The 57,671-nt window shown below is 62.2% G+C and carries 40 protein-coding genes and 1 pseudogene (2 of these 41 cut by a window edge); 25 read left to right on the forward strand and 16 right to left on the reverse strand.

Annotation, left to right across the window (positions count from 1 at the left end):
* From bcp to Q5H93_RS13460, 3 genes are all read right to left on the reverse strand, one after another.
* Positions 1–399: the 5' portion of a thioredoxin-dependent thiol peroxidase gene (gene bcp, locus Q5H93_RS13450; RefSeq protein WP_305007064.1), read on the reverse strand. Its footprint begins 48 nt before the window's first position; only the first 399 of its 447 coding nucleotides appear in the window; the start codon lies at positions 397–399; its stop codon lies beyond the left edge, outside the window.
* Between the two features lie 259 nt (positions 400–658).
* A complete protein-coding gene (locus Q5H93_RS13455; protein WP_305007065.1) occupies positions 659–2,677 on the reverse strand; it encodes a M23 family metallopeptidase in 2,019 nt (672 codons plus the stop codon).
* A gap of 157 nt (positions 2,678–2,834) precedes the next feature.
* Entirely contained in the window at positions 2,835–3,449 is a 615-nt protein-coding gene (locus Q5H93_RS13460; protein WP_305007066.1) for a fumarylacetoacetate hydrolase family protein, read from the reverse strand.
* A 242-nt stretch (positions 3,450–3,691) separates the two neighbouring features.
* Between Q5H93_RS13460 and Q5H93_RS13465 the strand changes: the two genes are divergently transcribed.
* Together Q5H93_RS13465 and Q5H93_RS13470 are read left to right on the forward strand one after the other, a co-directional pair.
* Positions 3,692–4,489 carry a M48 family metallopeptidase gene (locus Q5H93_RS13465; RefSeq protein WP_305007067.1) on the forward strand — a complete coding sequence of 266 codons (798 nt, stop codon included), beginning with the start codon at positions 3,692–3,694 and terminating at the stop codon, positions 4,487–4,489.
* Positions 4,490–4,576: 87 nt separating this feature from the next.
* Positions 4,577–5,134, forward strand: coding sequence for a hypothetical protein (locus Q5H93_RS13470; protein ID WP_305007068.1), 558 nt, complete (start codon positions 4,577–4,579; stop codon positions 5,132–5,134).
* 119 nt (positions 5,135–5,253) lie between these two features.
* Here Q5H93_RS13470 and Q5H93_RS13475 read toward each other — a convergent pair whose 3' ends face one another.
* Together Q5H93_RS13475 and Q5H93_RS13480 are read right to left on the reverse strand one after the other, a co-directional pair.
* Positions 5,254–5,940: an alpha/beta fold hydrolase gene (locus tag Q5H93_RS13475; protein WP_305007069.1), complete on the reverse strand. Its 687-nt coding sequence runs from the start codon at positions 5,938–5,940 to the stop codon at positions 5,254–5,256.
* A gap of 10 nt (positions 5,941–5,950) precedes the next feature.
* Positions 5,951–7,342: a UDP-N-acetylmuramate--L-alanine ligase gene (locus Q5H93_RS13480; RefSeq protein ID WP_305007070.1), complete on the reverse strand. Its 1,392-nt coding sequence runs from the start codon at positions 7,340–7,342 to the stop codon at positions 5,951–5,953.
* A gap of 345 nt (positions 7,343–7,687) precedes the next feature.
* Between Q5H93_RS13480 and dnaB the strand changes: the two genes are divergently transcribed.
* Both dnaB and Q5H93_RS13490 read left to right on the forward strand, forming a co-directional pair.
* Positions 7,688–10,348 (forward strand): replicative DNA helicase, encoded by a 2,661-nt coding sequence (dnaB, locus tag Q5H93_RS13485; protein WP_305007071.1) that lies wholly within the window; start codon positions 7,688–7,690, stop codon positions 10,346–10,348.
* A gap of 110 nt (positions 10,349–10,458) precedes the next feature.
* Positions 10,459–11,232, forward strand: a complete 774-nt coding sequence (locus Q5H93_RS13490) for a sulfite exporter TauE/SafE family protein (protein ID WP_305007072.1) — start codon at positions 10,459–10,461, stop codon at positions 11,230–11,232.
* 5 nt (positions 11,233–11,237) lie between these two features.
* On the opposite strand, the gene Q5H93_RS13495 is transcribed toward Q5H93_RS13490, so the two are convergent.
* From Q5H93_RS13495 to Q5H93_RS13510, 4 genes are all read right to left on the reverse strand, one after another.
* Positions 11,238–12,482 carry a PepSY-associated TM helix domain-containing protein gene (locus Q5H93_RS13495; RefSeq protein WP_305007073.1) on the reverse strand — a complete coding sequence of 415 codons (1,245 nt, stop codon included), beginning with the start codon at positions 12,480–12,482 and terminating at the stop codon, positions 11,238–11,240.
* Between the two features lie 107 nt (positions 12,483–12,589).
* A complete protein-coding gene (locus Q5H93_RS13500; protein ID WP_305007074.1) occupies positions 12,590–15,127 on the reverse strand; it encodes a TonB-dependent receptor in 2,538 nt (845 codons plus the stop codon).
* A 228-nt stretch (positions 15,128–15,355) separates the two neighbouring features.
* Positions 15,356–16,402: an LLM class flavin-dependent oxidoreductase gene (locus tag Q5H93_RS13505; protein ID WP_305007075.1), complete on the reverse strand. Its 1,047-nt coding sequence runs from the start codon at positions 16,400–16,402 to the stop codon at positions 15,356–15,358.
* Between the two features lie 149 nt (positions 16,403–16,551).
* Positions 16,552–17,529 carry a helix-turn-helix transcriptional regulator gene (locus Q5H93_RS13510; RefSeq protein ID WP_305007076.1) on the reverse strand — a complete coding sequence of 326 codons (978 nt, stop codon included), beginning with the start codon at positions 17,527–17,529 and terminating at the stop codon, positions 16,552–16,554.
* A 254-nt stretch (positions 17,530–17,783) separates the two neighbouring features.
* Here Q5H93_RS13510 and Q5H93_RS13515 point away from each other — a divergent pair, with 254 nt between their 5' ends.
* On the forward strand, positions 17,784–18,008 hold the full coding sequence (locus Q5H93_RS13515; protein ID WP_305007077.1) for a hypothetical protein: 225 nt from the start codon (positions 17,784–17,786) through the stop codon (positions 18,006–18,008).
* A gap of 47 nt (positions 18,009–18,055) precedes the next feature.
* Positions 18,056–18,715, forward strand: a complete 660-nt coding sequence (locus Q5H93_RS13520; protein ID WP_305007078.1) for a head GIN domain-containing protein — start codon at positions 18,056–18,058, stop codon at positions 18,713–18,715.
* Between the two features lie 10 nt (positions 18,716–18,725).
* On the opposite strand, the gene Q5H93_RS13525 is transcribed toward Q5H93_RS13520, so the two are convergent.
* Together Q5H93_RS13525 and Q5H93_RS13530 are read right to left on the reverse strand one after the other, a co-directional pair.
* Positions 18,726–19,730: a bile acid:sodium symporter family protein gene (locus tag Q5H93_RS13525; protein WP_305007079.1), complete on the reverse strand. Its 1,005-nt coding sequence runs from the start codon at positions 19,728–19,730 to the stop codon at positions 18,726–18,728.
* A gap of 147 nt (positions 19,731–19,877) precedes the next feature.
* A complete protein-coding gene (locus Q5H93_RS13530) occupies positions 19,878–20,372 on the reverse strand; it encodes a DUF4890 domain-containing protein (protein WP_305007080.1) in 495 nt (164 codons plus the stop codon).
* A 191-nt stretch (positions 20,373–20,563) separates the two neighbouring features.
* On the opposite strand from Q5H93_RS13530, the gene Q5H93_RS13535 reads away from it, so the two are divergent.
* From Q5H93_RS13535 to Q5H93_RS13560, 6 genes are all read left to right on the forward strand, one after another.
* A complete protein-coding gene (locus Q5H93_RS13535; protein ID WP_305007081.1) occupies positions 20,564–21,601 on the forward strand; it encodes an SDR family NAD(P)-dependent oxidoreductase in 1,038 nt (345 codons plus the stop codon).
* 24 nt (positions 21,602–21,625) lie between these two features.
* Positions 21,626–22,144 (forward strand): hypothetical protein, encoded by a 519-nt coding sequence (locus Q5H93_RS13540; RefSeq protein WP_305007082.1) that lies wholly within the window; start codon positions 21,626–21,628, stop codon positions 22,142–22,144.
* 7 nt (positions 22,145–22,151) lie between these two features.
* Positions 22,152–22,634 (forward strand): DinB family protein, encoded by a 483-nt coding sequence (locus Q5H93_RS13545; RefSeq protein ID WP_305007083.1) that lies wholly within the window; start codon positions 22,152–22,154, stop codon positions 22,632–22,634.
* A gap of 57 nt (positions 22,635–22,691) precedes the next feature.
* Positions 22,692–23,459 carry a prolipoprotein diacylglyceryl transferase gene (locus tag Q5H93_RS13550; protein ID WP_305007084.1) on the forward strand — a complete coding sequence of 256 codons (768 nt, stop codon included), beginning with the start codon at positions 22,692–22,694 and terminating at the stop codon, positions 23,457–23,459.
* Between the two features lie 568 nt (positions 23,460–24,027).
* Positions 24,028–25,434: a radical SAM protein gene (locus tag Q5H93_RS13555; RefSeq protein ID WP_305007085.1), complete on the forward strand. Its 1,407-nt coding sequence runs from the start codon at positions 24,028–24,030 to the stop codon at positions 25,432–25,434.
* Positions 25,435–25,466: 32 nt separating this feature from the next.
* Positions 25,467–25,739: a hypothetical protein gene (locus Q5H93_RS13560; protein ID WP_305007086.1), complete on the forward strand. Its 273-nt coding sequence runs from the start codon at positions 25,467–25,469 to the stop codon at positions 25,737–25,739.
* Positions 25,740–26,005: 266 nt separating this feature from the next.
* Here Q5H93_RS13560 and mutM read toward each other — a convergent pair whose 3' ends face one another.
* Together mutM and Q5H93_RS13570 are read right to left on the reverse strand one after the other, a co-directional pair.
* Positions 26,006–26,896: a DNA-formamidopyrimidine glycosylase gene (gene mutM, locus Q5H93_RS13565; protein WP_305007087.1), complete on the reverse strand. Its 891-nt coding sequence runs from the start codon at positions 26,894–26,896 to the stop codon at positions 26,006–26,008.
* A gap of 84 nt (positions 26,897–26,980) precedes the next feature.
* On the reverse strand, positions 26,981–27,925 hold the full coding sequence (locus tag Q5H93_RS13570; RefSeq protein WP_305007088.1) for a M48 family metalloprotease: 945 nt from the start codon (positions 27,923–27,925) through the stop codon (positions 26,981–26,983).
* A gap of 369 nt (positions 27,926–28,294) precedes the next feature.
* Here Q5H93_RS13570 and Q5H93_RS13575 point away from each other — a divergent pair, with 369 nt between their 5' ends.
* The 6 genes and pseudogenes from Q5H93_RS13575 (at position 28,295) to Q5H93_RS13595 (ending at position 36,449) form a co-directional block, all read left to right on the forward strand.
* On the forward strand, positions 28,295–28,747 hold the full coding sequence (locus Q5H93_RS13575) for a hypothetical protein (RefSeq protein WP_305007089.1): 453 nt from the start codon (positions 28,295–28,297) through the stop codon (positions 28,745–28,747).
* A gap of 39 nt (positions 28,748–28,786) precedes the next feature.
* The gene (locus Q5H93_RS13580; RefSeq protein WP_305007091.1) at positions 28,787–29,305 is read left to right on the forward strand and encodes an MOSC domain-containing protein; all 519 of its coding nucleotides are present in this window, start codon (positions 28,787–28,789) and stop codon (positions 29,303–29,305) included.
* 255 nt (positions 29,306–29,560) lie between these two features.
* Positions 29,561–29,809, forward strand: coding sequence for a hypothetical protein (locus tag Q5H93_RS13585; protein ID WP_305007092.1), 249 nt, complete (start codon positions 29,561–29,563; stop codon positions 29,807–29,809).
* A 234-nt stretch (positions 29,810–30,043) separates the two neighbouring features.
* Positions 30,044–31,276, forward strand: a pseudogene (locus tag Q5H93_RS24295) (DUF8693 domain-containing protein); the annotation flags it as partial.
* A 102-nt stretch (positions 31,277–31,378) separates the two neighbouring features.
* Positions 31,379–31,633 carry a T9SS type A sorting domain-containing protein gene (locus Q5H93_RS24205; protein ID WP_369811021.1) on the forward strand — a complete coding sequence of 85 codons (255 nt, stop codon included), beginning with the start codon at positions 31,379–31,381 and terminating at the stop codon, positions 31,631–31,633.
* 211 nt (positions 31,634–31,844) lie between these two features.
* A complete protein-coding gene (locus Q5H93_RS13595) occupies positions 31,845–36,449 on the forward strand; it encodes a DUF4394 domain-containing protein (protein WP_305007095.1) in 4,605 nt (1,534 codons plus the stop codon).
* 91 nt (positions 36,450–36,540) lie between these two features.
* Here Q5H93_RS13595 and Q5H93_RS13600 read toward each other — a convergent pair whose 3' ends face one another.
* Together Q5H93_RS13600 and Q5H93_RS13605 are read right to left on the reverse strand one after the other, a co-directional pair.
* Positions 36,541–37,977 carry a T9SS type B sorting domain-containing protein gene (locus Q5H93_RS13600; protein ID WP_305007096.1) on the reverse strand — a complete coding sequence of 479 codons (1,437 nt, stop codon included), beginning with the start codon at positions 37,975–37,977 and terminating at the stop codon, positions 36,541–36,543.
* 447 nt (positions 37,978–38,424) lie between these two features.
* Positions 38,425–40,311, reverse strand: coding sequence for a T9SS type A sorting domain-containing protein (locus Q5H93_RS13605; RefSeq protein ID WP_305007098.1), 1,887 nt, complete (start codon positions 40,309–40,311; stop codon positions 38,425–38,427).
* Positions 40,312–40,738: 427 nt separating this feature from the next.
* On the opposite strand from Q5H93_RS13605, the gene Q5H93_RS13610 reads away from it, so the two are divergent.
* A complete protein-coding gene (locus Q5H93_RS13610) occupies positions 40,739–43,669 on the forward strand; it encodes a DUF4394 domain-containing protein (RefSeq protein ID WP_305007099.1) in 2,931 nt (976 codons plus the stop codon).
* Between the two features lie 18 nt (positions 43,670–43,687).
* On the opposite strand, the gene Q5H93_RS13615 is transcribed toward Q5H93_RS13610, so the two are convergent.
* Positions 43,688–43,918 (reverse strand): hypothetical protein, encoded by a 231-nt coding sequence (locus Q5H93_RS13615; RefSeq protein WP_305007101.1) that lies wholly within the window; start codon positions 43,916–43,918, stop codon positions 43,688–43,690.
* A 50-nt stretch (positions 43,919–43,968) separates the two neighbouring features.
* On the opposite strand from Q5H93_RS13615, the gene Q5H93_RS13620 reads away from it, so the two are divergent.
* From Q5H93_RS13620 to Q5H93_RS13645, 6 genes are all read left to right on the forward strand, one after another.
* Positions 43,969–49,728, forward strand: coding sequence for a DUF8693 domain-containing protein (locus tag Q5H93_RS13620; protein ID WP_305007102.1), 5,760 nt, complete (start codon positions 43,969–43,971; stop codon positions 49,726–49,728).
* A gap of 339 nt (positions 49,729–50,067) precedes the next feature.
* Positions 50,068–50,985, forward strand: coding sequence for a hypothetical protein (locus Q5H93_RS13625; RefSeq protein ID WP_305007104.1), 918 nt, complete (start codon positions 50,068–50,070; stop codon positions 50,983–50,985).
* Between the two features lie 48 nt (positions 50,986–51,033).
* Complete coding sequence (locus Q5H93_RS13630) at positions 51,034–54,582, forward strand: hypothetical protein (protein ID WP_305007106.1); 3,549 nt, start codon at positions 51,034–51,036, stop codon at positions 54,580–54,582.
* Positions 54,583–54,833: 251 nt separating this feature from the next.
* On the forward strand, positions 54,834–56,402 hold the full coding sequence (locus Q5H93_RS13635) for a T9SS type A sorting domain-containing protein (RefSeq protein ID WP_305007107.1): 1,569 nt from the start codon (positions 54,834–54,836) through the stop codon (positions 56,400–56,402).
* Positions 56,399–56,599, forward strand: coding sequence for a hypothetical protein (locus Q5H93_RS13640; RefSeq protein WP_305007108.1), 201 nt, complete (start codon positions 56,399–56,401; stop codon positions 56,597–56,599). The genes Q5H93_RS13635 and Q5H93_RS13640 overlap by 4 nt, the downstream gene beginning before the upstream one ends.
* A gap of 491 nt (positions 56,600–57,090) precedes the next feature.
* Positions 57,091–57,671: the 5' portion of a T9SS type A sorting domain-containing protein gene (locus Q5H93_RS13645; protein WP_305007109.1), read on the forward strand. It continues 766 nt past the right edge of the window; 581 of the gene's 1,347 nt are visible here — the first part of the coding sequence; the start codon lies at positions 57,091–57,093; its stop codon lies off the right edge, out of view.

Genomic DNA, 57,671 nt, shown 5'->3' on the forward strand with positions numbered 1-57,671 from the left:
TTTCTCAATCACGCCCTGCTCGTCAATCAGGAAGGTGGTGCGGACGGTGCCCATGTAAGTTTTGCCGTAGTTCTTTTTTTCCTGCCACACGCCGTAGGCCTCGGCAATGGTTTTGTCGGTATCGACGAGCAGCGGGAAGGGCAACTCGTACTTGAGGGCGAATTTCTTGTGCGTCGGCCCGTCGTTGATGCTCACGCCGATGACTTTGATGTTGCGGGCCGTCAGCTCCTCGTGGTGGTCGCGCAGGTTGCAGGCCTGGGCGGTGCAGCCGGGGGTGTCGTCTTTGGGGTAAAAGTAGAGGGCTACCTTGTGACCGCGCAGGGCGTGCAGGCTGATGAGGTTGCCATCCTGGTCGGGGGCGGAGAAGTCGGGGGCGGGCTGGCCGGGGGTGAGGGTCATGGGGGTATAGGGTTTGGAAGAACGACAAACTCCCCTCCTTGGAAAGGAGGGGATGTTTCAGCGCAGCTGAAACGGGGGTGGTTCGCCCGGTCGCGCCGTTAGCGCCGGTTGGGCTTTCGGTTTAAAATTAGGCGCTGGGGAAAAATATTATTACTGCTTTCGTTCAGACGGCGCGGACGGGCGAACCACCCCCGTTCGCGCCTCTTCGGCGCTCACATCCCCTCCTTTCCAAGGAGGGGAGTTTCGTTCTGCCCCTCCCCTACAAGCTCAGCGGAATTACCCGCTCATTCCCGGCCTGGTCCATCAGCCGCAGCTCCGCCGGGCCGCGCAGCTTCGGCCCCAGCGTATCGCCGGCCACGGTGAAGAGAGTAGCTTTCTTGTGCTCGTAGCGCAGCAGCCGGAACTGCCCGCCGATGAGCAGCCGGTAGCTCGCCAGGCCTGACATATCGTCGCCCACGCTGAACAGCAGCTGCCCGCCCGGCCGCCCGATGAGGCTGCCCTTGGGCGCCGTGGTATCGGTGAGAATGCGGAACCAGCCAAACTGTTTGAGGGCGGCCGTGATGCTGCCGTCGTCGTTCCACTTGCCGCCCACGTAGGCGCGGCCGCCGTTGGCCGCCACGCTGTAGATGGCCGAGCGGCGCGGGTCGGCCGGCGCGGCGGTGGGCTTCAGGGTCAGCGACATCGTTTTGTAGAGCGGCACCAGGGCCGAGCCCACCGTCCAGAGGCCGCTGCCGCTGGGCTCGGGCTTGTAGCTGGTGCTCAGGTAGAGGTTGTCGAACAGCGTTTCGGGCCCGAAACCCAGGTGCAGGCGGCTGGTGGTGTAGCCGGCCTCCTCCCCCGCCTTAATCATCACCTGCCGGTCGAATTTCTTGGTGATGCTGCCGAAGCGCAGCGAATCGGGCAGGCCGGCGCGCAGGTCGTAGAGGTACACTGACTCGCTACGGCGGGTGTAGCTGGGGCGCAGCTCCAGGCGGCGGTGGTCGCGCAGCAGCGTGAGGTTGGCGACCACGGCGGCCGTGTCGGGGTCGGCCACGGTTACCTTGAGCAGGTTGCGGATGATGTCGTAGCGGATGGCGGTTTTCTTCACCGCCGCCGACGTGGTTTTGAAGTAGCCGGCCTCCTCGCCGCGCAGCACCAGCCGGATGGGCGTTTCGTTCTTATAGGAGTCGGCCAGGGTAATGTCGATGGTGTAAAGCTTGCCGGGCTCCACGTTCAGGCGGCCCTTGGTGGGGGCGGTGTAGATAGGCAGGTCGTTGCCCTCGTCCACCCACAGCTTTTGCAGGGTGCGGCCGTTGGTTTTGAAGTACAGGAAATCAATGTAGTTGCTGATTTGCCGGGTGCCCGTGGGGAAGCCCACCGCATCAATCACGTGCTGGTAGAATGGCCGGCCGTTCACCGTCACCGTCACCCGCTGGATGCCGTTCTTGTTCCAGGCATTGTCGAACCTATCGAAGCCCTGCACCAGCAGCCCCACCGGCCCGAAGCAGCGGATGGTATCGGGCCACACGGTGGCCGCGCCCGGCGCCGGCTGCAGCGGCGGCACCAGCAGCGCCTTCTCAAACACGCCCTGCACCCGCGACTCGATGGCCAGCGGCTCCACCGCCAGCGCCTGCCAGGTGGGCGCCACGTGGTCCTGAATTTCGGGGAAACCGCCCCACTGCAGCGGGTTATACTGCCGGTCCTGCGCATCGCGCACCTCCCAGTGCAAATGCGGCCCGGCCGAGCCGCCGGTGTTGCCGCTCAGGGCCACCAGCTCGCCCCGCTTCACCGGAAACTGATTTTTCTCGAAGAACAGCTCCAGCTCGTAGGTCTGCTTCGCGTACTGCTGCCGGCGCATCTCGACCGCCACCGGGCCTTTAAAGTCGTTGAGGTGCCCGTACACCGTCGTCGTCCCGTTCGGGTGCGTGATGTAGAGCACGTTGCCGTAGCCAAACGACGACTGCTTCATGCGCGAGATGTAGCCGTCGGCCGCCGCGTACACGGGCTGGTTCACCCCGCCGCCAGTCTTGATGTCGAGCCCGCCGTGGAAGTGGTTAGGCCGGATTTCGCCCATGCTGGCGGCCAGAAAGTTCGGTTTGCCCGGCGCGATGGGAAACATATAGTACCCCGGCGCAATGAGGGGCCGCCCGCCGACCCCGGCCACGTCGGCCAGGGTCAGGGCCCGCTTTTCATCGGCGGAGTCGGCCTCCTGGCCTGCTGATTTTAGTGCAAATACCAGCGCCGCCAGGCTGAGTAGAACGGTTAGTTTTTCTTTGAAGAAGCTTATTTTCAATCTCACAAGTAGGTAGCAAAAAAGGAACGTCATCCTGAGCGCAGCGAAAGGACCTCGCCCGCGCCGGTCGCGGCAGTAATTATAAATTCGTTCTGGCACTATCGTTCAACGAAGCGGGCGAGGTCCTTTCGCTGCGCTCAGGATGACGTTCTGATGGTACGTTCTAACGCACCGCCACGTCCAGTATTTTCTCCCCTTCCAGAAAGCCGCTGAGCTGGTCGCCGGCCTTCACCGGCCCCACCCCACTGGGCGTACCGGTGAAAATCAAATCCCCCATCTTGAGCGTGATGTACTGCGACACAAAGCTGATAATCTTCGCAAACGGGTGCAGCATGAGGCTCGAATTGCCACGCTGCCGCACCTCGCCATTCACCTCCAGGTGAAAGTTGATGTTGGCCAAATCAGCGAACTCCCCAACTGGTTTAAAGGAAGTGGAAATAGGCGCCGAGCCATCAAAAGCCTTCGCCAGCTCCCAGGGCAGGCCCTTTTTCTTTAGCTCGCTTTGCAGGTCGCGGGCCGTGAAATCAATGCCCAGGCCGATGGCATCGAAGTAGGTGTGGGCAAATTTCTCCTCGATGTGCTTGCCATTTTTGCTTACGCGCAGCACCAGTTCCAGCTCGTGGTGGATATCCTGCGAAAAATCGGGCACGAAGAAAGGCTGGTTGCGTTGCAGCAGCGCCGTTTCAGGCTTCATAAAAATGACGGGCGCGGTTGGCACCTCGTTGTGCAGCTCGGCAATGTGGTCGGCGTAGTTGCGGCCGATGCAGATGATTTTCATAGAAGAAGCTTGGGGGCTTAGGGGCCTGGCGACTTGGCGCTTGCCGTTTGGAGAGGCAATTCTGTCCTGCAATCCCATACGGGCAATAGAGCGGGGGTGCCGTCGCCCGGCTTACAAAGTAAACATTTACCCGCCCCGCCGCCGTATAGCGGAGCCTGAATCCGTCCCCGGCTTTGGCCTTAAACGTGCTAAAACCGGGCGGATTTAACTCCCTCTCCCCTTTCTAAAATCCTCTTTTTGTCATGTTCCGCAAACTCACCCTCGTGGCTGGTCTGGCTCTGCTGGCGGCCTGCTCCACGGTGCCCATCACCGGCCGCCGCCAGCTCAGTCTCGTCAGCGATGGCGAAATAAACAGCCTGGCCACCACGCAATACCGCGAAATCATTGCCAAAGGCCCGCTCTCGACCGACGCCCAGCAAAACGCCATGGTGAAGCGCGTGGGCCAGCGCATTCAGCAGGCCGTCGAAACGTATTTCCGCCAGCAAAATGCCTCCGACCAGCTCGCCGGCTACCAGTGGGAGTTTAACGTCATTAAGGACGATGCCCAGCAAAATGCTTGGTGCATGCCCGGCGGCAAAGTGGCGGTGTACACCGGCATCCTGCCCATCACGCAGGACGAAACCGGCCTGGCCGTCGTCATGGGGCACGAAATAGCCCACGCCGTGGCCAAGCACGGCTCCGAACGCATGAGCCAGGGCCTCGTGCAGCAATTGGGCGGCGCCGCCCTCTCGGTGGCCCTCACCAACAATGCCCCCGCCACCCAGCAGCTAGCCCTGCAGGCCTTCGGCGTGGGCTCGCAGCTGGGGATGCTGAAATACGGCCGCAACCAGGAATCGGAAGCCGACCATCTGGGCTTGATTTTCATGGCCATGGCCGGTTACAACCCTGACGGCGCCGTGGCCTTCTGGCAGCGCATGGATGCCAAGGAAGGCGCCGCCTCGCCGCCCGAGTTCCTCTCGACTCACCCCTCCAACGGCACGCGCATCGCCGGCATCCAACGCGAGCTGCCCGAAGCGCGTAAGTACTACAAACCGCGCTAGGTTTAATGGTTAGTGGTCAATGTTCGTTTAGCAACGCAATAACCACTTTCATTAACCGTTAACGACTAAGCGTTAACCACCAAAAAAATGAGCTTCCTTCCCCGTCTGCTTGGCATTGGCTTGCTCAGCGTGCTGTTGACGCTGCTGCTGATGAGCTGCGAAACCTCGAAGCCCAACGCGGGTGAGTTTGGCAGCCCCACGAAAATCAAAGGCGACGTGGCTCCGGCCCCCGAAACCCGCGTGGTAGCGCAGGTAACCGACAGCGCCACTGTCTTCAAGATGCCGCAGGCGCAGCTGGCAGCCGCCTTTATTCGTCACTTCAACGATGGCACCGTCATTGACAAAATCCTGGTGCGCAAAGCGCCGGGCGTCGACAAGGAAGCGGGCACCTATTTTCTCGTGGGCATGGGCCTGCGCAACGGCATGTTCCGGGCCATTGCCCTGCCGCTCAATAGCTCCGGCGACAATACTTACTACCTCAGCCCTACCGCCGAAAGCTACGTCATCAGTGGCATAGGCTGCAGCACCTGCTTCTTTAATTTCGAAAACGGGCGCATTGTAGGCACTACCTGCGGTGAGAATACCGGCGGCGGCCACTGCGACCTGAAAGTAACCGACCACACCGATATTTTTGCCTCCCGATGAGCCGCACCAGTAAATGGCTCCTGCGCCTGTCGCTCACCGCCCTGGCCGTGCTGCTGACTACCGACCGCCGCCCGAAACCTACTGTAATAAAAAAGCCCGCCGAGTAGCGGGCTTTTTTATTACAGCACGCGCTGCAAATACTCGCGTAGTTCCCCAGTCCGCACCTGCTCTAAGGCATGTGGCGTAGTTGCCAGCAGCGCAAACGTAGCGTTGGGCAATTGCCGCGCAAATTCCTCCGAAGCTGCTGGCCCCGCCGTCTGGTCGGCATCGCCCACCAATACCTGAATGGGCAGCCTCGTAGCCGCCAGCTGGGTCACCGAAACGGGCGCCGTTTGCCCCAATTGCCGCAACATTACCGCCGTGGCTTCTACCACCTTCGCCCAGGGCGTAGGTGCGTGAAACTGCGCCAACCGCTCCACAAAAGCCGGGATTTTCGCCGCCATTTTTTCCGGCACCAGAAACCGGGTTTCGGCCTCGGCCGAAGCTGGGTTCCAGTCGAATTTTGTGCCTAACGTGGTAATGGAGGCAAACAGCTCGGGCGTTTCCTGCGCCGCCAGCAGAGCCGCGTAGCCGCCCATGCTGTAGCCCAGCACGTGCACCGGGCCCACATTTAGTGCGGCAATAAACTCTTTTACCTGCTTGGCAAAATGCGCCATAGCAAAATCTTCTGCCACCAGCGGCTGCCCGCCGTGCCCGGCAAAATCCATCGTGTGCACAGTGGCCAGGTCGGCCAGGTTTTCGGCCAGCGGCTGGAGTTGCCGGGCGGTGCCCAGCGCCCCGTGAAGGAGCAGGAGGTGCGGTTTCATCGGGTGTGGCTTAAGCGGTGATTTCGGCAGCCAGACCAGTCAAATCCAGCCCGTCAAAGGTGCCGGACGACATCAGCAGCAGGTTGGCGTTATCCCATTGCTGGCCGCGCAGGAAGGCGGCCAACTCGGCGCTGTCGGTGATGACTTTCAGGTCGGGGCGCTGGAAGGCTTCGGCCACGGTGGCGGCGGCCAGCGGCGGCAGGCGCTTGTGTTCCAGCACGTGGGGGTTGAAATACACCACCGCCACATCGGGCGCATCAAAGCAGTGCGCGTACTGCGGCAGAAACGCGGGGTTGAGCGAGCTGAAGGTGTGCAGCTCCAGGCAGGCCACCAGCCGGCGTTGCGGAAACTGCTGTTTCAGGGCGTTGGTCGTGGCTTTGAGCTTGGAGGGCGCGTGGGCAAAATCCTTGTACACTACCGAAGTGGCGCCCTCCTGCACCAGCTCCAGCCGCCGGGCGGCGCCGGGGAAAGAGGCCACGGCGCGGAAGAAATCCTTGCCTTTGATGCCCAACTGCTTGCAGACTTCTTTGGCGGCCGAGATGTTGCGCAGGTTGTGCGCGCCAAACACCTGGATGGCCACTTCCTCGTCCTTCTTGTTCAGCAGAAAGGTTTTACCGTTGCGAATGACGTGCTCGTGTGGCCCGTAACCGATGTAGGTCACGTCGGGGTTGGTGGGCACGGCAATGAGTTGGGTTTGCTCGTCGTCGCGGTCGTAGATGAGCACGCCGGCCTTGGGCGTCATGTCGGCGAAAATGCGGAATTGCTCGCGGTAGATTTCCTCGGTCGGGAAGACGTTGATGTGGTCCCAGCTGATGCCGGAAATAACGCCGATGTGGTGCTGGTAGAGGTGGAATTTGGGCCGCCTATCGACCGGCGACGACAGGTATTCGTCGCCCTCAATGATGATGATGGGCGCGTCGTCGGTCAGCTGCACCATCAAATCAAAGCCCGCCAGCTGTGCTCCCACGGCGTAGTCAAACTTGCGCCCGTGGAAGCGCAAAACGTGCAATATCAACGCTGTAATGCTGGTTTTACCGTGCGAGCCGCCGATGACGATGCGCTGCTTGTCGCGGCTAGCCTCGTAGATGTATTCGGGGAAGGAATACACTTTCAGCCCCAGCTCCTGAGCGCGGAGCAGTTCGGGGTTATCGGGGCGGGCGTGCATGCCCACAATCACGGCCGCGAGGCCAGCGTGAATGTTTTCCGGAAACCAGCCTTCCTGCGCAGGCAGCAGCCCGGCAGCAGCCAGCCGCGAGCGGGCGGGCTCAAAAATCTCGTCGTCGGAGCCCGTGACGCGGGTGCCGCGCTGGTGCAGCGCCAGCGCCAGGTTGTGCATGATGCTGCCTCCCACGGCAATAAGGTGAATGGCTTCGGGAACGGCGGGCTGAGAAACGGATGACACGGAGCGAATGACGAAAGAAAAGCGGTTTTTTCAGAAGAGCAACCGCAGAATTTTAAGACGGTTTTTCCAGGTAAATGACGCAGAAAATTTCTCTTCAATGCCAAAAAACAAGAAACCAGACCCGAAGGAAGGCGCAAGCCAAACCAGCGACCGGAAATTGAAAATACCGGGCTGCGAAAGTACAAAACCCCGGCCGCCGCCGGGCCCGACGCGGCCCAAGAAAGCCGCCCGGGCCGCATTTTTTTCCATCCTTTCGGGGTTAGCTTTGTTATTCGGTTTGTCGCCTCCATTTGGAACGGCAGCCCATCGCCCTCCTGCTTTCTACTATAATTATTTCACTATCAGATGCTAGACAAAATGGACGACCGGGTAAAACAAGCGGGGGCCCGCGCCAAAGCTGCCTGGGGCTCCCGGGGGGCCAATGGCCTGGTGCTATCCAACGCCAGCGCCACTGGCAAGCTGCCGCCGCAGGCGCCCGAGCTGGAAATGGCCGTGCTCGGCGCGCTCATGCTGGAGAAAGACGCCCTGACTTCGGTCATCGACCTGCTCAAGCCCGATTCGTTCTACAAAGCCTCGCATAAGCTTATCTACGAGGCCATTATTCACCTCTTCGATAAGTCGGAGCCCATCGACCAGCTCACCGTGGTGCAGGAGCTGCGCGAGATGGGCGCGCTGGAGGCGGCGGGCGGCCCCTTCTACGTGGCCAACCTGACGCTGAAGGTGAACTCGGCCGCCAACGTGGAATACCACGCCCGCATCGTGACCGAGTCGGCCATCAAGCGCGCCATGATTACGGTGGCCAACGATGTACTGCGCGACGCCTACGAAGACACCACCGACGTATTTAACCTTCTTGATACCACCGAGGCAGCGCTGTTTGAAGTTTCAGAATCGAACATCCGCAAGAACTTCGACGACATGCGCTCCTTGATGGGCAAGGCCATCAAGGAGCTGGAAGAAAAGAAAAACCAGAAGGATGGCTTGACGGGCGTGCCGTCCGGCTTCACCGCTCTGGACCGCGTTACCAGCGGCTGGCAACCTTCTGACCTTGTGATTATTGCTGCCCGGCCCGGCATGGGAAAATGCCTAGGCAAAGGCACGCTGGTACTGATGTACAACGGCGACCTGCGCAAGGTAGAGGACGTGTTGCCCGGCGACCTGCTGATGGGCGACGACTCGACCCCGCGCCGGGTGAAAAGTATTGCCCGCGGCCGCGAAAACATGTATTGGGTGCGGCAGAACAAGGGCGACGATTACCGCGTGAATGAGAGCCACATCCTGTCGCTGAAACGCTCGCGCAATGAAGGTCCGCACCACCATGGCGATGTGCTGAACATCACCGTGAAGGACTGGCTAGCAAAAGGGCCGAAATTCCGCTCCAATTACAAGGGCTATAAAGTACCCGTGGAATTTGCGGTTGAGGAGCTTCCTATCGACCCGTATTTTCTGGGCGTATGGCTGGGCGATGGCGCCAGCAGCAACTGCCGCATCACGGGCCAGGACCAGGAAATCATTGACTATCTGCATGAATATGCCGCTGAGCTGGGTATGCAGGTGACTGTGGGCGTGGTGGAAAACCGTTGCAATAGCTATGGCATCACGCGCGGGCGGCAGGGCGGCAACATTGCCGAATACTCGTTGCAGGACGAATTGCGGCAGCTGGGTGTGCTCGATAACAAGCACATTCCCCGCGCCTACGCCATCAACTCGACCGAGAACCGCCTGCGCCTGCTGGCAGGCCTGATTGACAGCGACGGCCACCTCAACGTGGTGAGCAACGGCTACGAAATCACGCAGAAGAACGAGAAGCTGGCCCGCCAGATTAAGTTTATCTGCGACTCGCTGGGCTTCCGCACGTCGCTGACTAAAAAGCGGGCGGTGATTTCCAAAATTGGCTACGAAAGCGAGGTATGGCGCGTGCGCTTCTATGGTGATATTGACCGCATTCCGGTGCGCGTGGCCCGCAAAAAGGCGAATACCTGGGCTAGCAAAGTGAACTGGCGCCAAACCGGCATTTCGGTCGAATTTGATAAAGAAGACGATTATTACGGCTTCGAGATTGACGGTAACCGCCTGTTTCTGCTGCAGGATATGACGGTGACGCACAACACGGCGTTCGTAGTATCGGCTATGCGCAACGCGGCCGTCGAGCACAAGCGGGCCGTGGCCATCTTCTCGCTCGAGATGTCGTCGCTGCAGCTCGTGAATCGTCTGATTTCGGCCGAGGCGGAACTGGATTCGGAGAAAATCAAAAAGGGCAGCCTAGCGGATTACGAGTGGCAGCAGCTCAACCACAAGATTACCGACCTTTCGGCCGCGCCCATCTACATTGATGACACGCCGGGCCTGAGTATCCGAGAGTTGCGCACCAAGTGCCGCCGCCTGCGCTCGCAGAAGGACGTGCAGATGATTATCATTGACTACTTGCAGCTAATGAGCGGCAACACCGACGGCCGGGGCGGCAACCGCGAACAGGAAATTGCCAGTATCTCGCGGGCCCTCAAGGGTATTGCCAAGGAGCTGAATGTGCCCGTGCTGGCCCTGTCGCAGCTCTCGCGCTCGGTAGAGACGCGCGGCGGCGAGAAACGCCCGCAGCTGAGTGACCTTCGCGAATCGGGCTCCATCGAGCAGGATGCCGACATGGTAATCTTCCTCTATCGGCCGGAGTACTACGGCCTCGACCAGGACGCCGAAGGCAACTCGACGCAGGGCGTGGGCGAAGTCATCATCGCCAAGCACCGGAACGGCTCGCTGGAAACAGTGCAGCTCAAGTTTATCGGCAAGTACACCAAGTTTGGCGACCTAGAAGGCAGCGGAGGCTTTGACGGCGGCTTTGGAGGCGGCAGCTACACGCCGGGCGCCCTGCCCAGCAGCAGTTTCGACGACGAGCCGGGCGCGGGCGGCGGCTTTGCACCGAACACGATACGCCTGGGTTCCAAGATTAACGAGTCGCCGGTGCCGTTCCCGAAGGGCAACATCAGCAAATTCGAGGAGCCGCCATTTTAAGTAAAAAACCGCCTGTCATGCTGAACGCAGTGAAGCATCTTTTCACGTCAGAACGACCCGTTAGACGTGAGAAGATGCTTCACTGTGTTCAGCATGACAGTTCTTTTTGGATGACAGCCTCCCTTCTACTACTTGCCCTGTTCGCCTTCCTGGCCGGCTTTATCGATGCCATGGTGGGCGGGGGCGGCTTAATTCAGCTGCCGGCGATGCTGGTGCTGCTGCCGGGCGTACCCGTGGCCACGGTACTGGGCACCGGCAAGTTATCAAGCATTGCGGGTACCGCCGCGGCACTGCGCCGCTACCTGAGCGGGCCTACGGCCGTGCCCCTGCGCTGGCGCAGCGTCGGGCTGATGGCCGTGGCAGCGGGGGCTTTTGCCCTGCTGGGCGCCCGTGCCGTGAGCGGGCTGAACAAGGAGCTAGTGAAGCCGCTGGTGCTGGCGTTGCTGGTGCTGATGGCCATTTATACCCTCTGGCGCAAGGATTTCGGCAGCCTGCACGCCCCGCGGCTGCACGGCCGGCGCGAGCTGCTGGCTGGCTTGCTGCTGGGCGCGGCATTGGGGTTTTACGACGGCTTTTTCGGGCCGGGCATGGGCAGCCTGCTGCTGTTTGCCTTCGTGGGCGTATTTGGCTACGACTTCATTGCCGCCTCGGCTTCGGCCAAGCTGGTGAACGTGGCTACCAACCTGGTGGGCCTGGCCTATTTCGTGGCTACCGACCAGGTGCTCTACCACGTAGCCCTGCCAATGGCGGTATGCAACGTACTGGGCTCTACGCTGGGGGCGCGCATGGCCCTGCGGCGCGGCACCGGCTTCGTGCGGGTGCTGTTTCTGGTGATTGTGGGGGCGTTTATCCTCAAGCTGGGCTGGGAAACGTTTAGCCAGTAAGTGGCTTATGCCGGCTGCAGGGCCGGCTGTTTCTTGCGGCTTTTGCGGGTGCGGTTGAGCCACATGACGGTGCCGGTGATGGGGAACGTGGCCCCCAGCAGGCTCACTACCAACGCCAGCACCTTTGAGGGCAGGCCGAAAATGGCGCCCGTGTGAATAGGTTTGTAGAGGCCGCGCACACGCTGGGCCAGGTTGCGCCCGGTGTAGGGCTGCTGGCTAATAATGCGGCCCGAATACTGGTCGAGGTACACTTCGTCGGTCGCATTGTCGGTGAGGGCACCAGCCGGCAGCATGGCCACCCGGATGCTGCCGGTGGGCTCTTTGGGCAGCTGCAGGCTGTAGTATTGAGCCTGCGGGGCCTGCTGCCGCGCCCAGGCTAGCAGCGCATCGGGGCTGAAGGCCAGAGCAGCACTGCCGATAGGAGTTGAGGTAGGCGGCTCGGGCCGCTTCAGCGGTGTGCCCGTGACGGCACCCAGCACTTTATTGGCCCAATCGAAGGACATGCCTACGCCCGTCAGCGCCATAATCAGCAGAAATACCGCCGTATAGAAACCCAGCACGATGTGAAAATCGTGGTTGAGGCGCTTCCAGCTGCTGCCCCACTTGATGCGCAGGCGCGGCGTGAGGGCCTTGCGCGTGGCCGGCCACCACAGCACCAGCCCGGTCGTCAGAATCACCACGAATATGAGCGAGTTAATGCCCATCACCAGCTTGCCCGTGGGGCCAGCTACCAGGCCGCGGTGCAGCTGCTCCACGGTGTGAAAAAAGTTGTCGCGCGGATTAAGCTCGCCGGTGATAGCGGCCGTGTATGGATTCACAAACAGGCGCGGGCCGGCGTCACCTTTGCCGCCCTTACCCTTGCCTTTGCCGGGGCCTTCGGGGCCAGCGGCCCGCTCAAGCCGCTCGCCGCGGGGGCTTTCGGCAGTTGGGCGGCCCCGGCCCGCGCCGCCCTTACCTCCAAGGCCACCGGCGAGGCTGATTTCCACGGTACGGGTGGGGTCGGCGTACACTTTCAGGCCGCCGATTTTGGCCTTGGGCTTGGCGGCCTGCACAGCGGCGACCAGCTGCGCCAGCGGCAGCGGCGCAGTAGTGGCGGGCGCCACGAAGTAGCGCTCGGCATGCCAGCTTTGCTCGATTTCCTTTTCAAACGCCAGAATACAGCCCGTCAGGCACACAAAAACCAGTACCAAGCCGGTGGCCAGGCCCAGCCAGAGGTGAATAGTGCGAATAGTGGCTTTGAGCGGAGTCATCGGGGTTTATGAATGAAGGTTAGTTGACAGCCCGGTTAAACAACCAATTGCACCGCTCGCCAGCGCTGAAAGGCCGGCAAACGGTGCAATTAATTTACAAGCAAAGATTACAGCTTATAGCTGAGCGTGGCCGAGAAGTTGCGCGGTGCAATGGGGTTCACGCTGTTGTCGTCGTGCAGGTTGTAGCTCAGCTCGTCGAGGATGTTAGCCAGCTTCACGCGGACCGAAAACCGGTTGTAGGCGTAGCCCAGCGAGGCATCGAAGAGGAAATAATCGGGGATGCTGATGAGGCGGAAGGTATCGGTGAAGGGCAGGCCGGTGCTGGCGTCGACCTGGCGGGTGTTGCGGCCGGCCAGCTTGTCGCCCACGTAGTAGCCCGTCACGCCGGCCGAGAGGCCGCGCAGGAAGGTGCTGCTACCGAAGGCCTGCCCGAAGCTGTAGAACGCGCTAAGGTTAGCGGTGTGAGCGGGGTTGTAGCGCAGGCGGCTGCCGGTTTCGTAGAGGTTGCTTTTGGTGTAGGACGTGTGGTTGTAGCTGTAGCCGGCAATCAGCGACCAGCCCTGTAGGGGCTTGCTTTGCACATCCACTTCCACGCCTTTGCTGGTCACCTCGCCGGCCAGCTCCTGGGCGGTGGGGTTGTTTTTATTCCAGGCGGGGTTTTCCACGCCGGCGCCGAGAAACTGCTGGATAGTCTGGGCCTGGTTGCTGTTCACGATGCGGTAGGCCGTCACGTTGGCCGACAGCGCGCCCTTGAACAGGTCGTTTTTGATGCCTACTTCGTACTGGTCGATGAGCGACGGCGCCAGCGGCGCGCCATCCGGGCTGATGCCGGTGTTAGGCGTGAAGGAGTTGGAGTAGGAAGCGAAGACCGAGCTGGTTTTGATGGGCTGGTACACCAGGCCCAGGCGCGGCGAGAAAGCATTGTCGTAGCGGCGGTTTTCCCGCACCGTCACGGCCGACGACGTGGCCGTCAGGCTGGGGTAGGTGTACACGTCGCTGGGGGTTTCCTGGTAGCTCCAGCGCAGGCCGGCCAGCACTTTCACGTGCTCGCCGAGGCTGATGAGGTCCTGCACGTAGAAGCCGGCGCGGCGGGTGTTGCCCTGCGTGCGGGTGTTGTAGCGCAGCTGGTCGAAGCTGGTCACGGGCTTGGCCGGGGCGCCCAGCATCCGGCTACGGTCCAGCACGTTGATGGAATCGTAGGGCTGGGCAATGTAGGTCAGGGCGTTGGTGGCATACTGGTCAGCATCGGCCCCCAGCAGCACCGTGTGGCCCAGGAAGCCCGTGCGGAAGGTGCCCGTCAGGTCGGCCTGGGCGAAGAAGTAGTTTTCGGCCGTTTCCGTGCGGTTGAGGCTGCGGAGCATGTTACCGTAGAGGGCGGCTTTGGGCGTGGGCGCCACGTAGCTAGGCGTGCCCGCAGTGCCGCGCGCCGGACGGAAGCCGTTGTTGATGCCCACGGGGCGCGAGCCGCTGCGCAGCTCATTATCATAGCGCTGGAAGCCGCCCACTGTCCGGATTTGCCAGGCCTCGCTCAGGCGGCTGGTGATAGTGGCGGTGGCGCTGGTTTGCTGGGTGGCATTGGTGGCGCCGGGCACATTCAGGAAGCGGCTGCGCGACTCCAGAATGTTGTAGTCGATGGCGCCGATGCCGAAATCCGGCGTACGGTTGTCGCGCAGGTAGTCGCCCTCCAGCACCAGCTCCGTTTTGGGGGTGAGGCGGAAAAGCAGCGAGGGGTTGACGTACACGCGGTTAGACTTCACTTCGTCGCGGTAGCTGTCGCTGCGCTCGTAGGTGCCGTTCAGGCGGAAGGCCACTTTGCTGCTCTGGCCCACGGCGCCGTACACGTCAAACGTCGGCTTCACGAAGCCGAAGCTGCCTGCGCGCAGCCCCACCGAGCCGCCGCGCTCAAAAAGCGGCTTCTTGGTTACTAGGTTCAGCACGCCGCCGGCGGCTACGTTGCCGTAGAGGATGGCGGCGCTGCCCTTCAGCACTTCCATGCGCTCGAGCGAGCTTACCTCGGGCATTACGCCGTTATTGAAGCGTACGCCGTTTTTGAAGGTGTTGTTGGAGCCGTAGGCGAAGCCGCGGCTGCCCAGCTCTTCCTGGGTGCCGCCGGTGGTGCTGGTCACGTACAGGCCGGCCACGTTGGTCAGCACGTCGCTCAGGCGCAGGGCCTGCTGCTGCTCCAGCACCTCGCGCTCCACCGTCACCACGCTCTGCGGCAGGTCGAGCGGGGCCACGGGCAGCTTGCCGATGGTGGCGGGGCGCTGGTTGAGGCTTTTGTTGCCCATCACAGTCACTTCCGTCAGCTGCTGCTCGCCTTTGGCCAGCGCGATGGGTGGCAGCGTGGCCACGCGGCCGGGCTTCACTTCCACAGTTAACTCCTGGGGCACACAGCCCAGGCAGCTGATGGTGAGCACCTGCCAGCCAGCAGGCGCGCTCAGGCGGAAGCTGCCATCGGCGGCCGGGCTGGTGCCCAGCTGCGTCCCTTTCACCAGAATGGATACGTGGCTGGCATCCTCGCCTCCCGTCAGCTGCACCCGGCCTTCCACGGTGCCCATGGCGGCCGCACCGCGTTGGTGGCCTTCGTGAGCAGCATGGTGCTGCGCCAGGCCTACGGTAGGCAACAGGCTGCTGGAAAGAAGCAAAGAGAGGAAAATTGGGCGCATCGGCTATTTAGAACAATTCAAAACTACCGCAAAGGTCTACCTTATTTAGAAGCTGTACAAACAAATTTTTTGTTTGCTATCAATTTGCTTTAGCCAGCCGGCCGCTTTCCTTCATTAATAAACTGTCTATCACACAAAAAGCCCTCAACACGACGTTAAGGGCTTTTGATTAAGGCCAGATTACTCCAGCTCATAACGGGTAGCAGGTCAGCTTTCGCTAAGTGCCGGCGCGGCCTCTCCTACCGCTTGGGGCAACGCAAAAGCTTCCGCCAATAACTCATACGAGCGCAGCCGGTCCTGAAAATCAGCCGTGATGGTAACCACCACAATCTCATCAACATCATAATCGGCCGCCAGCTTCGTGAGCTGCTTACGCACCTGCTCGGGGGTGCCGCTCACCACGCGGTTGCGGTTGCGGGCCAGGTGAATTTCGTCCTCAGGCGTGAACTGGTAAGCGGCCACTTCTTCGGCGCTGGGATACGTCAGCCGCTCGCCTTTGCCAAAGCGCAGGAGCTGCAAATCGGTAGCGGCGCGCAGCTGGCGGGCTTTTTCCTCGGTGTCGGCACAGAGCACGAAAATGGCCAGATTGGCCTCAGGCTCCGGCAGTTCGGCGGAGGGGCGAAAACGCTGGCGGTACTGCGCCACGGCGGCCGGGCCACCGTTGGGGTTGATGAACTGGGCGAAGGAAAATGCGGCGCCGAGATGGGCGGCAAACAGGCCGCTCTGGCCGCTGGAGCTCAGCAGCCACAGGGCAGGCACGGTGGCAGCCTGCGGAATGGCCATCACCCGCTCATGGATGGTTTCGGGCACCCGGTCGTCGCGCAGATAGGCCTGCAGGTCCATGAGCTGCTCGGCAAACTCTTTGTCTTCGAATTTATTGTGTGGGTTGAGGGCGTAGGCAGTAAGCCGGTCGCCGCCGGGGGCGCGGCCCAAACCCAGGTCGATGCGGCCGGGGAAAAGGGTTTCGAGCAGGCGAAAGTTTTCGGCCACTTTCAGGGCCGAGTAGTGCGGCAGCATCACGCCGCCCGAGCCCAGGCGGATGCGCTGGGTATGGTTGCCGAGGTGAGCAATAAGCACTTCGGGCGCCGAACCGGCCAGGGTATGGGTGTTGTGGTGCTCGCTCACCCAGAAGCGGTGGTAGCCGAGACGGTCGGCCAGCTGGGCCAGGGCGGTGGTTTCGAGCAGGGCCTGGCGGGCGGTGGCGCCGGGGCGGATGGGCGACTGGTCGAGAACGGAAAGGCGGAGAGTGGACATGCTACACGGATGTAAGATGTCTAAAACCTTGATTCCGCTGCTAAGTTTGAACGAGGTAGAGACGCAATAGTTGAAGTCTCGTCGTGCGCGCCGTTAGTTAAATAAGCAAAGGGGTTTCGTTCAACGACGAGACTCCAACTATTGCGTCTCTACCGCAGCTGCGTCGGGCTCACGCCAAACTTTTTCTTAAACGCCGTGCTGAAATGCTGCACCGACGAATACCCTAGCTCAAAAGCCAGCTCGCTGGCCGTTTTCCGGCGTTCCAGCAGCTGGGCTTTGGCATCGGCGAGGCGGTAGTCGCTGAGGTAGCCGAAAACGGTTTGGCCAAATAACTCCTTGAAGCCGGCCTTGAGCTTGAATTCATTGAGCCCCGCCACGCGGGCCAGCTCGGGCAGGCTAGGCGGCAGGGCCAGGTGCTGAATGAGATAGTCGCGGGCAAAGAGCAGCCGCTCGCGGTCGTAGTCGCTGCGAACGTGGCGGCGCGGCCCCTGCGCCTGCTCGAAGGCCTCGGCCTGCAGCACCAGGATTTCGAGGGCTTTGGAGTAGAGAAACAGCTTCTTGAGCGGCCCCACGAAGCGGCAGCCCAGCACCTCGCGGATGGCTGTGTGCAAGGCCAGCCCCAGCGACAGACTTTGCTCGCTCAGCAGCCGCTGCTGGCCCGCCAGCACGGCCTCGCAGAAGCGGCGGAGTGGCTCATTGGCCTGCTGGGCCAGGGCCAGAAAAGCGGGTTTGGTGAATTGCAGGATGAAGGTTTCTTCTTCCAACTCTTCGCTACGAATCAAGCCCTCGAAGCCATTGGCGTACCACAGGTTATGCTGGTAGCTGGCTAGCTGGGCGGTGAAACCGGCGCGGTGGTTTTCGATGGTAGTGCGGCCGCGCAGGTTGAAATGCAGGTGCACTACGTCGAGGTCGGTGTGCCACTCGGCGGCGAAGGGCTGGCGGTAGTGCCAGCGGGCGTAGGCCATGCGGATGCCCTCGAAGTACCAGTGCGCCAGGTGGCCGCGGCCGGTGGGCAGGTCCACGTCGCGGGTCTGCTCCACCAGTTCGGCACTATGGAAGTCGTTGGCAACGTAGCCGTTCTGATGCAGCAGCTGCCGGGTATCGTGGTGGCGGACTTCCAGGGGCATGGCAAGGAAGGGTTGAGGAATGGCCGCCGGTTAGCCAACCGCCGAGGTGAGAAGCAGCACAAAGGTGCGGCCGGCGCCCCGGCCGTTGCTTACGGCAAACGGAGTGGCGTTTACATTAAACGGATTTTCTGCGGCCACCACCCTGCCGGGCGCCAATTCTGTACATCTGACTCCGGTAAATATAACCGGCTGGCCGCCGCTCTACCGGAATTTTGCAGCGTCATTGGCTTTCTCACCAGCCGGGCCCGCTGCTTATGTCCGAAGTCGAAGTTTTCCAGACCAACGTACCTGACCACCGCACCGCCGCCGAGCTGTTGCGCCAGTTGCAGACGCAGTTTCCGGCTTGTCGCATCAATTTTGACCTCGACGACTGCGACCGGATTCTGCGCGTGCAAAGCCCCGCCGGGCCACCCGATGCGCCCGCCGTAGCGGCCGTTCTACAAGCCAATGGTTACGCCTGCACTATCCTTCCCGATTAATTATTTCGCTCTATAAAATGCTTTCTTTCAAACAACTTCGTCAGCTTATGCAAATTCAGGGCAGCGGCATCCTGGCGGTGCGCACGCAGCTCGTTAGCTCGTTTACCCGCCTTCACCTGAGCGTGCACGGCCACGTCGAATTAGTCCAGGGCGATGAGGAGAAGGTCGTTGTCGAAGCCGACGACAACCTGCTCGAGCACGTGGGTGTGACTAACGCCGGCCGCACGCTCTACGTTACCACTGAGGACAAGCTGCGCCGCCCCGCTTACACGCAGCTCCGTATCACAGTGTACCTGCGCCAGATTGACCACCTTGACGTGGCCAGCCAGGGCACCGTGCGTTGCGCCAACGCCCTGCTGGCCGCCGACAGTCTGACGGTAAAAATTGCCGCCCACGGCGACACCGACCTCACCCTGGAAACCCCCAAACTACTCGTCAAAGCCGCCGCCCACGGCAACATTATCCTGCGCGGCCGGGCCACCGAGGCCACGCTCCGTACCGCTTCGCACGGCGACCTTGATGCCAGCGAATTGGTCGCCGGGCACCTTAATATCCGCAACGCGGCGCACGGCAACATTCGGCTTTACGCTACCGATACTATTGCCATTCAGCACGTCGGTCACGGGTACGTGCATTATGCCGGCCCGGCACGCCTGACCGATGTGGGTGCACACGGGCAGGGCGAGGTACGGCACGTTGTTAATTAATAATTATTAATTAATTTTTCCGACCCAGATACTGCGCCATGCTGCTGGCCAGGATGATTTGCAGGGCGTGATACAGCATCAGCGGTAGCAGCAGCACGCCGGTAGCCGCCGTGCTGGGAAAGAGCAGACTGGCCATCACGCTGCCATGCACCAGCGACTTTTTGGAGCCGCAAAACACGGCCACGATATTATCGGGGCGGGAGAAATTCAGCAGCCTTCCAGCACTCCATATCAGCCCGAAAACCAGCAGGTATAGCCCTACCATGCCCGCGCCTAGCTTCACGATGTCGGCCACGGCGTAGCTGCGAAAAATGCCTTCCTCGAACGACTCGCAAAAGGCCGTAAAGACGATGAGCAGAATCGTAAGCTGGTCAAAGATGCGCAGGCCAGCGCGGTGCCGGTCTACCACGGCCCCGAGGCGACTGTTGAGCAGCAGCCCCGCTCCTACCGGCAGCACCACCTGCCACAGCAGCTGCGTAGCCAGGCCCCAGAGTTGGCTGCCGCCGGTGCCGGTATTCAGAAAAATACTGGTGAGCAAGGGCGTGAGGGCAATACCCAACAGACTGGAAATGCTGGCATTGAAAATAGCCGCCGGCAGATTGCCGCCCGCAATGCTCACCATCACTACCGACGTAGAAACCGTGCTGGGCAGCGCGCAAAGGAAGAAAATGCTCTGCCAGAGCAAGGCATCTTCGGGTGAATGAAACAGCGGCCGCACCAGCAATGCCAGCGCCGGAAACAGCGCAAAGGTGCTCAGCTGCACCACCAAATGCAGCTTCCAGTTGCGTAAACCCGCTCGCAGCTCCGCAAATTTTAATTTCAGGCCATAGAAGAAAAACACCAGCGCCACGCCCACTGTGGTGATTATTTTCCAGGAAACGGGGCTGGTTTTGCTGCCCAGGCCGGGCAGGAAATACGCCAGTACCACCACCCCAACGAGGCCCAGCAGGAACCAATCGAGCCCGGCGCGGGCGAGTAGAGCAGCGAGGCGGTTGGGCGGAGCAGGCTGATTCATAGGCTAATTGGGAGAATAACAGAAAATCAACTGGTGGCTAAGTATGCAATAAAAGTCAGTCGCATTGGCAGATGTTCGGCTCAATGGCTAAAAAGAAAACCTCCGCACGGTGGTACGGAGGCTTCTAAAGAATAGATAAAAGCGGGGCTACTGGTCGCCGCCCATACCGGGGGGCGGAGTGCCCTGCGGGGCTGCCGAGCTGGGCACGCCCATTTTCTCTTCGCGCTTGCGCTGGTATTTATCGAACTGGGCGGGCGCCAGCACGTCTTTCAACTGCGAGAGGCGCGAGGCGCTGATGTCGTCGATACGGACCATCATTTTGCGGGGCTCGGCGCGGTACTTGAAGCGGGTGTTTTCGACCAGCTCCACGCTACGGCGGTTGATAACGCGTACTTTCTCGGTTTGCTGCGGCGTGAGGGCCAGGTTTTTCTGCATATTGGCCGTCAGGGCATTGGCGCGGGCGTCAATCTGCTCGTCGGTGGGCGGCGAGGTAGCCGGTGGGGCCGATGTCTTGGTTTTGACGGTAGGCGCATCGGCGGGTTTCACCTTGGTTTTAATGGTGGTTTGCGGCTGGGCGAAGGCGGCCGGCGCGGCCACGGCGGTGGCCAAAGTCAGGAGCGGCAGCAGCAACAGGGTTTTCATGGGGCAACAGTAATAGGAAAAACGGGCAGAATGCACGGGGTAAATATCGGGCCAAAAATCGGCCTTGCCCAACTGAACGCCGCAGATTTACCATTTCGTGCCCGGCCGGGGCAACAAAATCCGGCCATTCCAGGCTGACGCGTAACCTTTAGGCGCGGCTTTCCATACAACTACGCATTATCCGACCCGCTATGAACTCTGCGAAGCGTACTAACTGGCTGATTGCCGCCGGACTGGGGGCCGCCGCCCTCGCCGCCACCCTCTGGACCAACCGCCGCGGCTCTTATAGCCTGGCCGGGCAGGTCGTGCTCATCACCGGCGGCTCGCGCGGCCTGGGCCTAGTACTAGCCCGGCAGGCCGCCGCCGAAGGCGCCCGCGTGGCTCTCTGCGCCCGCGATGCCGACGATTTGGAGCGCGCCCGCCAGGACCTTATAGCTGAGGGCACGCCTGAAAACCACATTTTTACCCTCAGCCACGACATCACCGATGCCGTAGCCGTGCGCCTGATGGTGGCCGAGGTCGAAAACAAGTTTGGCCCCGTGGACGTGCTGGTGAACAATGCCGGCATCATCACCGCCGGACCGCTGGATAACATGGACTTGCGCGACTTCGAAGACTCGATGGCCACGCACTTCTGGGCGCCGCTGCACGCCATGCAGGCCGTGCTGCCGGCCATGCGCCGCCGGGGTTCGGGGCGCATCATCAACATCTCGTCGCTAGGCGGTAAGGTGGCGGTGCCACACATGGCGCCCTACAGTGCCAGCAAGTTCGCCCTCACGGGTTTATCCGAAGGGTTTCGGTCCGAGCTCAAGCAGCATGGCATTTACGTTACCACCGTGTGCCCCGGGCTGATGCGCACCGGCAGCCCCGGCCACGCCCTCGTGAAAGGCCAGCACGAAAAGGAATACGCCTGGTTCATTATCGCCGATTCGCTGCCCGGCCTCACCATCAGCGCTGAGGACGCTGCCCGCCAAATCTGGAACGCCTGCCGCCGCGGCGATGGCGAAATTATTCTTTCGCTGCCGGCAAAGCTGTTGGCTGCTTTGCATGGCATCCTGCCCGGCACCACCACCGACATTCTGGGGTGGGTGAACCGCGCCCTGCCCGCCACCGGCGAAAGCCCCGCCGCCAACACCCGCCGTCTGGGCTCCGAAAGCGAGTCGAAAATCACCCAGTCGCCACTCACCGCCCTCACTCGCAAAGCGGCGCGGGAAAACAACGAGGTCTAACTTCGCCCTTCCGAACTGCTGACTATGAACAAAATCATCCTCCTGCTTGCCCTGCTCCTGGCCGGCGCCCCTGCCTGGGCCTGTAGCTGCATCACCGAAGACATCCCCGAAGCGCACAAAATCACCAAAAGCTTTCAGCGGGCCACACTGGTGTTTGTGGGGCGGGTATTAAAGGCTGAAAACGTGGCAGCCGCCCCGCAGGATGCCGCAGCGATGCCAGTGGCGAAGGTCCGTTACACGTTCGCCATTACGCGGCTTTACAAAGGCGAGAAAGTAGATTCGACCATCGTGCTCGAAACCCCTGCGCAGTCCGCCACTTGCGGCGTGAGCTTCATCGTTGGCTCTGAGCATCTGCTCTATGCCAACACTACCAGCCCGGCGACGGGCGCAGTTGGCAAGAGCCAGCCGCATTACGCCATTAGCCTCTGCGACCGGCATCAGGCCCTGCGCGATGTGAAATCCAGCGAGTTGCGACAATTGAAACAAATGGCCTATAAGGCCTCCGGCGAGCATCGGTTCACGTGGTTTGAGTTGGGTGACTAAGTAGCTTATGCTCGACATTCTCAAAGCCCAATACGCCATGGTTCAAAGCGCCCGCATCGCGCTGCTGAACTACTGCGCTACCGTATCGGAGGCTGATTTTGTGAAGCCGCTCCCGGAATTTGTGGACAAAAGCATGCGTGACCTGCTACTGCATGTCGCCAACACCTACCGCAGCTGGCTGGGCCGCATTGCCCAGGGCCAGCCCTACCCGCTGCACGAGCCCGATGCAGTGCCCGACGTAGCCACGCTACGCGAGCTGTTTCAGGAAATTGATGGGCTGGTAGCTTCTTTCTGCGCCGCCATCGACGAGGACGACTGGCAGCTAGCTGAGGATATAACCGTGGCCAGCCTCGACCGGCCCCTGCGCCTGACGCCGCTGGAGCTGTTCATGCATATCATCACCCACGAGTTTCACCATAAGGGCCAAGTGCTGACCATGAGCCGGCAACTGGGCTATACGCCGGTTGATACCGACGTTATTCGGTTTTGAGTGAAGTTTTTGCGCCGTACAACGGGATAGATTCGCCGCCGCGGCGCATCTTTGTCCATGCACTTCCCCGTTGAGCTGACGCTGGGGCAGGCCCGGCTGCCGATTCATCTGGTATGCGAGGTGCTGGCCTACACGCTCGGTTACCGCCTCTACACCTACCTGCGCGCCCGGCGCCCCGACCGCATCAGCAGCACGCAGCGGCAATGGATTTTTGTGGGCGCCGCCGCCGGAGCGCTGCTCGGTTCGCGCCTGCTGGGCCTGCTCGAACACCCCGCCGAGCTGCTGCACCCGCCCGGCGGCTGGCTCTATTACTTCACCAACAAGACGATAGTGGGCGGCTTCCTGGGCGGCCTAGTGGGCGTGGAGCTCACCAAGAAGCTGTTGGGCGTGACGGCCTCCAGCGGCGACCTGATGGTGTTTCCCATCCTGCTGGGCCTGAGCATCGGCCGGCTCGGCTGCTTCTTCAGCGGCCTCAGCGATGGCACTTTCGGCACGCCCACCTCCCTCCCCTGGGGCATCGATTTTGGCGATGGCATCCCCCGGCATCCCACCAATCTGTACGAAATCCTGTGGCTGGGCGTAATAGCCCTATTGCTCTGGCTGCTGGAACGCCACCGGTCGCTTCCCGACGGGCGGCGCTTCCAGCTGTTTTTGAGCGGCTACCTACTGTTTCGGCTGCTTGTGGAATTTATAAAGCCGGCGCCCGCCGTGGTGCTGGGCCTCACGGCTATTCAGTGGGCTTGCATGGCGGGGCTGGGGTATTATATTTGGCTGTGGAGCCAAAATACCGTAGTGCATCAAGCTAACATAACCTCAAAAGAATAGCAGCAACATTTCTGCAATAATTAGCAAGATGACTTCAACGATAGTTTTCATAGCAGTAGGCCTTCTGCTCTACTTTCTAAATAATGCCAGTAGAGCCCCGGTAGTTGCGCTAGAAGAAGGAAAATACAATCTCCGAATGAGCAAAGCGTACCAATTAGTGGGGCTTCTTGGTATCGCTGTAAGTGTAGCCGTCTTAGCCATGCCAGTTATTGCAAACGAGTACTCACCCGAAATTTTTGTCGTGACTGGCGGTTTATTTATAGCTATTGCAGGTGCCTAAGCAGCCTGTTTTCTTTGGCATAAAAATCACCACTTATACTTTGATGAAACAGTATTATGTTCGACAGACTGGCTTGGCAAAGAACAATTAATCAGTTGGAACAATGTGCGCGATGTACGCTCCAATCAATTTTTGGGGATGGTTGAAATACTCGACAGAAACGACAACATGGTAAAGGCTCATCAACACCTAGTTGGGTTTTTAACTTTGATGAAAGAGCTACAATTACAAAAAAAGAAACATGGTTTTGATATTAAATGAAACTAGCAGAATCTAATAAGTAAACCCATGCCCGAACGCCCTTACACCTATTACGATTTCACCCTCAGCCTCTGCCCGCAGTGCCTGCGCCGCATCGAGGCCAAAATCGTCTTTGAAGACGGGGCGGTGTACATGCTTAAGCGCTGCCCGGAGCACGGGCGGCAGCGGGTGCGTATTGCCACCGACATTGAGTATTACAAGAGCATCCGCAACTACGTGAAACCCAGCGAGACGCCCCGGCGCTTCAACATGGCCACGCACTACGGCTGCCCCTACGACTGCGGCCTCTGCACCGACCACGAGCAGCACTCCTGCCTCACGGTGGTGGAGGTCACGGACCGCTGCAACCTTACCTGCCCCACCTGCTACGCCGAAAGCAGCCCCACCCACGGCCGCCACCGCACGCTGGAAGAAATCGAGGCGATGGTGGATTTGGTAGTGGCCAACGAAGGCGAGCCCGACGTAATACAAATCTCGGGCGGCGAGCCCACGCTGCACCCGCAGTTCTGGGAAATCCTGGACATGTGCAAGCGCAAGCCCATCAAGCATTTGATGGTGAATACCAACGGCGTGCGCTTGGCGAAGGATGAGGCGTTTGTAGCGCGGCTGGCCACGTATGTCGGAGCGTTTGAGGTGTACCTGCAATTCGACTCATTCCGCGAGGAAGTGCTGCTGCAGATGCGCGGGCGCGACCTGCGCGACGTGCGCCTCAAAGCCCTGGAGCACCTCAATAAATACAACCTCAGCACCACGCTGGTAGTGACGCTGCAAAAGGGCCTGAACGATGACGAAATGGGCGACATCATTGACTTCGCCCTCAAGCAGCGCTGCGTGCGTGGCGTCACGTTTCAGCCCACGCAGGCCGCCGGACGGCTCGACAATTTCAACCCCGAAACCGACTCGTTTACGCTCACCGAAGTGCGGCAGGGAATAATTGACCAGAGCCCCGTTTTCACGGCCGAGGATTTATTACCGGTGCCCTGCAACCCCGACGCGCTGGCCATGGCCTACGCCCTGAAACTGGAGGGCGAAGTCTTCCCCCTCACTCGCTACGTGGACCCGGCCGATTTGCTCACCAACGCCGGCAATACCATTGTGTATGAGCGCGACCCGCGCCTGCGCCAGCACATGCTCAAGCTCTTTAGCACCGCCAATACCGTGGATACGGTGGTGCCGGAAATAAATCAGCTGCTGTGCTGCCTGCCCCAGGTTTCGGCGCCCAATCTAAGCTACGAGAATTTATTTCGGATAATTATTCTGCAGTTCATGGACCCGTGGAATTTCGACGTGCGGGCGGTGAAGAAATCCTGCGTGCACATCGTGAGCAAGGATTTGAAAATAATTCCGTTTGAAACGATGAACATCTTTTACCGCGACCCCGAAAAAGTGGCGCGCCTGGAAGAATTACGTGCCGAACGCACGGGAATTATTTAGCGTAGGGTAGAAACCTTGGACTTCAACCAGCTATGATGGAACCGCAGCCTACTCCTCCCGAAAAGAAAAGCCCTACCTGGCCAATTGTCGTCAACCTGGCAATTCTGGTAATGAGCGTTATGGCACTGGGAACGGACGGCATCTTTGGTACCGTTGTCGCCCTAGTGGTCATCAACGTAATAGCTGCCGTTATTCTGGCGCTGTCGAAGGGCAAGATGCACTACGTGCTGGCTTTTATTCTGGCCTGCATGGTTATTCTGTTGATTGGGCTGGGGATGTGCGCCCTGGCAATTATGGGAAATTAGCAGCAGAATACAAAAAGCTGTTGTAGCACATTTTTCATTAAAAATCTATGTCTGAACAACCTGGCTTTGGCAAAATAGTCCGCAACAACCTGCTGTTGGTCGTGGCTGGAGCAGTCGTATTCGGCTTATTGGCCCGGCTGGCGAACCCAGCATTCGCATTTCTGTTTATGCTTGGCTATCTGATTCTGGTACTTATCAATGTAGTGCTAGGCTTCAGCCATATTGGCCGGGGCGCAGCCGCTTATTTCGTGAGTGCGCTGCTGGTACTACTTATCGGCTTTGGCTCCTGCACGGGCATGTTTGCGCTGCTTGGAAGCGGCCCCGGCGTCTAAGGCATCTGGCGCGGGCTGGCACTTGGGGCAGATGTAGGTGGCCCGGCCGCCCACATAATATTTCTCGATTTTTACCTTCGGGTGACGGGGGCAGAACTTGTGCGCCTCGGTGCCGGGCGTGGCCGAAGTGTCCCACTCACGGGCGTGAATGAGAAAGCTGGCCGGGAAGTCGCGGTAATTGGCTTCCTGCTTGATAGCCGTGGCCAGCACCAGCTGAATGGCGCTGTGCAGGGCCTGAAATTCCTTATCGGACAGCGAGACGCCTAGCCGCTCGGGGTGGATTTTGGCTTGGAACAGCACTTCGTCCACAATCCAGTTGCCGAGGCCGGCAGTGATGCTTTGGTCGAGCAGCAGAGGCTTGAGCAGGGTTTTGCGGCGGCCGAGTTTCTGCTGCAGCTCGGCGGCGGTGATGTCGAGAGCATCGGGGCCGAGCTTTTTGGCCTGCTGGTAAGCAGCCACGCTATCGGCCAGGCGGATGCGGCCAAATTTGCGCGGGTCGATGAAGGCCAGGCGTAAGCCGGAATCTTCGAGGTGCAGAGCCACGCGGGTGAAGCGCGGGGCATCGGGGGCGTCGCGGTAGGCGCCCACATCGCCGGTCATGCCGAAGTGCAGCACCAGCACCTGGCCATTATCAAGCTCGAGGAAGCAGTTTTTACCCAGGCGCTTGGTGCCTTTGATGGTGCGACCGGCCAGGGCTGAGCGGAGCTGGTCTGGCGGCGTAGCTAACACGTGCGCGTCGAGCACTTCTAGGGCGGTGATAGTCTGGCCGACGGCCAGCTCGTCGATGAAGCGGCGGTAGGTTTCGACCTCGGGTAATTCGGGCATCGGGGAGGAATTGGGGAAGAAAAAACGTCGGCGCTGGGGCCGACGTTCTTACGGAGTTTGTGGGAGCGCAAGCTAAAGTGGGCGCTACAATTGGTCGTGCAGCCGGGCGACGCGCTTACCAGATTTGTCGTACACGTCGCCGCGCTCGGTGATGAACAGGCGGCGCTGTTGGCTGTCAGTCAGCACAAAGGGAAAGGCTGGACTGCTAGTGCGGCTGAGGCGACCCACCACTTCGGCGCTGTCGGTATCGTCATTCACGCGCAGCACTTTCAGGGCGCTGGTGAGGTAGTAGCGCTGCTCGGGGTTGGCGCTGAAGGTAAGCTGGCCTACCAGCTTCACCGGCTCACCGGCCGAGTTTACGGCTACTACGTCGCCCGCGCTGGCTCCGCGCGTGGAGGCAGTGCGACGGTAAGCGGCGGGCTGGCGCTGGGCGGGCTCGGCGGCTATCACGGCGGGCTCGGCCGAGGGGGCGGCGCTGCGGGTGCTGGCTACAATCTGAGCGTTAGCACGCTGCCAGCCCTGGCCGATGGCCGTCAGGCGCGGGGCGCGGGCGGGGTGGGTGCCGGAGGTGTGGTTGTCGGCCACGCTGGCCATGGCGGCCTGGGCCTGGGCCAGGCTGGCGCCCATCTTGCGCAGCACGAAGCCGGAGAACTCGTCGGCTTCCAGCTCGTCGGCGGGCTGCGAGCCGCCGGCGCGCAGGGTGTGGCCGTTGAGGTGGTGGCCCATCTCGTGGGCCAGGATGCTGATGCCCGCCCAGTCGGTGTGGCCGGCGCGGTTCACGGAGGCCAGAAAATCAGGATTATAGAGCAGGAAGCGTTTGCCATTGTACACCACGGCGGCGGCGTTGTCCACGTCGCGGGTGGCGCGCAGCTCGAAGCGGGCTTTCAGACCTACCACGTCGGTGATTTCGCGAATCACATCGGTGGTGGCCGGGGCGGTTTGGGCGGTGGCCGGCTGGCTCAACAGCAAGGGCATGGCCAGCAGCAGGGGCGCCGTCAGGCGCAGGAAATAGCGGGACAGAAAAACCATGATAGCAAGACGTAAACAAGTGAGGCAACACGCGGCCGGCAGAATGACCGCAGGCAGGCTGGCCAAAGCCGGCCGGAAATAGCACTTAAGTAAGAGTCTTTCTACAATAGGTTTGCTAGTAATTCTGGCCCGTTGATTACTCTGAACGCGGCGGCGACGGTTTCAGTATTCAACTTTGGGGCCAAGGTTATAACGCGCTTCCCATCTTTATCTGCGCTGTAGAAACAACGATTTCCAAGTGCTTACCGTTCCCTGATTCGGCTATCGAAAATCGGCTGTTTGGCTTACTTCTGCCAGGTCAGGCAGCACGCTAATCCGGCGCTGGTGAATAGCTTTACCTTCTAACCTCAAATTTCCTTTTTCTCAGACATGAACCCGGCTCACTTACACCTTATTTTCAATCATGTGCCCATCGTGGGCAGCTTTTTTGCGCTGGTGCTGCTGGGCGTGGGCCTGCTGCGCCGCAACGAAACCCTGACCCGCGCCGGGCTGGTGGCGGTGCTGGCGGCAGCCATTCTGTGCATCCCGGCGCAGCTCACCGGCGAGGGGGCCGAGGAAGTGATTGAAGACCGGCTGAATATCTCGCATCACCTCATCCACGAGCACGAAGAGGCGGCTGAACTAGGCTTCATGGCGCTGGAGCTTACCGGGGCACTGGCGCTGTTTGGGCTGTTGCTGCTGGGCCGCCGCTCGCCCAAAGCCACTCTGGTGGCGGGACTTACGTTGGCGGGCGCGGTAGTGAGCTTCGGGCTATTGGCGCAGGCAGGCAACCTGGGCGGCGAGATTTCGCACCCGGAAGTGCGCACGGTGAAGGCGGAGTAGCACTTGGTTTCGTACTACCCCCCAACCAATCAATATCCCATGCCCTTTCCTTTTTTCGGCGACGACAAATCGACCATCGCCCGCTTGCTCAGCACCTTGCCCCAAACCGGACGGCTGGAATGGATTGGCCTGCGCCCGGCGCGGCGCGAAGCGCTGGTAGCGGTGCCCGAGGCAGAAATCCTGACCGACTCGCACCTGCTCGGCGACCACGCCCGGCCTAAGAAGGGCGGCAAGCGGCAGATTACGCTTATTCAGCAGGAGCACCTGGCGGCGGTGGCCGGCTTCCTGGGGCTGGCTGAGCCGGTGGCACCGGAGCGATTGCGCCGCAACCTGGTTATCAGTGGCCTAAACCTGCTGGCGCTGAAGAACCGGCAGCTACGCATTGGCGACGAGGTGGTGCTGGACATCACCGGCGAGTGCCACCCCTGCTCGCGCATGGAAGAGGAGCTAGGGCCGGGCGGCTACAATGCCATGCGCGGCCACGGCGGCATCACGGCACACATTGCGCAGGGCGGCACCATTCGGGTGGGCGACGTGGTGCGGATGTTGACAAATTAAAGAATAGCAGAGCTAATCAGCAAGCCCCGGTTGCGAGCGCAGCCGGGGCTTCTTCGTGTGGCAGGAGCTGAACTGCTGCCCGAGCAGTCGCGGCTTGTACATTTTACAGTAAATGCGGGGTTCAAACCGTTTGTGATTGGCACTTTACGAAGTTACTGCAACATGTTTTTACTCTAAAGTCGTATGCGGACAGGATGATTAGGCCACAGGCAAGTTAATGCCTGGGGTTGTTAATCTACTCTTTCTTTTCTACTTATGAACAAACTTTTCACGTTGCCGCAACGCTTCCTACTACCGGAAAGCTGGCGGATACTACTGCTGCTGTTGGTGTTGGGCGCCAGCCCGGCCTGGGCCATGACTCCGCTGGCCAATGTGACGGTAGCTCCTAATACTACCCGGACCTTAAGTACTGGTCCGAATGCTTATTACCCCCAAGTAGTCGTTCAGAACCAGGGCCGGGCCATTGTCAACGACGAGGTATTCTTGCAGGACCTGGAAGTGTAGAGCGGCGGTACGCTGCAAGTGAACGTGAATGGCGTTTTGAATGGCTCGGTGTACCGTGACAACGGCACTGGCATTCCGGACGAGTTGCGCACCACTTACCGGCTCCAGGCCGGCGCCATCCTGGAAATAGCGGGTACGCGGGGCGGGCTACCATTTCAGTATTTCACCACCTTCGGCATCGACCAGGGGGTGAGTTACGTCTTCAACGGCACGGCCCCGCAATCGACTAACCCCGTGTTGCCGGGCTCGCCGCTGCAGTCGCTGCCCAGCATCATAACCAATCTCACTATCAACAATCCTACTACCGTTACGCTGGCCGCACCCATCAGCGTAACCGGCGCTTTGCGGCTGCAAAACGGCGTATTCACCCTGGGCGGCCAGCGGCTGACGGTGATTTCGAACGCCCAGCGCACGGGTGCCATTCTGAATACCGGCGGCAGCCTAAGCGGCAATACCGTAACGGTGCAGCGCTACATCAGCCCCAGCCTGAATGCCGGGGTCGGTTACCGGCACTTTAGCTCGCCGGTGCAAAGCGCACCCATCAACGACCTGCGCACCAGCTCATTCACGCCGGTTGAGAACGTGGCCTACAACAGCAACCCCAGCGTCACGCCGTTTCCGAACGTGTTTGCCTACAGCCAAAGCCGGGTGAGCAGCGGCAATACGGTGGCCGACTTCGACCGAGGCTGGCTGTCGCCGGCCTCCACCACCGAGCCCATGCAGCCGGGCCAGGGCTACACCGTGAACATCAGCGGCGGCCAGGTGGTAGACTTCAACGGCGCGCCCAATGCCGGCACCGTGGTGGGCCAGGCCAGCTATGCGCGGGGCACCGGGCCGCAGGCGGGCTGGCATTTGCTGGGCAACCCCTACCCGAGCGCCATCTCGTGGACCGCGCTACCCAAAACCGGCTTTGAGAATGCGGTGTACGTATTTCGCAGCAGCGGGCAATATACCGGGGTATACGCCAGCTACGTGAACGGCGTCAGCAACAACGGGGGCTCGGATACGCTGGCGCTGGGCCAGGGCTTTTTTGCCCGGGTGAGCACGCCCGGCGGCAGCGGCACCCTCAGCTTTGTGGATGCGGCGCGGGTGGTGCCGGCTACGCAGCCGGTGTTTGCCCGGCCCGAGGATGACGAGCGGCCTTTGCTGACGCTGGGTTTGCGCACCGGCAATGCCACCGCTACCAGCCTGCAAACCAGCATTTACTTTGAAAACGGCGCTACCAGTGGCTTTGATGCCGCTTTCGATGCCAGCGCCCTGCCCAGCTCCATCGGCCTGGGACTGGGCACTGAAGTCGGCAATGAGCTGCTGGCCATTAACGGTCAGGCTAACCTGAACGGGAACGATGTGCTGCTGCCGCTGCGCATCACCGCCGCTGCTACCGGTGCCTACTCGCTGACGGTGGATGCTTTGCGCAACCTACCGACCGCCTACCTGCGCGACGCCCAGACCGGTAGCTACACCGAACTGACGGCCACCACCACCGTGCCGGTGCAGGCGGCTGCCGGCCGCTACGCCGTGCTCTTCACCACCCAAAACCGCGTGCTGGCTACGGCCCCGCAGGAGCTGGTGCAGCTTGCGACTCTCTACCCTAACCCGGCTCACGGCACGGCCACGCTGGTGCTGCCCGCTGCTTTGCGCGGCGCCCAGGCTACGCAAGTGCAGGTGCTCGACAACCTCGGACGGCCGGTACTGAGCCGCTCACTGACGGCGGCCGGAGCAGGCACCCTGGAGCTGCCGCTGGGCCAGCTGGTGCCGGGCGTTTACACCGTGCAAGCCAGAACGGCCGTTGGGCTGGTGGCTAAAAAGCTGGTGGTGCAGTAGCCAAATTCCGGTAGATATTATTCTAAAAAGGCCCCGGGCGTGCAGCACGGGGCCTTTTTGTCGTTTTGTGGCATCGTGCGCCAGCGTATAAGTTACACACTATTAATATTAAAAACCGGTTAAAAAACATCCAATCCGACCAGCTAACCCGTAGTTGGCAGCACTGAATTCACACAAGCTTCATCTTTTTCACTAACCCTCCTTTCACCACATGCACACACCCCTACTTCCGCGCCCGACTCTGCGTCGGGGCATTCTTCCGCTCTTGGGTACGGCCGCTGGCCTAGCTATGCTGTTCGGCCCCGTTGGGGCGCAGGCTCAAACGATGTATGGCCTGGGCACGCTCAGCCAAAACGTGACGATGGGTGCCAACCCCTTATTTCCGGCTGGGGCCCCGGCGGGCACGCAGGGCATTTTCACCATCAACCCGGCTAATGGCCAGCCTACTACCCTTACGGCCATTCCGGTAACCGGCGTGGCGGCCGGGCAGCGCCTGGTGGGAATGGACTACCGCCCCAACACCGGCGAGGCCTTCGTGCTGGGCTATGATGCGACAACAGCGGGCACCAACAGTCAGCTGTACACGCTGAACACCAGCACCGGCGCCGTAACGGCTGTGGGCGCGGCCCAGCGCCTGGAGCTGGGCGGCACCAGCGACCGCGTCGGCTTCGACTTCAACCCGACCGTGGACCGCATTCGGGTGGTGAGTACCAGCAATGCCAACTACCGCCTCAACCCCAACAACGGGGCAATTGTGGATTTCGACCCGAATACGGCTGGCACTCAGCCCGACGGCAGCCTAGCCTACGCCGATGGCACGCCTGCCGATGCCAACGTGGGCGCCGTGGCCTACACCAACTCTTACCGCGCCAGCAGCAATACTACGCTGTATGACATTGACGAAGTGGCCGGTATTCTCTCGACCCAAAACCCGCCCAACAACGGCGTGCTGGTGGATGAGAAGACCATAGCCCTGGGCGTCAACCCCTTCGGCAACCCGCTGGCGATGGACATGGACGTATCGTTCTTCACCACGCCGGGCACCAACGAAGCCTTCCTGATGGAAGTGTCGGCGGCCGATATGGACGGCTTGTCTTCTTCGAACCTGTATTCGATAAACCTAGCTACCGGCGCCGCCACGCTACGCGGCAACACGATTCCGGCCTTCGCCGGCACCCCCTTCAACGTGGAGGACATTGCGGTGTCGATTCCGGCGCCGGCGGCCCTCACGGCCGTGACCGGGCAGCTGGTGTACGGCGTCACGGCCTCGAACAACCTGATTACCTTCGATTCCAGCAACCCGAGCATCATTCGCACGGTAGTGGGCATCAGCGGCCTGCCGGCCACGCAGACGCTGGTGGGCACCGACTTCCGCCCCAATACCGGGCAGCTGTTTGGGCTGGGCTATAATGCCGCCGCGGCGGCCGGCGTGGACAACGCCCAACTCTACACCATTAACCTGACAACGGGCGCGGCGACGGCCGTGGGCGCGGCCATTCGCCTGGAGCTGGGCGGCGCGATGGACCACATTGCCTTCGACTTCAACCCGACGGTGGACCGCATCCGGGTGGAGGGCACTTCGGATGCCAACTACCGCCTCAACCCCAACAACGGGGCCATCGTGGATTTTGACCCCAATACGGCCGGCGTGCAGCCCGACGGCAACCTGAACTACGCCGCCGGTGATGCCGGCGCGGGCCAGAACCCCACCGTGGGCACTGGCGCCTACACCAACTCTTTCGTGGGCTCGACGGCCACCGGCCTTTATACCCTCGACCATGCCCTGGGCTACGTGTCGTTCCAGAATCCGCCGAACAACGGCACGCTGACCAACTCGCGCAGCCTCACCGGCGTGAATGGCGCGGGCGTGGGCGGCGCCATCGCTCCCCTTAACGACTTGGATATCTATTACAACGGCACGACTAACACTAACGTACCTTACCTGGTGGCGGCGGCCAGCGCTACACCCAATGCCAGCCGACTGTTCACGCTGAACGCGCTGAGCCCGACCGACAACTCGGCGCAGGTGGCCACCGATGGCGGCGCCATTGGCCTCGGCATCAGCGTGCGCGACATCTCGGTGACGCTAGCGGGCGCATCGGTGCCCAATGCCACAGCAGCCGTGACCGGCCAACTGCTCTATGGCCTGGCCGGCGGCAGCTTGGTTTCGTTTGATTCGGGTGACCCCAGCGTCATTCGCTCGGCGGTGAACTTTGGCGGCGGCATCACCACCGGCCAGACCGTGGTGGGCATCGATTTTCGCCCAGCCAACGGCCAGCTGTACGCCCTGGGCTACAACCCGGCTATTGCCTTCCCGACCAACAACGCGCAACTCTACACCGTGAACCTGACCTCGGGGGCGCTGACGGCCGTCGGCTCGGCCATTTCGCTCAACCTGGGCAGCAGCCTCACGGGCGTGGGCTTCGACTTCAACCCCACCGTGGACCGCATTCGGGTGGTGGCCAGCAACAACGCCAACTACCGTCTCAACCCCAACAACGGCCTCATCGCCTTCACTGACCCCAACCTGAACGGCCAAGCCGGTGCCTACACCGCCACCGCGTACACCAACAGCCAAAGTAATGCGAATACCACGGCCCAGTTTGTGTTTGACTCGACGACCGGAGCTTTCACCCAGGTAACCAACCCTAATGGCGGGGTAGTGAGCGGACCGGTTTACTCGGTAACCGGCACCAGCACCACTACCGGCGGCGACTTCGACATCTACAACACGCCCGGCACCACCACTAACCAGGGCTTCATTGCCACGGCCGCCTCGTCGGCCAGCGCTAATGACAACCTGTACATCGTGGGTGACTTCGGCTCGCCCTTCAACTTCACGGTCAATAACGCCGGCCTCATCGGCCAGGGCACGAACCTGACCGGTCTGGCCGCCTTCCTCAGCGGCGTTACCGGCCTCACCTGGAACGGCAGCGTGAGCACCGACTGGGGCACGGCCGCCAACTGGACGCCCAACATGGTGCCCATGGCCAACAGCGACGTGACCATCCCCAGCGGCACGCCCAACCAGCCCAGCGTGAGCAATGCCCAACAGGCCCGCCTCGTGACCATCAACGCCGGCGCTACGCTGACGCTGGCCAACGGCGGCACCCTGACCACCGGCGGCAACTTCACCAACAACGGCACCGTGACGGGCTCCGGCACCGGCACCCTGGTGCAGAGCGGCACCGGCGTAGTAATCGGCGGCACCGGCCTCTCGACCTTCCCCAACCTGACGACCGGCGCGCTGGCCGCCAGCACCGGCGGCCCGGTGGCCATCCAGCGGGCACTGACTTTGAACGGCAACTTCACCATCGGGGCCGGGCAGCCGTTTACGCTGCTCTCCAGCGCCACGGGCACGGCCTACGTGGTGAATAACGGCAACTCGGCGGTGCTCCTGGGCACGGCCACGGTGCAGCGCTACATCGACCCCAGCCTGAACGCTGGCCTGGGCTACCGCCACTATTCGTCGCCGGTGAGCGGCAACACGGTGGCTGACCTGAGCACCAACGGCTTCGCGCCGGTGGTGAACCCCGCCTACAACAACGCCGCCGAGCCGGGCCTGGTAACGCCCTTCCCGAACGTGTTTGCCTACGACCAGGCCCGCGTGACCACCAACACCGGCACCGGCACCAGCGACTTCGACCGCGGCTACTTCTCGCCCGCCTCGACCGGCGACGCCATGGGCACCGCCCAGGGCTATACCGTGAACATCGGCGCCAGCTCGTTGGTGGACTTCACCGGCACGGCCAACAACGGCCTGAACCCCATCAACGTGACCGGCCTCGGCCGTGGCGCCCTGCCCCAGAGCGGCTGGCACCTGCGCGGCAATCCCTTCCCCTCGCCGCTCAACTGGCAGGCCATGATTGCCAACAACCGCCTCACGGGCATGGAAAGCGCCCTGTACGTGTTTAAATCGAGCGGCCAGTACACGGGCTCCTACGCCAGCTACGTGGCCGGCATCGGCAACAACGGCGGCAGCAGCACGCTGCCGGTAGCCCAGGGCTTCTTCGTTCGCACGGCCGCCGGCCAGACCGGTAGCCTGAGCTTCACCAACTCGGAGCGCCTGACCACCGACCCCGGCACTGCCTTCCAGCGCACCGGCAACGACCCGCGCACCCGCCTGGCCCTCACGCTGGCCAACAACGTGGCCGCCAACCAGACCACGGTGTACTTTGACGCCACCGCCACCAGCGCCTTCGACGCGAACAACGACGCCGCCGCCCTGCCCGCCCCCAACGGCCTGACCCTGGCCACCGAAGCCGGCACCGAGCAAGTAGCCATCAACGGCCTGCCCACGCTGAACGGTTCGGATGTGCTGCTGCCCCTGCACGTGGCCGCCCGCACCGCCGGCACCTACACGCTGAGCGTGAACGAGCTGAACAACCTGCCCAGCAACTACCACGCTTACCTGCGCGATGCCCTCACCGGCACCTTCACCGACCTCTCGGCCACGCCCAGCCTCTCGCTGACGCTGGCCGCTAACGCTCCGGCCGCTGGCCGCTACGCCCTGCTCTTCACCACCCAGGCCCGCGTGCTGGCCACCGCCCCGCAGGAGCTGGCCCAGCTCGTGAGCGTGTACCCCAACCCCGCCCACGGCACCGCCACGCTAGTGCTGCCCGCCGCCCTGCGCGGGGCGCAAGCCACCCAGGTGCAGGTGCTCGATAACACTGGCCGCGTGGTGCTGAGCCGCACCCTGGCCGCCGGTGCCACCGAGGCCCTGCAGCTGCCGCTCGGCGCACTCAACGCCGGTATCTACACGGTGCAAGCTAAAACCGCCGTTGGTCTTGTGGCTAAACGTCTGGTAGTGCAATAAGCTGGCAACTAATTGCGCTTGAATGACAACGGCCCGTTGTCTGGCAGTAGCCAGGCAGCGGGCCGTTTGTTTTAGGCTTGTCGGCCACTCCTCAACGCATGAGGGTGATGGTGCCACGCCGCTGCCGGGGCTGGCCCTGGCAGTCGGTATATTCTAGCAAGTAAAAATACACGCCCCCCGCCGCCCCGGCCCCGTCCCAGCGCGGCAGCGGCCCGGCCGCGTCCGCCACCTGCTGGCCCCAGCGCGCATACACCCGCAGCCGCCCCTGCGCCAGCCCGCTCCCCCGCACGGGCTCAAACCAGTCGTTCAACCCGTCGCCGTTGGGGGTGAAGATGTTCTGCTGCGTGAAGTCCTCCGCCTGTGCGGGCACGTCCACGGTCTGCGTCAGCTGCCGGCCGTCGGCCAGCGTCAGGCGCACGAGGTAGCGGCCGCTGCGGGTGTAGCGGTGGGCCACCCAGCGCCCGGTGGCCGTGTTGGCCGCCCCGCTGCCCGGCTCGCCAAAGTCCCAGCGCAGCCCGGTCCCCAGCCCGGCGCTGCTGGCCCAGAAGCGCACCGAGTCTTCCCCGCAGCCCACTTCGTAGTTCAGCCCCGGTCCGGCGTACAGCATGTTCGTTATCACGTTCGGCAGGTTCCATGATGGAAGGACATCCTGCAAATACGGATAAGCTTCGGGTTCGAGCTGGCAGCCTGGCCCGGCCACGTTGGGATGGCGCACAATGCCCGCCGAATTAAGCGGAATTAAGCCGGTGATGGGGTCCGTGACAGCCCGCAGGTACACGCTTGACAGCCACAGCGTGCTATCAGGAGCCAGTTGCAAGCCTACGCAATTTACGTAATCCGAAATAGGCGAGGTGGCCGCCGGCGTGGGCACCGCTTCCACGCGCGAGACGCGGTAGCGCGTGGCCTCAATGGCCGCCGCCGTGGGCTGGCTCACGTCGTACTGATACAACTCATTCATTCGCAGAGTATTCTGGCTTGGTCCCGCATACTCCGTGGCATACAGCAGCCGCGAGTTGGGCGAAAACGAGAACGAGTATTGCCCCCCCGCCCGCCGGGGCAGCCGCAGTTCGTTGCTGGCCGCGCCCGTGGCCGGGTCGAAGTCGTACAGGCAGATGTTAGGGCTAACGCCGCCCCCGGCCGCTGCCACCCAACCGCCGCTCACCAGTCGCCGCCCATTGGGCGCGGCCTTCAATTCCCCGCCCGCCTCGTCCAGGCCGCTCACGGGCGAGCGCACCGGCTCCGCGCGGAACCCCTGCGGCCCCAGCCGGAAGGCCAGCAGCTCGCGCCCGTCCAGCCCGCGCGTCAGTATCCAGTAGTCGCGCCGGTTGGTGTGGCGCACGGCCGTCAGCTGCGCCCGCCGCACTGAGCGCGTCAGCACCCGGCCTTTCTCCACCACGTCGCCCAGCCCGCCGCGCAGGCGTCCGTCCACCCGCGCCCAGGTCAGGGCCTGCGCCGGTACGCCGTTTTCGGGCGTGCTCTTGGTCCAGTAGAACACATAATACTCCCACTCCTGCGCCGCCGAAGGCACTATACAAGCAGCTTGTTGCTGGGTATTAATTTGCCAGTCGTCATTTCTATCAATATTAACTAACAGACCATTATCCATCATTTCATTATTTCTATCCGAAATACTGACACCACTGGTATAAGCCAGCAATTGCCCCGTAGCTTCGCTCAGGCTAGCAGAGCCATTAACACCTGTGTGAACTCCATTATGACTGTTCCAAAATCTGGCGTTAACTGCTGGTTGAGGTTGGGGATTAAATACTGTTTTTACCTCTGGACCAAAACCATAGCACCACGTCCAGAACTCGCCTTGTGCCCACGCATGAGGCAAGGTTGCAATAAACAAGAGTAGCGTAAGCCATAGCTGGTGTAAGTATCTCATCACAATACGTTGGTAAATAATGAAATAAACGGAACGAATGGGCAAGGCCCATTCGTTCCGAAGCAGGATATACAATGGCGTCGATTCTTATTCTCGCACCAAGCGTTGCGTCACGACGGCCGTGCCATCAAACAGGCGCACCTCGTAGAGCCCTGTCGGCAGGGCCTGCACGTCGAAGTTCGTGATGCCTTCCGCGCTTGACGTCCGGCGCTCGAGCAGCAGCTTGCCTTGCAGGTTGCGCACTTCTATCCCCTGATACCGCTCGGCCCCGCGAGGTTGCACCTGCACTTGCCCGCTCGCCGGATTAGGGTACAACAGCTGGGCCTCGGGCTGCGCGGCCGACAGGCCGGTGGAATTGGCGCCCCGGCAGTTACCGCCGAGGAATTTTTGCACATACACGTGGACGGTACAGGTCGTGTAGCCCGACGAGCCAGGGCCCGTAGCGGGCGGGCAGGGGCTGGTGATGAGCAGGTCCATGTCAAACTCGACCTTGTTGCTGTTACCGACCGTCAGCGGCCGGCCGGTGCTCGTGGGGCTGCTGCCGCTGCCGAGCGTTACGCTGGTGCCGCTCGGCGTAATGTTGTAGGGATTTTGGGTGATATAGTAGCTCTGCCCCGGTACCCCATCGAACAGCAACGTGGCCAGGCTGGCATTGCAGGCCGACGTACGAACTGCCGTTACAGTCGGGCAGGTGGCGGCGATGTTTCCCGTTTGAAAGGTCTTGGATAGTGCAGGTCCCGGCCCTGCGCACTCCGAAAGCCTAGCCTGAACACTCACCGTGAAATCGCCAGCATTGGGGGTGATTATGGCTCGGGAAGTAGCCGCATCCCAATTGCTGACACCGTTATTAGCCCCCGAAAAGAAAGCGCCAGCAGTATTGTTAACATTTGATATGACGAAGCGGTACTCCATTCCCGGAGCTGCACCAGAAAAGTCTACTGTAATAGCCTTAGCAGCAGGCGACGGGCACGACCCCGAAAGCTGCAAGCTCGTCGGTGTTCCCGGTGCCCGCTGCACCGGTTTTGAAATGTTACGCGAGGCGCTGAGCGTGGTGCCGCAGGGGCTGTTGGACGTCACTGGCGTCACAGTCACGTTGACGTTAAAGGTAGTAGTCGGCACATTAGCCAAGCTCAGTGTGGCCGAGGTGCCCGAGATGTTGGAGACGGTGGCCCCGCCGCTGGCCGTCACGTTGTAGCTGGTGGCCCCCGTCACGGCTCCCCAGTTGATGGTATACGTCTGATTTCGGCAGTAATCGGTGGGATTACCGGCAATGGACAGGGTCGGAACGCGGCGGTTGTAATAGACGATTTCAATCTCATCGTCCTCGTCTACTTCCCAGAAGCCGCACGAATACCCCGTGCATTCAATCTCTAGCTTCGTGAACAGTTCCCCTGCCTGCGCATTATTGATGGGTGGATTCAGGCAGCCGGGATTGGGATACGGCACAGGCGAGAAGGTGGTGTTGCCCCCGGCCTGCGTGGCCTGCCAGTTGGTAGGGGTGCCAGTGCCGGGCATACGGTCATAGAGGTAAAACCGAACCTTTGAGTAGGTGCTGTTATTGGTATCCTGCCACTGCTCGGTATACGTATTGCCAGATTCGGTGAAATAACGCACTGTCCAGATGAAGCTAGGGCGGGCACGGCAAGATGAAGTACCCGCGTTGCCCAAGCATTCAGTCGACGTAAACTCAAACTGATAAGGCTGGCTGGCAATGCCGCCCGTAAGTGGGTCTACCACATTGGGGCAAAGCGGAAAAGAATTGAGACGGTAGTTGGTTTGATTGTCGGGCACTTGTCCGCGAAATCGAATTTCGTCGAGGCCGCTGGCTACCCGGCTGGTCCGTACGCTGGCGGGCATTTGACCGGGGGTAGCTGGCCGTAGCTCCTGCCCCAACAGGCGCTGCGAAAACAGGGTTAGTAATAAGCTGAGCACCCAGAGGGAGCGCTGCCTGGTAGGGTAATGACGATGAGTCATAAGAGAAAAGGGTTTGGTGAGTGACAAAAGCAGACCTTCACCCAAGCCGAAAAAAGGAAACTTCGGCTGTTTTTACGACCATACTTTTACTAGCAAAAAATAGAACTTAACCAATCAAGCTTACAAAACAGGCCTGACAACAAGCACAATGCAAAAGATACTCGCTCAACTTTTTTTTGCAAAAAGACACCTGATTTATGACATTAGACAATTTAAATCCAACTAAACAATAACCAAATCAAGCCTCACTACGCTCAATGTCAGTACATTGATTTTTAACGTCATCACAAAATTGCCTGGATTGTCCATCCTTATCGGCCGTATTTTCGTAGGCCAAACTGGCAACGCTCAGAAATCAAGCTGTGTGCGGCGCGGCGTCGCTTCACGGCTGTGGAGCTAAAATTTATCTTCCCCTCTTCCCCATACTATGTACCTATCCTTACTTACCCCGTCGGCAACGTGTCGCCGATGGGCAATAGCCCTGCTGGCCGCGACGCTTCTGCTGGCTACCGCAAGCTCGCAGGCCCAGACCATTTACGGCCTGGGCACCATCACGGGCTCCAACTTTCGCAACGAGCCCGTGGGTAGCCAGGGGCTCATTCTGATTAACCCGACCACCGGCGCCGCCCAAACCCTGGCTCCCGTGCGCCTGACCGGCGTGACGGCCGGCCAGACGCTGGTGGGCATCGACTTCCGGCCCGCCGACAACCTGCTCTACGGCTTGGGCTACGATGCCGCGCTGGCCGGCCCGGCCAACAACGCCCAGGTGTACCTCGTGAACCCCGGCACCAACGTGGCGACGCCCGTCGGCTCGGCCATCCGCCTGGAGCTGGGCACCACCACCGACGGCATCGGCTTCGACTTCAACCCCACCGTGGACCGCATTCGGGTGGTGAGTGCTAACGACGCCAACTACCGCCTCAACCCGGTGACGGGCGGTATCGTGGATGCTGACCCGGTTACCGCCGGTATTCAGGCAGATGGCAACCTGAGCTACAGCGGCGGCAGCCCGGCCAATCCCGGTGTGGGCACGGCGGCGTACACCAACTCGTTTGTGGGCAGCGCCAGCACCACGCTGTATGATATTGATTACATAAACGGCGGCATCCTGTCGATTCAGAATCCGCCTAATCTGGGCACGCTCAACACCCAGAGCACCTTGCAGCTGGTGGTGACGGGCGGCAGCTCGCCGGGCACCTACACGGTGGGAGCGGTGCGGCACCTGGGGCTGGACATCTACTACAACCCCAACGACAACACCAACGTGGGCTACTTCACGCTGGTATCGCCACCGCGTGCGGTGTTTGGCGGCACCTCGCGGGCCAGCGACACCTACCGCCTCGACCTGAGCACCGGCGTGGCAACGCAGCTCGCCAATACCGTACCCGCCAGCTCATTCATCAACCTCGAAATCCGAGACCTGGCCATAGCGCTGGCCCCTATCCCCGACCTGACCTGGAACGGCAGCACCAGCACCGACTGGCGCACGGCTGCCAACTGGACGCCCGCCCTCGTGCCCGGCCCGGCCAACAACGTGACAATTCCCGGCGGCACGCCCTTCCAGCCCACCATCAACCAGGCCCAGCAAACCAACGCTTTTACCCTGAGCAGCGGCGCTACGCTCACCCTGCCCAGCAACGGCTACCTCGTGGTGGGCGGCGACTTCATCAACAACGGCACCTTCAACAGCAGCGGTACCGGCACGGTGGTGATGAACCTGAATGTAAACCAGGTGATTGGCGGCAGCTCGGCCACTCAGTTCGAAAACCTGATTATCGGCACCGGCAACGCCACGCTGGCAACCTCGGCCTCGCTGGCCGGGCCGGCCTCGGTGCACGGCCTGCTCACGCTGGCCGGCGGCAACCTGACGGTGACGGGCCAGACCTTTACGCTGCTCTCCGACGCCGCCGGCACGGCCATGGTGTATAACGCGGGCAGCGGCGTGGTAAACGGCCCCGTGACGGTGCAGCGCTACATCGCGCCCAACCTGAACGGCGGCCCCGGCTACCGCCACTACTCGCCCCCGGTGAGCGGCAGCACGGTGGCCGACCTGAGCACCGCCGGCTTCGTGCCGGTGCTGAATACGGCCTACAACTCGGCCGCCCAGCCGGGGCTGGTGACGCCCTTCCCGAACGTATTCAGCTACGACCAGGGCCGCGTGGGCACGGTCACGAGCGACTACAACTTCTTTGACCAGGGCTGGCAGTCGCCCGGCGGCACCGGCGATGCGCTCAACGTGACGCAGGGCTACACGGTCAACATCAACGCCGCGGCCAAGGTCGATTTTGTAGGCCCGCTCAACAACGGCCCCTACACCGCCAGCGGCCTGGGCCGCGGCAGCAACGGCGCCGCCGGCTGGCACCTGCGCGGCAACCCCTACCCCGCCCCGCTCGACTGGCAGCTCATCATCAACAACGGCGGCCTGAGCAGCATCGACCCGGCCCTGTACGTGTACAAATCGAGCGGCCAGTACACCGGCTCCTTCGCCAGCTACATCAATGGCATGGGCACCAACGGCGGCACCAACCTGCTGCCGTCGGCCCAGGCTTTCTTCGTGCGCACCAGCGCCGTGGGCGCCAGCGGCAGCATCAACTTCACCAATAACGAGCGCCTGACCACCTACGCCAACCCCGCCTTCCAGCGCTCCGCCGCCGACCTGCGCCCGCAACTCACGCTGTCGCTGAACAGCGCCAGCGCCAGCACCCAAACCGTGGCCTACTTCCAGCAAGGCGCCACGGCCGCCTTCGATGCGCAGTTCGATGCCGCCTACCTGCCCAACCTCAACGGCCTGACCCTGGCCACCGAAGCCGGCGCCGAGCCACTAGCCATCAACGGCCTCCCCGCCCTCACCGGCCAGAACGAGCTGCTGCCGCTACGCCTCGCCGCCGCCCCGGGCAGCTACATCCTGCACGTCGATGCCCTGCGCAACCTACCTACGGGCTACCACGCCTACCTGCGCGACGCCCTCACCGGCACCTTCACCGACCTGGCTGCCACGCCCAGCCTCCCGCTGACGCTGGCCGCTAACGCTCCGGCCGCTGGCCGCTACGCCCTGCTCTTCACCACCCAGGCCCGCGTGCTGGCCACCGCCCCGCAGGAGCTGGCCCAGCTCGTGAGCGTGTACCCCAACCCCGCTCACGGCACGGCCACGCTGGTGCTGCCCGCCGCCCTGCGCGGCGCCCAGGCCACCCAGGTGCAGGTGCTCGACAACCTCGGCCGCGTGGTGCTCACCCGCACCCTGGCTGCGGGCGCCACCGAGGCCCTGCAGCTGCCGCTCGGTACGCTCAATGCCGGCATCTACACCGTGCAGGCCCGCACGGCCGTCGGCCTTGTGGCCAAACGTCTAGTGGTGCAGTAGGCAGCCAGCTGTTGCTGCTTAGAAGTAAAAAGCTCCTGCCGTATCGGCAGGAGCTTTTTGTTTGTCCGGAGTCTTTGCTTTACGATTTTGGGCCGCACTAAAATCGTAAAGCAAAACGCGGCGGGATTTTGCTCTCCGTTTTCGAGCATTGCCAAAATCGTAGAGCAAAATTTCCGCCCCTCGCATACCCTCTACGCACTTTTCCGGGCCGCTGCCGACATTACAGGAGGCCAAAATGGTAGCAGCCAAGCAGAAATTACCGACCTTTGCGGTTCGATTTATTTCTAACTTATTCGCAAATGGTGGGTCCTGCTACGGTAAAAGCCAGCAGGCTGCAACGACTGGTTGTAGTCTTATTACTAACTCTATTACATGCCACGGCCAGCCGGGCCCAGCTGCCGGCGGCGCCAGCCAGCGGGCCGGCGCGGCGCGACGCGGGCATCGGCAACGATAAATGGTCGGACCTGTTTGGCCTGCCCGGCCTCAACTACGTGGTGTCGGCGCTGGCCTACCTGCCCTCCGGCGACCTCGTGGTGGCGGGCCCCTTCTACGACGCCGGAGGCAACGCTGAGGCCGATAACGTGGCCCGCTGGGACGGCAGCCGCTGGCAGGCCCTGGGCAAGGGCCTCAGCCGCGCCCCCTCGGTGCTGCTGCTGGCGCCCAACGGCGACCTCTACGCCGGCGGTGACTTTCTCGATGCCGGCGGCGACCCCACCGCCGACTACCTCGCCCGCTGGGATGGCACGCGCTGGCATAAAGTAGCCGCCGGCCTCAACGGCGCGGTGCGCGCCATGGCTTTCGATGCCAGCGGCGACCTGCTGGTGGCCGGCTCCTTCACCGACGCCGGCGGCAACGCCAACGCCGACGGCATTGCCCGCTGGGATGGCAGCGCCTGGCAGGCTTTCGGCCCCGGCATCAACGGGCCGGTGTACGGCCTGGGCGTGGGGGCCAACGGCAACGTGTACATCGCCGGGGCCTTCCTCAACGTGGGCGGCAACACCAGCGTGCAGCGCGTAGCCCGCTGGGATGGCAGCGCCTGGCGCGCCATGGGCGCCCCCATGAACGGCTACACCGACCACCTTGCCATGCTGCCCAACGGCGACGTGGTGGTGGCCGGCAACTTCACCAACCTGGGCGGCAACCCCACCGCCGACTACCTGGCCCGCTGGAACGGCACCAACTGGCAGGGCTTCGGCAATAACTTCACGCTCAGCAGCGCTTTCGAAACCATTAACACGCTGTTTGTGGACCCCAGCGGCAATCTGCTGGTGGGCGGCTCGCTGCTCAACGTGGGCGGCAACGCGGCGGCCGACTACCTGGCCCGCTGGAACGGCACGAGCTGGCAGGCCGTGGGCCCCTCGCTGGGCGACGGCGTCAATGCCATTGTGGTGGCCCCCAACGGCGACTACGTGGTGGGCGGCTACTTTGAAACCGCCGGCAGCAATGCCCACGCCGCCTATCTGGCCCGGCTGGCGGGCGGCGCCTGGGTAGGCTTCGAAGACCCCACGCGCATGGGCCTGCTCGGCGGGGCGGCGGCCGTGGTGGCCGCCCCGGGCGGCGGCTTCTTCGTGAGCGGAGCCTTCATCGACGCCGGCGGCAACCCCAACGCCGACTACGTGGCCCGCTGGGACGGCACCACCTGGCAGCCCCTGGGCCCGGGCCTCAACGGCACGCCGGCGGCCCTGCTCATCCTGCCCAACGGCGACCTGCTGGCCGGCGGCGGCTTCACCAACGCCGGCGGCAACCCCAACGCCGACTACCTGGCCCGCTGGGATGGCACGAGCTGGCACGCCTTCGGCACCATCCTCAACGGCAACGTAACTTCGCTGGCCCTGGCCCCCAACGGCGACGTCATTGCCAGCGGCTTCTTCAGCAACGCGGGCGGCAACCCCCTTGCCCACCGCCTGGCCCGCTGGAACGGCACCGTCTGGCAGCCCCTGGGCCGGGGCGTGTCTAACCCCGCCCTGGCTTTGGCGGTGGCGGCCAATGGCGACGTCATCGTGGGCGGCAACCTGATGTTTGAGGGCAGCCCCACCAGCCAGAGCTACCTGGGCCGCTGGGACGGCACTGCCTGGCAGCGCTACCCCGACCGCATCGGCCCCGTGCAGGCCCTGGCCTTCCTGCCCAACGGCGACCTGCTGGTGGGCTCCGGCATTATGTCGGGCCCGGCCAACCCCACAGGCATGGCCCGCTGGAACGGCACCGCCTGGCAGCCCATGGGCACCGCCCTAACGGGCTCGGTGTACACCATCCGGGTTTTCGGGCAGAACGACATTGCCATCGGCGGCCAGGTAGGCTGGCCCGGCAACCTGAACGTGAGCGGCGGCCTGGTGCACTGGGACGGCGCCGGCACGTTCCGCTCCTACGGCAGCAGCCTGGAAATCGGCGTGTACGGCATCGACCGCTCGGCCGATGGCCTGCTGGCCGCCGCGGGCCGCTTCCGGATGCTCAACGACGGCAGCAAGCCCAGCGTGAGCTTCGGGCTCTACCGCGACATTCCGCCGCCCGTCATCACCAGCTTCACGCCCGGCACGGCCGCGGCCGGCAGCAGCGTCATCATTCGCGGCAGCGGCTTCACCGGCACCACGCAGGTGGCCTTTGGGGCGGTGGCCGCCCCGGGCTTCGTGGTTACCTCCGACTCGGTGCTGACGGTGAGCGTGCCGCCCGCCGCCCTCAGCGGCCTGCTGTCGGTGACCACGGCGGGCGGCACGGGCGTGGCCCCCAGCTATTTTGTGGTGCCCGCGCCGTGCGTGGCCACCGTCAGCGTGACGGCCGGCGGCCCCACGGCCCTGCCGCCGGGCGGCAGCGTGGTACTCACGGCCACGGCCACCACGCCGGCGTTCAGCACCGGGGCGGGCTTCGATACGGCGGCCGGCAGCGAGGTGCGGGCCGTGGTGGCCCTGCCCACCGGCCAGGTGCTGGCCGGCGGCAGCTTCAGTACCTACCGGAGCCAAGCCAGCGCCCCCGACAACCTGCTGCGCCTGCAGCCCGACGGCAGCCCCGACCCCACGTTTAATGCCGGGGGCAGCGGCTTCACGGGCGCCGTGAATGCCCTGGCGGCCCTGCCCGACGGCACCACGCTGGTTGGCGGCGCCTTCACCAGCTACAACGGCACGGTGCTGAGCACACCCTACCTGGTGCGCCTGCTGGCCGATGGCCGCCTCGACCCCACCTTTAATGCCGGGGGCCTCGGGCTGGATGCGCCGGTGCGCGCCCTGGCCGCGATGCCCGACGGCCGCGTGGTGGTGGCCGGCGACTTCAGCCGCTACAACGACCGGCCCATGGGCCGCGTCCTGCGGCTGCTGCCCTCCGGCGCCCTCGACCCCAGCTTCAACGATGGCTACGTGGGCTTCGAGGACGGCAGCATCTACGCCGTGCTGGTGCAGCCCGACGGTCGCATTGTGCTCGGCACCAGCGGCCAGACGCGCTACAACAGCGCCGCCGCGCCCGTGGGTTTGCTCCGCCTGACGCCCGACGGCGGCCTCGACCCGCTGTTCAGCTTCAGCTCGACGCCGGGCTTTGGCACCAGCAGCCGCATCTACGCCCTGGGGCTGCTGCCCAACGGCAAGCTGATGGTGGGCGGCATGTTCACCAGCTTCCACGGCATCACCAATATTCCCGCCAATCTGATTCGCGTACAGCCCTACGGGGTCACCGATTTCACCTTCAACATCAATGCCGCCGGCTTCAATGGCCCGGTGTCGGCCCTGACCCTGCAGCCCGACGGCAACATGGTGGTAGCTGGCAACTTCACCAGCTACAACGGCAACGCCGCCGCGCCCGACCACCTGCTGCGCCTCACGCCCACGGCGGCGCTCGATGCCAGCTTCGGCGGCTTCGATGGCCCGGTGCGGGCCCTGGCCCTGACGGGCGACGGCAGCGTGCTGGCCGGGGGCAGCTTCGGCAGCTACGCCGGCGCCGCCGCGCCCGCCCACCTGGCAGCCCTGAGCGCCAGCGGCGGGCTTAACAGCACGACGACTACCCTGTCTGGTGCCAGCTTTGTCTGGAGCACGGGCAGCACCGCCAACCCGCTCACCGTAAGCAGCGCGGGCAGCTACTCGGCCAGCCTCAGCGGCTGCAGCGGCGCGGCCGGGCCGGTGGTGGTAACCGCGGCCGCCGCCCTCGGCGACCTGGTGGTAAGCACGCCCCAGACCGTGACGGGCTCCTACAACAACGTGACCGTGACCGGCACCGGCGCGGCCACCTTGGGCGGCCCGCTCGACGTGGCCGGCACCCTCACGGTGGCCAGCGGCGGCAGCCTGCTCACCGCCTGCCAGCCCCTCACCGGCCCCGGCAGCTTCGTGCTCGAAGCCGGCGCCACGCTCGGCATCTGCGACCCGGCCGGCATCACGCGCAGCGGCCCCAGCGGTTCGGTGCAGCTCACCGGCACCCGCACTTTCTCCGACGATGCCTACTACCGCTACCTGGCTTCCAGTGCCCAGGTAACCGGCGACGGCCTGCCCGCCCTGGTGCGCGAGCTGCAGGTGAATACCAGCGCCGGCAACCTCACCCTGACCAATGACCTTGACCTGCGCGAGGCCCTGCGCTTCGTCAGCGGCGACCTCGACCTGGGCGGGCACACGGCCACGCTGCGGTCGGGCCCGGCGGGCACCGCCCTCATCGACAACACCGGCGGCCGGGTGCTCAACAACACCGGCACCTGCCGGATGCAGTGCTACCTCAACCCCGCCCGCAACGCCGGCCTGGGCTACCGCCACCTCAACGCCTGCGTGGCCGGCATGACGGCCGCCGAACTGCGGGTGGGCAGCACTGCCCCGGTGCTCACCGCCGCCTACAACACCTCGGCCACGCCGGGCCTGGTCACGCCGTTCCCGACGCTCTTTAGCTACGACCAAACCCGGCTGACGACCAGCACCAGCAACTACTCGGACTTCGACAAGGGCTGGGTGGTACCCACGGCCGGCACGGCGCTGCAGCCCTTCGTGGGCTACGCGGCCATGCTGCCGGGCGCGGCTACGGTCACGTTCAGCGGCACGGCCTTCGCCTCCGGCGCCAGCAGCAGCAGCTTCGCCCGGGGCCCACAGGCCGAGGCCGGCTGGCAGCTGGTTGGCAACCCCTACCCTTCGCCCTTCGACCTGAGCGTGCCCAATACCTTCTTGCGCACCAACGTGGATGCGGCGGCCTACGTGTACGAAAGCACGGCCCAGTACGCCGGCCAGTACCGGGCCTACGTCAACGGCCTGGGCACCGGCACCAGCAACCCGGTGCTGCCCGCTGGCCAGGGCTTTTTTGTGCGCGTGACCACGGCCGGCCAGCCGGCCAGCATTGCCGTCACGCCGGCGGGCCGGGGCACCGTGTTTGCCGGTCAGCCGGCCCTGTACCGCAGCGCCCCCGATGCCCGCCCCCGCGTGCGGCTAACCCTGGCGCCCGCCGCCCCCGCCCCGGCCGACGAAGTGCTGGTGTATGCCCAGGCCGGCGCCACCCCGGCCGCCGATGCCGAGTTCGACGCCCACAAGCTGCCCAACCCCGGCAACGCCTCGGTGTATGCCCTGGCCGCTACCGGCGAGGCCCTTGCCATCCAGGGCCTGCCCGGGCTCACGGCCGGCACCACCGTGCCCCTGGCCGTAGCGCTGACGGCCCCCGGCCCGGCCACGCTCACCGCCACGCTCCACCACCTGCCCGCCGGCCTCAGCGCCTTCCTCACCGATGCCGTCACCGGCACCAGCCAGGATTTGAGCCTGAACCCCAGCTATTCTTTCACGGCCACCACCGGGCCGGCCGGCCGCTTCGCCCTGGTTTTCGGCCCGGCCAATGGCCCGCTGGGCACGGCCCTCGCCCAGCTGCGGGCCAGCGTCGCGCTGTTCCCCAACCCCGCCCACGCCACGGCTACCCTGGTGCTGCCCCAGGCCCTGCGCGGCGCTCAGGCCACCCCGGTGCAGGTGCTCGACAACCTCGGCCGCGTGGTGCTGACCCGCACCCTGGCCGCTGGCGCCACTGAGGCCCTGCAATTGCCCGTCGGCAACCTGGCCCCCGGCATCTACACCGTGCAGGCCCGCACGGCCGTCGGCCTTGTGGCCAAGCGCCTCGTGGTGCAGTAGACCTTCAGGTAGCAGCTATTTTAGTGGCTGCTTACTAACAGGGTTTTGACCTTTGGTATTGCTAATATCTGAAAAAGCCCTCTTGGCCGATTGGTCAGGAAGGCTTTTTTTAGGGGCCTGCTCCTGATTGCAACTCTGCAATGGAGCAACGGGCGAAGGAATTGGAGTGCTCTTGTAAGCCAATTTGGTAAAGGTGATTAGAGGCAAATAAATACTCGCGGGGCGTTTTTTGTGGTCTGCATAATAATACCGTAAAATATTTTTCATCAGGCCTGTACCGCTTTTCGAATTTCCATTTACCTTGCGTCTTCATTCACTACTTTTTCACCTTCCTCATTTATGAGAAAAAACTACCCTCCCCCCGCGACTGCCCGTCTCCTGTGGCTGGCGTTGTGTCTTGTTGCCCTGCTGCGGCCCGGACTGACGCTGGCGCAGTTCAATCATCCACAAGATACCCTGTTCGGCTGTGGCACCCAGCGCGACACGGCACAGCAGCGTAGCATCGTGCTGCCGAACAGCTCGTGTACAGATTGGTATGGCTACTCCCCGGAGTTCTACGCTAAGCAAGGACTGCCGGAAATCCCCATCAAAAAGGTACGCATCATGTTTCATGTGTATCAGAAAGATGACGGTACAGGCAACTGGCAATCGCCGGCGCAGGACGGAGGGCTGGATGAGCCTATTCTGACCGGGCTACTAAACGGACTCACCAATTTCCCAACTCCCGGCTCACCCCACTTCCGGGGCCTGAACGAACTGTACGGGCAACTCGACAATGTGCTGCTGGCCAGTGGTGGCGGCAACCAAACGGTCACGCCCGCTACTGGCTCCGACGCGGATACCCGCATTCGTTTTCAACTGGAAGGAATTCGCTACTACCGGTCCACGGAATTGTACGATATGTCGACCGGCAGCCCCCAAGGCTGTATTGGCAGCACGGGCAGCCAGGGACAATATTGCGGCCGTTATTACTACAAGACAGTCGTAACTAATACGACCGACAATCAGTTTGGCAATGGCCAGCTAGCGCTTACGCATGACCAACAATACAACGTGCTGCATATATTCTGGGCCGAGCACCCGGGCGTAGCCAGCACCAAAGTCGACGCGTTTGGAAATCTGACTTCCCGCTATCAATCGGGGGGAGTAGCGGGCAATGGCTGGAGCATACCAGCTCCCTACTTTACCCTGCGTGGGCAGTATTGGCTGGTTAAACACTATCAATGGGGCTCCATTCAGGGCAGCTTGCCCGGCTAGGACCCGCAAAATGGACTCCGCAAAACACTGTTCCTTCTGGCGCACGAAATGGGCCACTGCTTGGGGCTGGGCCACTCGTGGTGGGGGCTGGACTGTCCGCTGGTGCCAGGGGGGCCATTAACTCCCGGCGAAAACAGCACCAACAACATCATGGATTACCCCTGGCTACCAGGCTTATCATTGTCGCAGTGCCAGATTGGTAAAATGCACTACTACCTTGGCCACGAGGGTGGTGCCTCACTGCTCGCCTACGGCACTGGCATGGATAACCTCACGGTATCCGACTACTGCCAGCAGGACGGAACGCAGGATATTACTATTCCAACTGGCAGTTCGCAAGTGTGGGAAGCCGCGCACAACACGCAGGCCAGCACTATCAGCATCGAAGACGATGCGACGCTCATTATTCGCTGCCGCATCGGCGTAGTAGGTCCGGAGATGAACATCAAGCTGGGCAAAAACGCGAAGCTGATTCTGGACCGGGGGACGCTGGGCAACTTTGCTACCAGCGAACAGCATGAGTGTCCGCAGGACGTGTTTGTGTATATCAACGGTGCCGGTGGGTTGGTCGAGATTCAAAACGGGGGCGGCTTCATCTCCGAGCACCTACGCGTAGCGTTTTACGGCGATGTATCGTTGCACATCCCCCGGGTGCCGGTGCTGCTGGATGGTGCCCAGCTCTATTTGAAATCTGATAGCTACCTCTGTCTGGAACCTGGGGCGGAATTTACATATCGTGGCCCGGCCAGCTTCAATATCGACGCCAGCACTACTCTGGGCCTGCACGCAGCCGTGCAGCTAAATCCTGCTCCTAACTGCACAACTGAACCTTGCAAGCTGGCCCAAACGGCCAGCGCCTTGCGAGCCACGGTAGCTGGCAGCAATGCTCCAGCCAGTATCTGCGCTGGCAATTCCTTGTTGCTGGAAGTGTATTTCCCACAGTTTGCCCTGGTGCCGACCGTAGAATGGCGCCGCAATGGCTCGCCGGTAAGCCCCAATGTATCCACTAATCCCTGGGCTTACACCGATTCGCCAGACCAGGTTACCGATTACGAAGTAGAGCTAAGCTGGCCGGGCACTTCCTGTGCTCCTCTGATACTGCGCTATCACCAACAGGTGCTGCCTAACCCTAGCATCACACTGTCAAGTACGCAATTGGACATCTGCGGCAATGGCACCGAAGCATGGTATCTGCCCGATGGTCGGCTGAACCTGAACGACCCGGTCTGGGGCCTGATACGCCAGGCGGCTGACCCTGCTATCGTAGCGAACCAAGGTGGCTGCTTCAAATGGGCCGACAATTCGTTCGTTAAAAACGGCATCTTCGACCCGGTAGCGGCGGCGGCCCAAGGGCCCGGTCCCTACACGCTGAGTCTTGGCCATTATGATGACTGCTACGACCCTACCAGCTGCTTCGCTGCGGCCGAAGTAACGCTGAACATCCACGGTGGACCGGTCTTTCAGATTCCCCCCCCCGACCCGGTGTGCGCCGGCAATTCGGTTAGGCTTACGGCTAGTGCGGCTAACGGTATCACATACCACTGGCAGCCCGGCAACCTTACCGGCTCCAGCGTAACCGTGACGCCCGCCACCACCACTACTTATACCGTGACTGGCACCGGCCGCAACAGCTGCCCAGCTACTCAACAGGTAACCGTGACGGTGCAGCCGGCCACTTGCCTGGCTTGCTTAGGCAACAACTACAAAGATGTGAGTGGCAGCGGCCCGGTCCTATCGGCGTATACCTTCGCCAGCAACAGCACCTACGTTTTCAACACCAGCACCATTCTCACAACCGGCACGTTCGTAGTGGAGGAAGGGGCCCGGCTGCTGTTTGGCCCCGGCGTTCGTCTGACGTTGGTAAACAATGCCCAGTTAGTGCTGGCAGGCGGCACACTCACGGCCCTCTGCACCGAGATGTGGGACGGCATCGTGGCCACACGCACCAGCCGGGGCGTAGTGGCCGTCAGACCCACCGGTAGTGTGAGTCATTCCGAAATCAGCCACAGCCGCAACGGTCTCATCGTGCAATCGGACCAGGTGGCCGTGGGATTCCAGCCTACCCTGCAGCTGACATACGTCGCGTTTCTGCACAATGGGCAGAGCATTCAACTCACCAATACCCCCAACTCGCCCGCCTTCACCGGCCTCGTTACCGATTCGCGCTTCGACTCGGACCCGCAGCAGATGCGCGCGCCTTGGCAGTACCAGTCGGCCCGCGACCAGCACGTCACGCTCCGCCACTTCTACCTCGACGGCAACTGCGCCGGCCTTACGGTCAGCAATTCCCGGTTCGACCACTCCCTGTATGATTTCTGGATGCCCGCTGGCACGGCTTTCACTGCCTCGAACAACGAGTTCCACAATTTCTACATCGCCGCCGTTTTTGCCCACGACTACCTGCTCCCAAACACGCGCCTAAGTCTGAATAAATTTTACTATCCCGTGGCGGCCAACGAAATCCTTCTGAGCGACAGTCCGCAGTTGCAGGAAGCCTACGGCGAGCTGGCAGGCATGGAAGGAGCCGAAGCCGTGCTCCGGCGCAATGTGTGCGTAGGCATCTACGGAACAACAGGCACGAACAGTACCAGCACTTTTACGCTGGAAGGCTGCCAGTTTTTCGGCCAGAACTACGGCGGCACCACCGGCCCCACCACCTTCACCCCCACCCAGCCCTACGCGCAGTATGGCGTAGTCGTCAGCGGCGGCATTTTGCGCAACAACACCTTCCAGCGCCTGCAGCTGGGCTACCAGAGTACCTCCACGCAGACCGGCGGCATCGTGAAGGGCAACGCATTCGAGAACTGCTACGTGGGCCTGAACTTTCGGGATGGCAATGGCTACGTCAGCAGCTACGTGGGCTCAGCCGAGGTGAGCTGCAACTCTTTCACCCGCACCCAGCTGGTGCCCTTCGGACCAAGCTACGGCATCTTCCGCGACTTCTGCCAACGTCGCATTGCCAGCGACCCCTGTACGCAGATTAACCTGACCTCAACGCCGGGGACATTAGCCAACCCCAACGGCACTCCCCGCTTGCTGAAAAATGAGTTTGTGGATGACCGCCCAGCTCCGAGTATATACAACCCGTTCTGGCACGTCTGGAACGGCGTAGATGAAGGGTACACGACTAATCAGATGCAGTACTATACCTTCACCAATCGCATGGCTGGCATCGTAGGTGGCCCTCAAAGCGGGAACAACAGCGCCGTAGTTGTCATGGACGCGGGAACTGACATTGATGACTTTAATGATTGCGAATGGGAAGGCTACGACAACGGCTTGCAATTCCGCCCTAGCACTCCGCTCACTACTCCCACGGCTACCACTCGCGACATGGCCAAGCCCTTCTACCTGGCCCAGAACGTGCCCAACCCCTGCACGGGCACCGCGAGTGTTACCTACCGCGCTGTCACCGACCAGAGGGTCGAGTTGGTCGTGCGCCACTACATCAGTGGGCAAGTGCTCCGGCGGCAAGCAGTAGCCGCCGGGGAGCACACGACTGAGTTAAACCTGCAGGGCTTGCTACCTGGCCCCTACCACTACACCCTGGAAGTGGGTGGGCAGATTACGGCACACCGTAACGTACTCGTACAATGAGCACCTGGATTTCAGCTTTCCGAGTATCTGCCCGCTGGGCCTGTCTGCTGTTAGTCTTGCTGGCATTGCGCGGCAACGCCCAGCCAACCCTTGCCTGGGAGCGTACGGCCCGCATTGACTATGCCAGAGCGCGATTCATGTTTGAATTGCCGGGGCATCGCTTTGTGCATACCGGGTCTTCTTACGTAGGAACACCATCCAATCAGCACCAAGAGATAGTTCTGTACGTAACCACGGCGCAAGGGGACACGGTGCGCTACCGGCATCTCAACCGCAACCGACCGGTTGATGCGGAGTTAGTAACGGGTGTTGTACTGGAGCCCGATTATTCTCTCACATATTTTGGCAAGCGCAATGAGCGCGTCGGGAGTACCGGCGTCAGCAGCACGTTCTTTTTAGCGAACCTTGATACCCTAGGCCAGTTGCGTTGGAACCAGTATTACCCCTGCGACGGCTCATCTCCCGGCACGCTCCTCCGCCAGCCTGATGGCTACCTGCTGCTCACCAACGTCTATGAGCGCATCGGCACGAGCAATGTCCCTCACGGTCAACTCACAAAAGTTAACTTGCAACAGCAAGTGGTCTGGCAGCGAGATTACCACAGCCAAGGCTATCGAGGGGCAGGCCAGTTCACGGATATCATCGCCCACCCCGACGGCTCCTACCTCGTCGGGGGACTCTGCGACCGCAGCCCGGTCTATAACGGCGGCTCGTCGTACCTGCGCCTAGACTACTGGCTGCTTAAACTACGCCCCAACGGCGATACCATCGCCACCACTCACTGCGGCGACCCCGCCCGCTACGAGCGCGTCACGGCCCTACGCCTGCTTCCCGGTGACGCCTTGGCCCTGGCCGGCGTGCAGGCCGACGGCAACCAGAAGGAAAACCCCCAACTCCTGCGTCTCGACAATGCCCTGCGCCCTCAGCCGCAGTGGACCCGGGACGAGTCGAATCCGAACATCGAAGACAACCCCCACGCCTTTCTATTGCCCCTACAATCAGGGGCCATTGTCACCGGCGGCCAGCAATACAATACCTCTTTCAACCCCCGCACTTGGGCGCACCTGCTATGCCTCAATCCTACAGGAACGGTGCAGTGGGAAGTGCTGCGTCAGTATCCCAACCGTATCTACAATGGGTACTCTACCTGCCTCGTGCCAGCCGACGGGGCCGCTTATCTAAGCGGCGGTGCACTCGACGGTAGCACAGGCAGCGGCCCACTCAATGCCACGGGCCTGCTGAGCAAGTACGCGGGCGTGGGCCTGGCCTACCAGCCCGACCTGTGCCGCACCCCGCCCACGGCCAGCTTCGCCCCCGCCTTCAACGCGGCGGGCGACTCCGTGCTGGTACTCGACCAGTCTACAGCCGGCCCCACCTACGGCGAGCTCGTGGCCTGGCACTGGGACTTTGGCGATGGCAGCAGCTACGACGGCCCTACCCCGCCCTGGCACCGCTACGCCACGCCCCCCGGCCCCGCCCTGCGCCTGACGCTGACCGTGACCAATAACCTCGGCTGCCAGCACACCACCACCCTGCTGCCGCTGGCTTCCCGCGCCCAGCAACTGCAAGCCCGCCTCAGCCTCTACCCTAACCCGGCCACCGAGGCCGTGACCGTCGCACTCGACGGCCTGCGCCCGCAACCAGCCCTGCCGCTGGAAGTCGTCAACGCCTTGAGCCAGGTCGTGCTGCGAACGACGGCCGCGCCCCGCCAAGGCAAGCTCAGTCACATACTGGACCTACAGTCACTGTCACCGGGTGTGTACCTCGTGCGCCTGCATACAGCGGATGGCATCGTTTGCAAACGCTTCGTCGTTCGATGAGGACGCGTACCACCAACCAAAGCGTGAAGCTAGTCGTGCGGCACTACATCAGCGGGCAGGTACTGCGGCAGCAAGCGGTGCCCGCCGGTGAGCACACCACCGAGCTCGACCTGCGGGGCTTGTTGCCCGGCCCCTACCACTACACTCTGGAAGTGGGGGGCGCCATCGTTGCTCATCGTAATGCCCTGGTACAATGACCCGCCGAATTCTGTCTTTGCTAATGTGGCTAAGCTGGAGCGGTCTGCTGACCGCTCCAGCCTTGCTGCCGCTGCGTAGCAGCGCCCAGCCGAGCCTGGCCTGGGAACGCCCCGTAGGCCTGGTCAATAACCGTAGCCCGTATTTCGGGAGTAGTGTATTCTGCTTCGAGCTACCTGGGCATCGTTTTGCACATTGCAGTATAGCTCAAATTGGCCTTTTACCGAATGACCATCTTGAAATATGCCTGCGCGTCACGACAGCACAAGGCGATACTGTACGCTACCGAAACCTTAACCGAAATCGCAACGTCGACGCAGAGGTGGTAACTGGAGCTGTACTGGAACCTGATTATTCGCTCACCTATTTTGGTGCTCGCGTAGAGAGAACTGCCACCAGCTATACCATCACTAACTGCCTGACCAATTTAGACACTCTAGGGCGAATACGCTGGACGTACTCATACCTTGGGGTGGGAGCTGGTACGGGCACTATGCTCCGGCAGCCCGATGGCTATCTACTGTTAACTAATATATACGAACGTGTCGGCACCAGCAATATCCCTCACGGCCAGCTGACCAAAGTAGACTTACAAGGGCAGGTGGTATGGCAGCATGACTACCACAGCCAAGGCTATCTAGGCCTCGGTAAACTTACTGATATCATAGCTCACCCCGACGGCTCCTACCTGCTGGCCGGCCTCTGCGACCGCAGCCCCGTGTACACCGGCGGCTCGGCCTACCTGCGCCAAGACTACTGGCTGCTCAAGCTGCGACCGAATGGTGATACCATTGCTACCACCCACTTCGGCGACCCCGCCCGCTACGAGCGGGCCACCGCCCTGCGCCTGCTGCCCGGCGACGCCTTGGCCCTGGCCGGCGTGCAGGCCGACCAGAACCAGATTGAGAACCCCCAACTGCTACGCCTCGACAACGCCCTGCGCCCCCGCCCGCAGTGGACCCGCAACGAACCAAACCCCAATCTAGAGGATAGTCCTTACCGCTTCCTGCTTCCGCTCCAATCGGGCAATATACTAGCGGGCGGTATGCAGATAAACGTTTCACGAGATGTACG

This window comes from Hymenobacter aranciens (genome assembly GCF_030580865.1).
GTDB lineage: Bacteria > Bacteroidota > Bacteroidia > Cytophagales > Hymenobacteraceae > Hymenobacter > Hymenobacter aranciens.

Coding starts and splice junctions, on each gene's coding strand:
- Q5H93_RS13535 (WP_305007081.1), top strand. CDS start 20,564: ATGAACTCTGCGAAGCGTACTAACTGGCTGATTGCCGCCGGACTGGGG.
- Q5H93_RS13540 (WP_305007082.1), top strand. CDS start 21,626: ATGAACAAAATCATCCTCCTGCTTGCCCTGCTCCTGGCCGGCGCCCCT.
- Q5H93_RS13470 (WP_305007068.1), top strand. CDS start 4,577: ATGAGCTTCCTTCCCCGTCTGCTTGGCATTGGCTTGCTCAGCGTGCTG.
- mutM (WP_305007087.1), bottom strand. CDS start 26,896: ATGCCCGAATTACCCGAGGTCGAAACCTACCGCCGCTTCATCGACGAG.
- Q5H93_RS13580 (WP_305007091.1), top strand. CDS start 28,787: ATGCCCTTTCCTTTTTTCGGCGACGACAAATCGACCATCGCCCGCTTG.
- Q5H93_RS13520 (WP_305007078.1), top strand. CDS start 18,056: ATGCAAATTCAGGGCAGCGGCATCCTGGCGGTGCGCACGCAGCTCGTT.
- Q5H93_RS13525 (WP_305007079.1), bottom strand. CDS start 19,730: ATGAATCAGCCTGCTCCGCCCAACCGCCTCGCTGCTCTACTCGCCCGC.
- Q5H93_RS13510 (WP_305007076.1), bottom strand. CDS start 17,529: ATGCCCCTGGAAGTCCGCCACCACGATACCCGGCAGCTGCTGCATCAG.
- Q5H93_RS13640 (WP_305007108.1), top strand. CDS start 56,399: ATGAGGACGCGTACCACCAACCAAAGCGTGAAGCTAGTCGTGCGGCAC.
- Q5H93_RS13460 (WP_305007066.1), bottom strand. CDS start 3,449: ATGAAAATCATCTGCATCGGCCGCAACTACGCCGACCACATTGCCGAG.
- Q5H93_RS13570 (WP_305007088.1), bottom strand. CDS start 27,925: ATGGTTTTTCTGTCCCGCTATTTCCTGCGCCTGACGGCGCCCCTGCTG.
- Q5H93_RS13465 (WP_305007067.1), top strand. CDS start 3,692: ATGTTCCGCAAACTCACCCTCGTGGCTGGTCTGGCTCTGCTGGCGGCC.
- Q5H93_RS13585 (WP_305007092.1), top strand. CDS start 29,561: ATGAACAAACTTTTCACGTTGCCGCAACGCTTCCTACTACCGGAAAGC.
- dnaB (WP_305007071.1), top strand. CDS start 7,688: ATGCTAGACAAAATGGACGACCGGGTAAAACAAGCGGGGGCCCGCGCC.
- Q5H93_RS13475 (WP_305007069.1), bottom strand. CDS start 5,940: ATGAAACCGCACCTCCTGCTCCTTCACGGGGCGCTGGGCACCGCCCGG.
- Q5H93_RS13545 (WP_305007083.1), top strand. CDS start 22,152: ATGCTCGACATTCTCAAAGCCCAATACGCCATGGTTCAAAGCGCCCGC.
- Q5H93_RS13530 (WP_305007080.1), bottom strand. CDS start 20,372: ATGAAAACCCTGTTGCTGCTGCCGCTCCTGACTTTGGCCACCGCCGTG.
- Q5H93_RS13620 (WP_305007102.1), top strand. CDS start 43,969: ATGGTGGGTCCTGCTACGGTAAAAGCCAGCAGGCTGCAACGACTGGTT.
- Q5H93_RS13550 (WP_305007084.1), top strand. CDS start 22,692: ATGCACTTCCCCGTTGAGCTGACGCTGGGGCAGGCCCGGCTGCCGATT.
- Q5H93_RS13515 (WP_305007077.1), top strand. CDS start 17,784: ATGTCCGAAGTCGAAGTTTTCCAGACCAACGTACCTGACCACCGCACC.
- Q5H93_RS13610 (WP_305007099.1), top strand. CDS start 40,739: ATGTACCTATCCTTACTTACCCCGTCGGCAACGTGTCGCCGATGGGCA.
- Q5H93_RS13505 (WP_305007075.1), bottom strand. CDS start 16,402: ATGTCCACTCTCCGCCTTTCCGTTCTCGACCAGTCGCCCATCCGCCCC.
- Q5H93_RS13605 (WP_305007098.1), bottom strand. CDS start 40,311: ATGACTCATCGTCATTACCCTACCAGGCAGCGCTCCCTCTGGGTGCTC.
- Q5H93_RS13625 (WP_305007104.1), top strand. CDS start 50,068: ATGAGAAAAAACTACCCTCCCCCCGCGACTGCCCGTCTCCTGTGGCTG.
- Q5H93_RS13555 (WP_305007085.1), top strand. CDS start 24,028: ATGCCCGAACGCCCTTACACCTATTACGATTTCACCCTCAGCCTCTGC.
- Q5H93_RS13490 (WP_305007072.1), top strand. CDS start 10,459: ATGACAGCCTCCCTTCTACTACTTGCCCTGTTCGCCTTCCTGGCCGGC.
- Q5H93_RS13495 (WP_305007073.1), bottom strand. CDS start 12,482: ATGACTCCGCTCAAAGCCACTATTCGCACTATTCACCTCTGGCTGGGC.
- Q5H93_RS13630 (WP_305007106.1), top strand. CDS start 51,034: ATGGGCCACTGCTTGGGGCTGGGCCACTCGTGGTGGGGGCTGGACTGT.
- Q5H93_RS13595 (WP_305007095.1), top strand. CDS start 31,845: ATGCACACACCCCTACTTCCGCGCCCGACTCTGCGTCGGGGCATTCTT.
- Q5H93_RS13560 (WP_305007086.1), top strand. CDS start 25,467: ATGATGGAACCGCAGCCTACTCCTCCCGAAAAGAAAAGCCCTACCTGG.
- Q5H93_RS13575 (WP_305007089.1), top strand. CDS start 28,295: ATGAACCCGGCTCACTTACACCTTATTTTCAATCATGTGCCCATCGTG.